The organism is Stenotrophomonas pictorum JCM 9942, assembly GCF_001431585.1.
GTDB lineage: Bacteria > Pseudomonadota > Gammaproteobacteria > Xanthomonadales > Xanthomonadaceae > Stenotrophomonas > Stenotrophomonas pictorum.
On record NZ_LLXS01000018.1, the window covers coordinates 1 to 57,671 of the forward strand.

49 protein-coding genes and 1 riboswitch (1 of these 50 running past the window's edge) are annotated in these 57,671 nt (G+C 66.5%); of the genes, 23 read left to right on the forward strand and 26 right to left on the reverse strand.

The window, feature by feature from the left end:
* Both ARC78_RS07415 and ARC78_RS16580 read left to right on the forward strand, forming a co-directional pair.
* The coding region (locus tag ARC78_RS07415; RefSeq protein ID WP_145974292.1) for a M2 family metallopeptidase at positions 1–1,105 on the forward strand (1,105 nt) is incomplete at its 5' end.
* Between the two features lie 303 nt (positions 1,106–1,408).
* Positions 1,409–2,650, forward strand: coding sequence for a HEPN domain-containing protein (locus tag ARC78_RS16580; protein ID WP_145974293.1), 1,242 nt, complete (start codon positions 1,409–1,411; stop codon positions 2,648–2,650).
* A 1,119-nt stretch (positions 2,651–3,769) separates the two neighbouring features.
* On the opposite strand, the gene ARC78_RS07420 is transcribed toward ARC78_RS16580, so the two are convergent.
* Together ARC78_RS07420 and ARC78_RS07425 are read right to left on the reverse strand one after the other, a co-directional pair.
* Positions 3,770–4,186, reverse strand: a complete 417-nt coding sequence (locus ARC78_RS07420) for a hypothetical protein (RefSeq protein ID WP_054657894.1) — start codon at positions 4,184–4,186, stop codon at positions 3,770–3,772.
* A gap of 78 nt (positions 4,187–4,264) precedes the next feature.
* Entirely contained in the window at positions 4,265–5,485 is a 1,221-nt protein-coding gene (locus ARC78_RS07425; RefSeq protein WP_054657898.1) for a multidrug effflux MFS transporter, read from the reverse strand.
* Between the two features lie 327 nt (positions 5,486–5,812).
* A riboswitch (glycine riboswitch) is annotated at positions 5,813–5,919 on the forward strand.
* A gap of 110 nt (positions 5,920–6,029) precedes the next feature.
* On the opposite strand from ARC78_RS07425, the gene gcvP reads away from it, so the two are divergent.
* The 3 genes from gcvP to ARC78_RS07440 all read left to right on the forward strand — a co-directional run bounded on the left by gcvP (position 6,030) and on the right by ARC78_RS07440 (position 11,578).
* Positions 6,030–8,948 carry an aminomethyl-transferring glycine dehydrogenase gene (gene gcvP / locus ARC78_RS07430; RefSeq protein WP_054657892.1) on the forward strand — a complete coding sequence of 973 codons (2,919 nt, stop codon included), beginning with the start codon at positions 6,030–6,032 and terminating at the stop codon, positions 8,946–8,948.
* A 222-nt stretch (positions 8,949–9,170) separates the two neighbouring features.
* Positions 9,171–10,658, forward strand: a complete 1,488-nt coding sequence (locus ARC78_RS07435; RefSeq protein ID WP_054657890.1) for an XVIPCD domain-containing protein — start codon at positions 9,171–9,173, stop codon at positions 10,656–10,658.
* A 14-nt stretch (positions 10,659–10,672) separates the two neighbouring features.
* Positions 10,673–11,578, forward strand: a complete 906-nt coding sequence (locus ARC78_RS07440) for a hypothetical protein (RefSeq protein ID WP_145974294.1) — start codon at positions 10,673–10,675, stop codon at positions 11,576–11,578.
* A gap of 88 nt (positions 11,579–11,666) precedes the next feature.
* Here ARC78_RS07440 and ARC78_RS07445 read toward each other — a convergent pair whose 3' ends face one another.
* On the reverse strand, positions 11,667–12,398 hold the full coding sequence (locus ARC78_RS07445) for an AraC family transcriptional regulator (protein ID WP_057506015.1): 732 nt from the start codon (positions 12,396–12,398) through the stop codon (positions 11,667–11,669).
* 166 nt (positions 12,399–12,564) lie between these two features.
* Between ARC78_RS07445 and ARC78_RS07450 the strand changes: the two genes are divergently transcribed.
* Positions 12,565–12,975 carry a hypothetical protein gene (locus ARC78_RS07450; protein WP_054657886.1) on the forward strand — a complete coding sequence of 137 codons (411 nt, stop codon included), beginning with the start codon at positions 12,565–12,567 and terminating at the stop codon, positions 12,973–12,975.
* A 6-nt stretch (positions 12,976–12,981) separates the two neighbouring features.
* Here the strand turns inward: ARC78_RS07450 and ARC78_RS07455 are convergent, their stop codons facing one another.
* From ARC78_RS07455 to hflK, 5 genes are all read right to left on the reverse strand, one after another.
* Positions 12,982–13,794 carry a hypothetical protein gene (locus ARC78_RS07455; protein ID WP_057506016.1) on the reverse strand — a complete coding sequence of 271 codons (813 nt, stop codon included), beginning with the start codon at positions 13,792–13,794 and terminating at the stop codon, positions 12,982–12,984.
* Between the two features lie 153 nt (positions 13,795–13,947).
* The gene (locus ARC78_RS07460) at positions 13,948–15,240 is read right to left on the reverse strand and encodes an adenylosuccinate synthase (RefSeq protein WP_054659500.1); all 1,293 of its coding nucleotides are present in this window, start codon (positions 15,238–15,240) and stop codon (positions 13,948–13,950) included.
* 245 nt (positions 15,241–15,485) lie between these two features.
* On the reverse strand, positions 15,486–15,671 hold the full coding sequence (locus tag ARC78_RS07465) for a DUF2065 domain-containing protein (RefSeq protein WP_054659498.1): 186 nt from the start codon (positions 15,669–15,671) through the stop codon (positions 15,486–15,488).
* Positions 15,672–15,750: 79 nt separating this feature from the next.
* A complete protein-coding gene (gene hflC, locus ARC78_RS07470) occupies positions 15,751–16,614 on the reverse strand; it encodes a protease modulator HflC (RefSeq protein WP_054659496.1) in 864 nt (287 codons plus the stop codon).
* Positions 16,611–17,714 carry an FtsH protease activity modulator HflK gene (gene hflK, locus ARC78_RS07475; protein ID WP_054659494.1) on the reverse strand — a complete coding sequence of 368 codons (1,104 nt, stop codon included), beginning with the start codon at positions 17,712–17,714 and terminating at the stop codon, positions 16,611–16,613. Before hflK ends, hflC begins: the two co-directional genes overlap by 4 nt.
* A 141-nt stretch (positions 17,715–17,855) precedes the next feature.
* On the opposite strand from hflK, the gene ARC78_RS07480 reads away from it, so the two are divergent.
* The gene (locus ARC78_RS07480; protein ID WP_057506017.1) at positions 17,856–18,851 is read left to right on the forward strand and encodes a YhdH/YhfP family quinone oxidoreductase; all 996 of its coding nucleotides are present in this window, start codon (positions 17,856–17,858) and stop codon (positions 18,849–18,851) included.
* Between the two features lie 106 nt (positions 18,852–18,957).
* Positions 18,958–19,341 carry a twitching motility response regulator PilH gene (pilH, locus tag ARC78_RS07485; RefSeq protein ID WP_054660845.1) on the forward strand — a complete coding sequence of 128 codons (384 nt, stop codon included), beginning with the start codon at positions 18,958–18,960 and terminating at the stop codon, positions 19,339–19,341.
* A 74-nt stretch (positions 19,342–19,415) separates the two neighbouring features.
* Here the strand turns inward: pilH and ARC78_RS07490 are convergent, their stop codons facing one another.
* Both ARC78_RS07490 and ARC78_RS07495 read right to left on the reverse strand, forming a co-directional pair.
* Positions 19,416–20,303: a DnaJ C-terminal domain-containing protein gene (locus tag ARC78_RS07490; RefSeq protein ID WP_057506018.1), complete on the reverse strand. Its 888-nt coding sequence runs from the start codon at positions 20,301–20,303 to the stop codon at positions 19,416–19,418.
* Between the two features lie 127 nt (positions 20,304–20,430).
* The gene (locus ARC78_RS07495; protein ID WP_054660443.1) at positions 20,431–20,868 is read right to left on the reverse strand and encodes an Hsp20/alpha crystallin family protein; all 438 of its coding nucleotides are present in this window, start codon (positions 20,866–20,868) and stop codon (positions 20,431–20,433) included.
* 149 nt (positions 20,869–21,017) lie between these two features.
* Here ARC78_RS07495 and ARC78_RS07500 point away from each other — a divergent pair, with 149 nt between their 5' ends.
* Positions 21,018–21,500: a peroxiredoxin gene (locus ARC78_RS07500; RefSeq protein ID WP_054660441.1), complete on the forward strand. Its 483-nt coding sequence runs from the start codon at positions 21,018–21,020 to the stop codon at positions 21,498–21,500.
* A gap of 27 nt (positions 21,501–21,527) precedes the next feature.
* Positions 21,528–22,094 (forward strand): ferritin-like domain-containing protein, encoded by a 567-nt coding sequence (locus ARC78_RS07505; RefSeq protein ID WP_054660439.1) that lies wholly within the window; start codon positions 21,528–21,530, stop codon positions 22,092–22,094.
* 54 nt (positions 22,095–22,148) lie between these two features.
* Here the strand turns inward: ARC78_RS07505 and pbpC are convergent, their stop codons facing one another.
* The 7 genes from pbpC to prpB all read right to left on the reverse strand — a co-directional run bounded on the left by pbpC (position 22,149) and on the right by prpB (position 36,460).
* Entirely contained in the window at positions 22,149–24,464 is a 2,316-nt protein-coding gene (pbpC, locus tag ARC78_RS07510; RefSeq protein WP_057506019.1) for a penicillin-binding protein 1C, read from the reverse strand.
* Positions 24,465–24,584: 120 nt separating this feature from the next.
* Entirely contained in the window at positions 24,585–29,468 is a 4,884-nt protein-coding gene (locus ARC78_RS07515) for an alpha-2-macroglobulin family protein (protein ID WP_057506020.1), read from the reverse strand.
* 205 nt (positions 29,469–29,673) lie between these two features.
* The gene (gene prpF / locus ARC78_RS07520) at positions 29,674–30,861 is read right to left on the reverse strand and encodes a 2-methylaconitate cis-trans isomerase PrpF (protein ID WP_054658518.1); all 1,188 of its coding nucleotides are present in this window, start codon (positions 30,859–30,861) and stop codon (positions 29,674–29,676) included.
* Positions 30,862–30,951: 90 nt separating this feature from the next.
* Complete coding sequence (gene acnD / locus ARC78_RS07525; RefSeq protein ID WP_057506021.1) at positions 30,952–33,567, reverse strand: Fe/S-dependent 2-methylisocitrate dehydratase AcnD; 2,616 nt, start codon at positions 33,565–33,567, stop codon at positions 30,952–30,954.
* Between the two features lie 182 nt (positions 33,568–33,749).
* Positions 33,750–34,907 (reverse strand): bifunctional 2-methylcitrate synthase/citrate synthase, encoded by a 1,158-nt coding sequence (gene prpC, locus ARC78_RS07530; RefSeq protein WP_054660170.1) that lies wholly within the window; start codon positions 34,905–34,907, stop codon positions 33,750–33,752.
* Between the two features lie 32 nt (positions 34,908–34,939).
* Positions 34,940–35,539, reverse strand: a complete 600-nt coding sequence (locus ARC78_RS07535; protein ID WP_054660171.1) for a DUF1003 domain-containing protein — start codon at positions 35,537–35,539, stop codon at positions 34,940–34,942.
* A 33-nt stretch (positions 35,540–35,572) separates the two neighbouring features.
* On the reverse strand, positions 35,573–36,460 hold the full coding sequence (prpB, locus tag ARC78_RS07540) for a methylisocitrate lyase (RefSeq protein WP_057506022.1): 888 nt from the start codon (positions 36,458–36,460) through the stop codon (positions 35,573–35,575).
* A 113-nt stretch (positions 36,461–36,573) separates the two neighbouring features.
* Between prpB and ARC78_RS07545 the strand changes: the two genes are divergently transcribed.
* Entirely contained in the window at positions 36,574–37,803 is a 1,230-nt protein-coding gene (locus tag ARC78_RS07545) for a citrate synthase family protein (RefSeq protein ID WP_057506023.1), read from the forward strand.
* A 49-nt stretch (positions 37,804–37,852) separates the two neighbouring features.
* Here the strand turns inward: ARC78_RS07545 and ARC78_RS07550 are convergent, their stop codons facing one another.
* From ARC78_RS07550 to pdxH, 3 genes are all read right to left on the reverse strand, one after another.
* Positions 37,853–38,650, reverse strand: a complete 798-nt coding sequence (locus ARC78_RS07550) for a cobalamin-binding protein (RefSeq protein ID WP_057506024.1) — start codon at positions 38,648–38,650, stop codon at positions 37,853–37,855.
* Complete coding sequence (locus tag ARC78_RS07555; protein ID WP_054660550.1) at positions 38,647–38,991, reverse strand: YqfO family protein; 345 nt, start codon at positions 38,989–38,991, stop codon at positions 38,647–38,649. Before ARC78_RS07555 ends, ARC78_RS07550 begins: the two co-directional genes overlap by 4 nt.
* Positions 38,992–39,090: 99 nt before the next feature.
* Positions 39,091–39,690: a pyridoxamine 5'-phosphate oxidase gene (pdxH, locus tag ARC78_RS07560; RefSeq protein WP_057506025.1), complete on the reverse strand. Its 600-nt coding sequence runs from the start codon at positions 39,688–39,690 to the stop codon at positions 39,091–39,093.
* 42 nt (positions 39,691–39,732) lie between these two features.
* Here pdxH and ARC78_RS07565 point away from each other — a divergent pair, with 42 nt between their 5' ends.
* Entirely contained in the window at positions 39,733–40,557 is an 825-nt protein-coding gene (locus ARC78_RS07565; RefSeq protein WP_057506026.1) for a hypothetical protein, read from the forward strand.
* A 47-nt stretch (positions 40,558–40,604) separates the two neighbouring features.
* Here ARC78_RS07565 and ARC78_RS07570 read toward each other — a convergent pair whose 3' ends face one another.
* Positions 40,605–40,808: a dodecin family protein gene (locus ARC78_RS07570; protein ID WP_054660668.1), complete on the reverse strand. Its 204-nt coding sequence runs from the start codon at positions 40,806–40,808 to the stop codon at positions 40,605–40,607.
* A 99-nt stretch (positions 40,809–40,907) separates the two neighbouring features.
* Here ARC78_RS07570 and ARC78_RS07575 point away from each other — a divergent pair, with 99 nt between their 5' ends.
* The 6 genes from ARC78_RS07575 (at position 40,908) to mdtD (ending at position 45,967) form a co-directional block, all read left to right on the forward strand.
* Positions 40,908–41,450 carry a shikimate kinase gene (locus tag ARC78_RS07575; protein WP_054660666.1) on the forward strand — a complete coding sequence of 181 codons (543 nt, stop codon included), beginning with the start codon at positions 40,908–40,910 and terminating at the stop codon, positions 41,448–41,450.
* A complete protein-coding gene (gene aroB, locus ARC78_RS07580; RefSeq protein WP_057506027.1) occupies positions 41,447–42,559 on the forward strand; it encodes a 3-dehydroquinate synthase in 1,113 nt (370 codons plus the stop codon). The genes ARC78_RS07575 and aroB overlap by 4 nt, the downstream gene beginning before the upstream one ends.
* A 132-nt stretch (positions 42,560–42,691) precedes the next feature.
* Positions 42,692–42,943 carry a WGR domain-containing protein gene (locus ARC78_RS07585; protein ID WP_054660501.1) on the forward strand — a complete coding sequence of 84 codons (252 nt, stop codon included), beginning with the start codon at positions 42,692–42,694 and terminating at the stop codon, positions 42,941–42,943.
* 60 nt (positions 42,944–43,003) lie between these two features.
* Positions 43,004–44,077: a uroporphyrinogen decarboxylase gene (hemE, locus tag ARC78_RS07590; RefSeq protein ID WP_054660499.1), complete on the forward strand. Its 1,074-nt coding sequence runs from the start codon at positions 43,004–43,006 to the stop codon at positions 44,075–44,077.
* Position 44,078: 1 nt separating this feature from the next.
* A complete protein-coding gene (locus tag ARC78_RS07595; RefSeq protein WP_057506028.1) occupies positions 44,079–44,555 on the forward strand; it encodes a hypothetical protein in 477 nt (158 codons plus the stop codon).
* On the forward strand, positions 44,552–45,967 hold the full coding sequence (gene mdtD / locus ARC78_RS07600; protein WP_054660608.1) for a multidrug transporter subunit MdtD: 1,416 nt from the start codon (positions 44,552–44,554) through the stop codon (positions 45,965–45,967). The genes ARC78_RS07595 and mdtD overlap by 4 nt, the downstream gene beginning before the upstream one ends.
* On the opposite strand, the gene ARC78_RS07605 is transcribed toward mdtD, so the two are convergent.
* Positions 45,968–49,528: an ATP-binding protein gene (locus tag ARC78_RS07605; RefSeq protein WP_241772699.1), complete on the reverse strand. Its 3,561-nt coding sequence runs from the start codon at positions 49,526–49,528 to the stop codon at positions 45,968–45,970.
* 323 nt (positions 49,529–49,851) lie between these two features.
* On the opposite strand from ARC78_RS07605, the gene ARC78_RS07610 reads away from it, so the two are divergent.
* From ARC78_RS07610 to ARC78_RS07620, 3 genes are read left to right on the forward strand one after another with little or no spacing between them, the layout of a single operon-like run.
* Positions 49,852–50,520 carry a YceI family protein gene (locus ARC78_RS07610; protein ID WP_057506038.1) on the forward strand — a complete coding sequence of 223 codons (669 nt, stop codon included), beginning with the start codon at positions 49,852–49,854 and terminating at the stop codon, positions 50,518–50,520.
* Positions 50,517–51,095: a cytochrome b gene (locus tag ARC78_RS07615; RefSeq protein WP_054659560.1), complete on the forward strand. Its 579-nt coding sequence runs from the start codon at positions 50,517–50,519 to the stop codon at positions 51,093–51,095. Before ARC78_RS07610 ends, ARC78_RS07615 begins: the two co-directional genes overlap by 4 nt.
* Positions 51,092–51,661 (forward strand): YceI family protein, encoded by a 570-nt coding sequence (locus tag ARC78_RS07620; RefSeq protein WP_057506029.1) that lies wholly within the window; start codon positions 51,092–51,094, stop codon positions 51,659–51,661. Before ARC78_RS07615 ends, ARC78_RS07620 begins: the two co-directional genes overlap by 4 nt.
* A gap of 90 nt (positions 51,662–51,751) precedes the next feature.
* On the opposite strand, the gene ARC78_RS07625 is transcribed toward ARC78_RS07620, so the two are convergent.
* The gene (locus ARC78_RS07625) at positions 51,752–51,976 is read right to left on the reverse strand and encodes a glutaredoxin family protein (RefSeq protein WP_054659845.1); all 225 of its coding nucleotides are present in this window, start codon (positions 51,974–51,976) and stop codon (positions 51,752–51,754) included.
* A gap of 96 nt (positions 51,977–52,072) precedes the next feature.
* Here ARC78_RS07625 and ARC78_RS07630 point away from each other — a divergent pair, with 96 nt between their 5' ends.
* On the forward strand, positions 52,073–53,455 hold the full coding sequence (locus ARC78_RS07630) for an L-serine ammonia-lyase (protein ID WP_054659835.1): 1,383 nt from the start codon (positions 52,073–52,075) through the stop codon (positions 53,453–53,455).
* Positions 53,456–53,785: 330 nt separating this feature from the next.
* The gene (locus ARC78_RS07635) at positions 53,786–54,409 is read left to right on the forward strand and encodes a hypothetical protein (protein WP_145974295.1); all 624 of its coding nucleotides are present in this window, start codon (positions 53,786–53,788) and stop codon (positions 54,407–54,409) included.
* A gap of 76 nt (positions 54,410–54,485) precedes the next feature.
* Here the strand turns inward: ARC78_RS07635 and rarD are convergent, their stop codons facing one another.
* From rarD to ARC78_RS07650, 3 genes are all read right to left on the reverse strand, one after another.
* Positions 54,486–55,364 (reverse strand): EamA family transporter RarD, encoded by an 879-nt coding sequence (gene rarD / locus ARC78_RS07640; protein ID WP_054659841.1) that lies wholly within the window; start codon positions 55,362–55,364, stop codon positions 54,486–54,488.
* A 150-nt stretch (positions 55,365–55,514) separates the two neighbouring features.
* Positions 55,515–56,582 carry a homoserine dehydrogenase family protein gene (locus tag ARC78_RS07645; protein ID WP_057506031.1) on the reverse strand — a complete coding sequence of 356 codons (1,068 nt, stop codon included), beginning with the start codon at positions 56,580–56,582 and terminating at the stop codon, positions 55,515–55,517.
* Positions 56,579–57,671, reverse strand: partial view of an O-succinylhomoserine (thiol)-lyase gene (locus ARC78_RS07650; protein WP_054659984.1) — the 3' portion only. Its footprint extends 152 nt past the window's final position; the window shows 1,093 of its 1,245 coding nt (coding positions 153–1,245); the start codon falls outside the window, past its right edge; it ends in the stop codon at positions 56,579–56,581. The genes ARC78_RS07645 and ARC78_RS07650 overlap by 4 nt, the downstream gene beginning before the upstream one ends.

Below are 57,671 nucleotides of genomic sequence, written 5' to 3' on the forward strand. Positions count from 1 at the left end.
TCTGGACATCACCGCCGCGCTGGAAAAGCAGTACCAGGGCAACCTGAGCGCGGCGCTGGCCAAGGCCGGCGGCAGCGATCCGGCAAGCCGTTTCAAGGCCCAGCGTGAGGCCGAACTGGCCACCGCCCGGCAGATGACCGAGCGCGCGCAGGACTTCTACGTGTCCCTCGGCATGCCCAAGCTGCCGGAGAGCTACTGGGCCAACACCCAGTTCATCAAGCCGCTGGACCGCAACGTGGTCTGCCACGCCAGCGCCTGGGACATGAACATGGGCGGCGACGGCAAGGACATCGGCCCGGACGTGCGCACCAAGATGTGCATCACCCCGACCGAAGAGAACTTCACCACCATCTACCACGAGCTGGGCCACATCTATTACGACCTGGCTTACAACCCGCTGCCGCCGCTGTTCCAGGGCGGGGCCAACGACGGCTTCCATGAAGCCATCGGCGACACCATCGTGCTGGCGATGACGCCCAAGTACCTCAACTCCATCGGTCTGGTCGGTGCGCAGCAGGAAAGCCGCGAAGCCACCATCAACGCGCAGATGCGCATGGCCATGAGCGGCGTGTCGTTCCTGCCGTTCGGGCTGATGATCGACCGCTGGCGCTGGGGCGTGTTCGACGGCTCGATCAAGCCGGACCAGTACAACCAGAAATGGTGGGAGCTCAAGGCCCAGTACCAGGGCGTGGCCCCGGCCACCGCCCGCGGCGAGGAGTTCTTCGACGCCGGCGCCAAGTACCACGTGCCGGGCAATACCCCGTACCTGCGTTACTTCCTGGCGCGCATCCTGCAGTACCAGTTCTACAAGGGCCTGTGCGATGCCTCCGGTTATACCGGCCCGCTCAACGAGTGCAGTTTCTACGGCAACAAGGAAGCCGGCCAGAAGTTCTGGGCGATGCTGAGCAAGGGCGCCAGCCAGCCGTGGCAGGCCACCCTGAAGGAACTCACCGGCGAAGAGAAACTCGACGCCGGCCCGATGCTGGAATACTTCGCCCCGCTGCAGGAATGGCTCAAGCAGCAGAACGAAGGCCAGATGTGCGGCTGGACCGCGCAGGCGCCCGCGGCCAGCGCACCGGCAACCCAGGCTACCGCTGCGAAATAAAACTTGCGGGTGGATTGAAGACAAAGGGCGCCTTTATGGCGCCTTTTGTTTTTGTGCGAAGTCCTCCGGCTATATCGAGCGCACCGACTGCACCGCAGTCTGGTTAGGCTGGCGAACTGAAGGGTGTAATCGTTACGCCGTCTTTTTTGCCGCATAAAAACAGGCACAAAACACGCGCCCGCTATCTACAGATCTTTCAATCCAATGAAACACAAGGAAAGTCTCGAGGATTGCCAGCAACATTCAAGTCGGCCATGATCGGCGCTATCCCGCGATTGTGCGGCCCAATGAGTGTTAGCTTTCATGCCAATCTCCTGGAAAAAAACTAACAGATTCAAACCAACACCGATCCTGCAGAGAATCGCTGAGAAAAGAACCATCAACGATAAGGGAGGAGCGTCTTTCTCCGGATTGGAGTTGCAACAGCATATTGGCGTACTGCACTCAATGCTAGATTTCCCTGCCGTATGTGAGCCATTTGACAAGACCAACCTCATATGGACCGCCCTCTCAAATGCCAAACCTGAAATTACGCCAGCCTCATTCATTCAAGCCATAAACAACTCACTCACCACCTCTCTGTCAAAAAAAAGTGAGAAATATGTATTAGTTACATCTATTTCGACACCATCATTGACACGCACCGAGTCCATCAAAGTTATTTCAAACAAAATTCGATTCCATCACTCTGGACTACCGAAAAAATTCGCAAGCCACAAAGAAATCCTGGATAAAAACAAGAGAATAGAGAATTCAATCGAAGAGCCCAGCTCGTATACACCAATATCGATTGAAGTGTTAGCCAAGAGCGAAGCTGAAGCCGCAAACCGTGGCCTTTATGAAATCGATCTACTAAGAGGGCTTTGGTGCATGTTCGTCAATCCGTACATGCAGGTTTCTTTATTTAGCTCAGGGCGCGGACCTATCAATTCGATAAGACTTGGCAACTGCCACACACTCCACAAGAAAAGCGGCGAGAGCGCTTCAACAATGAATTGGTTTGAACATAACTATTCACCCGTAAGAATTTTCAAACCAAAACCTGACTCCCAGTACGGCCGCCACACCAGAATAATCCTCAACCGCCTCTCGCGCACTAAATATAAAAATCCAATCTGCGACTCAATCGTATCCTATGCACGAGCACTGGATGAGCCAGACCCGAGCTCTGCCTTCCTGCGACTATGGACATCACTGGAGTCACTCGTCACGCCCTATCAAGCCAACTATGATCTTCTCGTGAAACGCTGTTCATTCCTATTCACTGATCACGAATACCAACAACAAATTCTTGAGCATTTGCGTGAATTCAGAAACTCAGTCGTCCACACTTCAAAAGAACAGATTGAGGCGCGCACAAACTGCTTCCATCTCCAGACATTCTTCCGCTCACTTGTCTTTTTCCTAATAAATAACGGAAACTACTTCAGATCGCTTTCTGAGGCACATGACTACCTTGACCTACCTAATGATCATGGAGCCATCGTTAGCCGCATAAAACTTCTAACGAAAGCAAAAAGGTTCACATCCCCAATTGAGACATAACCAAATTGACCAAGGACCGTAGGCTGGGTTAGTCCCACCAACCCAGCGCCTTTGTTTTGTTTTGCGATGCTGGGTTGATGGAGCCAACCCAGCCTACCGGGCTCCTGAGCTCTGAGCGCGGGGCTTTTTGCTCGGACGACGGAGCAAATTGCTCGGAGTCCCGAGCTTTCTGCTCGGCGCACGGAGCTGTTTGCTCGGACGACCGAGTACCTGAGCCCGGAACGCCGGGCTTTTTGCTCGATCAAAGGAGCAATTTGCTCGGATTACCGGGCCTTTTGCTCGGCGCGCGGAGCATTTTGCTCGGACCGCCGAGCTCCTGAGCCCGGAACGCCGGGCTTTCTACCCGGATGACGGAGCAATTTGCTCGGAAGCCCCGAGCTTTCTGCCCGGCGCACGGAGCGTTTTGCTCGGGCCGCCGAGCTCCCGAGCCCGGAGCACCGAGCTTTTTGCCCGGGCGGTGGAGCAATCTGCTCGGAGTCCCGAGCTTTCTGCCCGGCACGCGGAGCGCTTTGCTCGGTCGGCCGAGTACCGTAGGCTGGGTTAGCCCTAACAACCCAGCGCCTTTGACGTGCATTGCGATGCTGGGTTGATGGAGCCAACCCAGCCTACGACCCTCCGTCCCTCCGCCGGACATTCCGGTTGGTCACTCCCCGACCCGTAGCCACCGGCAACCCGGCGCCTGGTGGAGGTGCAGCGAGTAGCCCGGGTAAGCAACGCGCACCCGGGACTTGTTCGATGCCTGCCTTGCGGTGTGCCCCCGGGTGCGGCCGATGGCCTTACCCGGGCTACTCGGCTGGCGGGGTGTCTGGGCGGGGTTGTCCACCAGCTCCGGCGCCGATCAGACGCCGAACTATTCCGATGAGGCTTTTTGCTGGTCCGTTAAGGCTTTTTGCTACTCCGGAGAAGCTCGGAGCTGAACAATTAAGGCTTTTTGCTATTCCGGATAGTTTCCGAGCTACTCCGTTAAGGCTTTTTGCTGTTCGGGAGAACTCACGGGCAGCGGAGTGATGCTGCCCCGGCTTCCGGCGCCGTTTGCATGATTCACGGCCCGCCCTGCCACCCATACGACAAGGGCGCCTCGCGACGCCCTTGTGATTCACGCGCTGGGCCGATGGCCGCTCAATGCGTGCCGGCGGTGCCCTTGGCGCCTGCGCCCAGCTCGGCGGCGAGGTTGCGCTTGTAGGTGTCGAAGTCGATGCCCTGCTCCGCGGCCTCGGCGTGGGCGGCGTCCTTCAGCGCATCCGAATACATCAGGCGCACGGGGGTGTTGTTGTTCTCGTGCCATTCGGCCGCACGCATGATCAGCGCCAGCACGCGCGCGGCGCTGGGGGTCTCGCCGGCGATCTTGCCGTCCATGCCCAGCACCCATTCGCCGTCGCGGCGGACGATGCCGGCCAGCAGCGTGCGGTGCTGGTCGCGCAATTCGGCATGCGGCTCGACTTTCGCCTTGGGTTCGGGATTGGCCGCGGCCTGGTTGCGCTCGCGCTCGGCCAGCTTCTTCTTCGCCTCGCGGCGGCCCTTGGATTGGATCGACATCGGTGTGTGCTCTTGAACGGCCGCCGGTGATGGCGGCGCGGCTATTGTCCCTTATCGGGATGACGAGGCGGTGGCGCCTCAGGAATGTGTGGCCGCACGCTGCGCGCGCAGGCTGCGGCGTTCCCATTTCCAGGCGATACCGCTGGCGACGGCGAACAGCCCGGCGCCGATGGCCAGCCACAGCCCGCTGCGGCTGAGCAGCGGCGACAGCACACCGGCGATGACGGAGTTGGTCAGCAGGGTGCTGAAGGCCTGCATCGAGGAGGCGGTGCCGCGCTGGCGCGGGTACATGTCCAGGATCGCCAGGCTCAGGATCGGGAAGATCAGCGCCACGCCGAAGGAGGTCAGCGGCAGCGACAGCACCGCCCACGGCACGCTCATCTGCGGGGCCAGCGCGTTGTAGCCGATGTTGTACAGGGTGGCCACGGCAATGCAGCCATAGCCGATACGTACCGCACGGACGCCATCCATGCGGCCGGCCGCGCGCCCGGAGGCGTAGGCGCCCAGCGCCATGCCGCCGATGGTGGGAATGAACAGCCAGGCGAACTGGCGCTCGTTAAGGTGCAGCAGGTCCAGCACGAAAGCCGGCGCCGAGGCGATGTACAGGAACAGGCCGCCGAAGCCGAGCGAGCCGGCGGCGGCCAGCCGCAGGAAACGCGGATTGCGGGCGATGCCCAGGTAATCGCGCAGCAGCCGTGCCGGGTGCAGCGACAGGCGCGCGTGCGGCGGATGGGTTTCCGGCAGCCAGATCATCGTGATCAGCAGCAGCGCGCTGGAGAACGCCACCAGAAACCAGAAGATGCCCTGCCAGCTGCTCCAGCCCAGCAGCCAGCCGCCGATGATCGGGGCGATGGCCGGGGCGATGGAGAAGATCATCGACACCTGGCTCATCAGCCGCTGGGCGTCGTCGCCGTCGTACAGGTCGCGGATCACCGCGCGGCCGATGATGTAGCCCACGCCGGCCGACAGCCCCTGCAGGCCACGGAACAGCAGCAGCGTGGCCATGTCGGTGGCCAGCGCGCAGCCGATGGAGGCGCCGATGAACACCGCCAGCCCGCCCAGGATGACCCGCTTGCGGCCCAGCGCATCGGACAGCGCGCCGTGCAGCAGGCTCATCAACGCGTAGGCCAGCAGATAGACGCTGATGACCTGCTGCATGGCCAGCTTGTCGGCACCGAGCTCGGCGCCGATGTGGGGAAAGGCGGGGAACACCGCGTCGATCGCGAACGGACCGAACATCGACAGTCCGCCGACCAGCACGGCGATACGGCGCAGCGAGACCTGCTTGCTTGCTTGCATGGATTCCAACAACCGGAAAACGCACCGGCCGGCGACCGGTGCGGGACAAAAACGGGGATGAACAGGACCGGGCGCGGGCGATGCGACACGGCCATGACGGACTCAGGGTATCGGTCTGGTTCCGCATCGTTCAGCGAGATCAAGCCTTCAAGACCGCCGGGCACGGGGCGCGGCCCCAAACACCGGGATGCCGATGGTAATCCAAGCCGGTGCGCGGGTCTGCCCCGGGCTATAATCGGCGCGCTGTACGTAACACGGTGGGAGAAGCGGCTCACCCCGCTGCCGAAGGCGCAAAAGCCCGTAATCGCTCAGGCCCGATACCACCTGCAACAAAACTCTGGAGAGACCGGGTTACCGGCGCCGAAGGGGCAAGAAGCACACGATCCTCGTCGCGGCGCTTCCAAACTCTCAGGCAAAAGGACAGAGGGGCGCAAGACACGCCACCGGCTTGCCGGCTGTGGCGCCGTTTGCGCGGCGCTGTGGTCTGCCGGTGCGGGCCTTGCCCACCCCGCCTTTGCCCGCACGCCTTCTCCGGACGTCAGCCATGACCCAGAACACCCCTTCGTTGCGCGACCTCGAACATTCCTCCGCCTTCGTCGAGCGCCACATCGGCCCCAACGATGCCGAAATCGCGCAGATGCTGCGCGTGGTCGGCCACGACTCGCTTGAAGCGCTGACCGACGCCATCGTGCCGGGCTCGATCAAGTCGCCGGCGCCGCTGGCGCTGCCCGAGTCGCTGACCGAAGTGGAAGCGCTGGCCAAGATCCGCGCCATCGCCCGCAAGAACACCGTGCTGCGCAGCTTCATCGGCCAGGGCTATTACGGCACCCACACGCCGAACGTGATCCTGCGCAACATCCTGGAAAACCCGGCCTGGTACACCGCCTACACCCCGTACCAGGCGGAAATCTCGCAGGGCCGCATGGAAGCGCTGATCAACTTCCAGACCCTGTGCGCCGACCTGACGGGCATGGAGATCGCCAACGCCTCGCTGCTGGACGAAGCCACCGCCGCGGCTGAAGCGATGACCCTGGCCAAGCGTTCGGCCAAGTCCAAGTCCAACCTGTTCTTCGTGCATGACGCGGTGCACCCGCAGACGCTGGAACTGCTGCGCACCCGCGCCGAGCCGATGGGCATCGCGCTGCAGGTCGGCACCCCGGCCGAGGCGATGACCGCCGATGCGTTCGGCGTGCTGCTGCAGTACCCGGACACCTTCGGCCATATCGGCGACCACAAGGCGCTGGCCGAGGCCGTGCATGCGCGCCAGGGCCTGGTGGCGGTGGCCACCGACCTGCTGGCGCTGACCCTGATCGCCGCCCCGGGCGAATGGGGCGCGGATATCGTGGTTGGCAACAGCCAGCGTTTCGGCGTGCCGTTCGGTTTCGGCGGCCCGCACGCGGCGTTCATGGCCTGCCGTGACGCCTACAAGCGCTCGATGCCGGGCCGCCTGATCGGCGTGTCGGTCGATGCGGCCGGCAATCCGGCCTACCGCTTGACCCTGCAGACCCGCGAGCAGCACATCCGCCGCGAGAAGGCCACCTCCAACATCTGCACCGCACAGGTGCTGCTGGCGGTGATGGCCTCGATGTACGCCGTCTACCACGGTCCGGAAGGGCTGACCCGCATCGCCCGCCGCACCCACCGCCTGGCCGCGATCCTCGCCGCCGCGCTGCGCAATGCCGGCGTGGCCGTGGGCAATGATTTCTTCGACACCCTGCACATCACCGGCGTGGACGCCGCCGCGCTGCAGGCCAAGGCCGTGGCCGCCGGCTACAACGTGCGCGTGATCGATGCCGGCTCGGTCGGCATCAGCCTGGACGAGACCGCCACCCGCGCCGACATCGTGGCGCTGGGCCAGCTGTTCGGCGCCAATATCGTGGACGATGCGCAGGACAGCGCGAGTGTCGCGGGAGGCAGGATGCCGGGAGCGACCGTGGAAGCACTGGATGCCAGCACCGCCGATGCACTGCCGAAGGCACTGCTGCGCCAGTCCGCGTTCATGACCCACCCGGTGTTCAACACGCACCACAGCGAGCACGAGATGCTGCGCTACCTGCGCTCGCTGGCCGACAAGGATCTGGCGATGGATCGCACGATGATCCCGCTGGGCAGCTGCACGATGAAGCTCAACGCCACCGCCGAGATGATCCCGATCACCTGGCCGGAGTTCGCCAACATCCATCCGCTGGCCCCAGCCGATCAGGCGCAGGGCTACAAGGAACTGATCGACGGGCTGGAAGCGATGCTGGTGGAATGCACCGGCTATGACGCGGTGAGCCTGCAGCCGAACTCCGGCGCGCAGGGCGAGTACGCCGGCCTGCTGGCGATCCGCGCCTATCACCGCTCGCGCGGCGAAGGCCATCGTGACATCTGCCTGATCCCGGATTCGGCGCACGGCACCAACCCGGCCTCGGCGCAGATGTGCGGCATGACCGTGGTCGTGACCAAGACCGATGGCAACGGCAACGTCGATGTCGAGGACATCCGCCGCAACGCCGAGAAGTACAGCGACCGTCTGGCCGCGCTGATGATCACCTACCCCTCCACGCACGGCGTGTTCGAGGAGGAGGTGGTGGAGATCTGCGAGATCATCCACCAGCACGGCGGCCAGGTGTACACCGACGGCGCCAACATGAACGCCCTGGTCGGCGTGGCCAAGCCCGGCAAGTGGGGCTCGGACGTGTCGCACCTGAACCTGCACAAGACCTTCTGCATTCCGCACGGCGGCGGCGGCCCGGGCGTGGGTCCGTGTGCGGTGAAGTCGCATCTGGCCCCGTTCCTGCCGGGCAAGCTCGGTGACAACGGCCCGGTCGGCATGGTCAGCGCGGCCAGCTTCGGCAGCGCCTCGATCCTGCCGATCAGCTGGATGTACATCACCCTGATGGGCACCGCCGGCCTGCGCAAGGCGACCCAGGTGGCGCTGCTCAACGCCAACTACATCGCCACCCGTCTGGCCCCGCACTACAAGACGCTGTACACCGGCCGCAACGGCCTGGTGGCGCACGAGTGCATCCTGGATGTGCGTCCGCTGGAGAAGGCCACCGGCATCGGCGCCGAGGACGTGGCCAAGCGCCTGATCGACTTCGGCTTCCACGCCCCGACCCTGAGCTTCCCGGTCGCCGGCACGCTGATGGTGGAGCCGACCGAAAGCGAATCGCAGCACGAGCTGGACCGTTTCATCGACGCGATGATCCAGATCCGCGAGGAAATCCAGGCCATCGAAGACGGCAAACTGGACCGCGAGGACAACCCGCTCAAGCACGCCCCGCACACCGCCACCCAGGTGTCGGCCAGCGAGTGGGCCCACGCCTACCCGCGCGAACTGGCCGCCTTCCCGCTGCCCTCGCTCAAGCTGCAGAAGTACTGGCCGCCAGTGGCACGCGTGGACAACGTCTATGGCGACAAGAACATCATGTGCGCCTGCATCCCGGTGGATGCGTACAAGGATGAAGTCGAAGCCTGATTCGACCGGCTGACCAGCTGAGTAAAACAAAACCCCGCTTCGGCGGGGTTTTTTTGTTCCAGGATGGAGATTTCCGCCTGCCGAACTGCCTGCGCGGGAGCATGACCACCGGCCAGTGAAGACACGGAAACGGGGACTTTCCCTACAGAAACCGCCCGTGACTCCATGGCATAACAGCACGCGAAGGATCCTGATCCGCCCATCCGACTCAAGGACACGGACATGCCAGAGTTCGATATCACCACGTCAGCCGATGAAGTCGTCACGCTGCTGCAGCAAGGCCGTGCCCGCGATGCCGCTGCCCACCTGGAAGCATTGCGCCAAGAGCAGCCACCGGTAATCCAGGAAGCAATGGATCGCTACGTGGCGGTTCGCGCGGAAACGCAACTTGCCGCTTTGCGCCAGCCAGGCGGTATTCCCTCCGCAGATACCGTGCTCCTGCAGCCACTGCTGGAGCGCATGGCGCACGCGCGGCTTCCGCCCCGATTTCGGGAACCGGAGGAGACCAAAAGCCTGACGCAAACGCAACTACATGATGTCTATGCCAGCATCATTGGCACCCGCGGCAATGAAGCGGCGCGCGCAGCATTGACGAGGCAGGACAGGGTAATTCTTGGATTGCGTCAGGAAAACCGCACCACACAAGGCACATCACTTGCTGGTGCCCCCAACTCGCAGGGCAACGGAGTTTACGACGATCGCATCGTGGTGCTGTGGACTGGTGCGAATGGGAGTCGCCACGCCCGCGAGTTCCACAAGGCAACCACCGAACCGACAGCGCAATACGACCATCACGCCGGCAGCGACGGTAACCGGATCTATTCCGATACACGCCGTCAGGCACCACGTCTGCCGACCTCCGCCGGCTATGAAAACGTGATCCATCGCAAGATCGAAGGGAACGATGTCAACGCAGATCAGGTGCGCGATCTCGGGCGCTTGGCTGAGGGGACCACCGAGATGTTGGCCACCACACACCCGCGCAGGCGCTTCCCCGATGAATTTTCCTTACGGCCCAGCCCAGCGGCAATAGTAGCCGGAGCCAATCGTGTGGAGCGTGACAGCAACGGCGATGGCTGGTTCGATTCCCGTGATGTTCAGGGCGTGCATTCCCTCAACAACACATTCAAGTTTCACCGGGGTGGCCTGTACAACACCGATTCCGCCGGCTGCCAGACCATCCGCAATGACGAGTACGACGCCTTCGTCGCTACCGTGCGCGGCACGCCCGGACAAACCCGCTGGCAATATGTTTTGACGTCGGTGGCACCAGTGCAAGCCTTGGAGGGAGATATCGATACCCGTACGCCCCTGAGCCCAGCCAACGACCCAAGACTGCAGCACCATCCCGACCATGCGCTGCTGCGGCAGATCGAGACCCATCTGCACGCGCTGGGTGGCCTTCATGCCGAACGTGCCGAAGCCCATGGCCTGGGTTTGTTGCTCGAAGCCAAGGCCAGAGGTATCACCCGCGTGGACCAGATCGTGACCAGCAACGCCACCGCCAGCCGCGCCGCAGGCGAAACGATGTTTCTGATTCAGGGCCGCGTTAATGACCCTGCGGCGGAACGGATACCAGTTTCGGCAGCCGAGCTGGTCGCGACCTCCATCGACACCGGTCTGCGACGACTGCAGGAACAGGCCACGCAACCCTCACTCTCTATTGAGCAGCCCCAGCAAACTCACACATCGCATGTCAGGGGACATTGACCATGAAAAGGATAGTGTTCTACCACATTGCCGGTATCCCTTCCCTGCTGTTTTCATCGGGCGGTTACGCCTCCCCTTCCGGCATGAAAACACCCCATGCCAAGGAAACCACTACTTCGGTCGCAGTGGCCATTTCTCCCTCCAGCACGCCTCCCTTGTATGGCATGACCTCTCTGGACATATCCATGCCCGAAACACACATCGACCTCAAAGAATTACCGGAGGACATCGCCAACTTCGCACTGTCCCTGCCGCCCACCGATTTCCTCGCCACGCCGGATGTGTGGCAATACACGGTGCAGCAAGCCATCGGCGGCATGATTGTGATTCCTCGTGTTACCGGACGACACGATCGCCGCATCAGCATGGTCGCGCCAGTTGGCTCATCCATGTGGATTCGCACCTTCGAATCGGATAACCCGGCCATTACCGGCTACTTGATACAGACGCAGATCGGCTGCGAATTATTGAAGCGCAGTCCAATCCGCTCACTCGAGAACAATGCCCAGTCCACCTGCACCGACTTCCGCCAGAAGTGGGTAGGCAGCGGCCTGCGCGCCTACATCAAGGTCGCCGGACAACCCATCGAAGACGTCACCACACAACTGACGCCACCGCAGCAAGTGCTGGGAGAAAAAACGCTGAAACGCTACGAACAATTAAGCGCAGGCGGGCCGTTCCTCGATGATTCCCGCTTGGACACCGTGCCAGTGGCACGCTGGATCGTCGAGTCCGATCCCGACAACCCCTTGCCCGAAGACGCGCACACCTTCGACGGCGGTTATCTGGCCCATGCCGGCTTCCTGCTGTGGAACGGCGATCATTTTGAAACCCGCGCTACCGTGCCCGCTGCCTTGTGGCCCTGTCCATCGGAGCTACCATCCTGTCTCGAGGATGATCGCTTTGTAACAAAGCCATGAGTTGCACTTGCGTTGCATGCACACATCTGGATTAGAGGGTGACTGCCAGCACCTGGCCACCCGCTCGCAGCCTTCCCGCCTGAATATTTCAGTCCCCGGCGTCCGCTTCTGCGGCCTGCGCCCGCTCGGCGATCAACGCCCGGTACTGCCGCGGCGCCATGCCGACTTCGGCCTTGAATTTGCGGGTGAAGGCGCTCTGGTCGCTGAAGCCGCACGCCTGGCCAATGCTGGCGACGCTGTCCTTGCCGTGCAGCAGGTGCAATGCGATCTGGATGCGCAGGCGGGTGAGCACCTGCTGCGGCGTCATCTGGAACACTTTGCGGAACGAGCGCTCCAGCTTGGACAGCGAGAATCCGGTGATATCCAGCAGGGTCTGCATGCGCACGTTCTCGGCGTAGTGCGTACTGAGGTATTCCAGCGCCAGCCGCAACGGCTCGTACTGGGATTCCAGCCCACCGCGCTGGCCAAGATCGCGGGATATGCCGATCAGCCCGACGACCTTTCCGTGCTCGATGATCGGCCGCTTGCAGGTTAGGCACCAGCCCGGCTGGCGGTTGGCCAGCAGTTGCAGCTCCATCACGTTCTCGATGACCTCGCCGCCCAGCACCCGTGCATCCTGCTCGACATAGGCCTCGCTCATCCCGGCCGGATACACCTCGTCGGCGCGCTTGCCGATCACCTCGCTGCGCGACTTCATTCCCAGCCGCTGCATCATCGTCATGTTGACGTGGGTATAGCGGCCCTGGGTGTCCTTGGCGAAGAACAGCACGCTGGGAATCGCGTCGAACAGCGCTTCAATTTCAGCAGGGTCGATACGCATCGGATCAATCGGCAGGCAAGCAGGATGGCGGCCATTCTAGCCAGCCCGGGGCTGCGCCTCTCCTGTCCTTGGGCACCTGCCAGCCACGGTTGCCGCCAGATCCGGACAAGTCCGCGAGCGGCATTGGCGGCATGATCGAGCTTCTCCGCCTGCGGACCTGCACCCCATGACCCAGTCCCCCACTCCGAACCATTTCGCCGTCGGCCAGCTGTGGGCCTGCCAGGGCCGGCATGCCGGCGAACAGCCCACGCTGCTGATCAACCGTATCGACCAGCATCCGCTCGGTGGCGGCAACATCTACCACGTGACTCTGGATGCCCTGAAAATCCGCCACCCGGGCCTGCCCAGCGGCTTCATGACCAAGCTCGCCCACGCGCCGGTGACCGACCAGACCTTGGAGCGCAGCCAGCTGCGCTTCATCGCCCAGCGCACGCCGGATCCAGCCTACGAAGAGGGCTATGGGCAGTGGCGCGAGGCGTTTGACGAAGGTCGCGCCGGTTCGTTCGGAGTGAGCACCCCGACCCTGCTGGAAATCGTCGAACGGCGCATCAACGGCACACCGCTCGACCAGCCCTGAGTCACCTCAGCGCGTTGCGGGCAAAGGCTGCGGCCGGAGACCTGCTGCCGGCCCGGCTTTCACCGCCGGCCGCGGCTTCAGCGGCATTGCCTGGAGCTGCCGCACCGAGGTGATGGGCACGGCCTCGGCCCGGCGTTGCGCCGGCCACCACAGGTAGACAAAGGCGCTGCTGGTGCCCAGCAGTCGCGCCTCGCCGGCCTGCGGCGCCGCCTCACCGATCAGATGCACGCGCAGCGGGGCGCCGCGCTTGCCTTCCCGCAGCAGTTCCCCTTTGCCCTGCATATAGATAGCGCTGCCCAGCAGCATCGATGACACCACCACCAGACTGACCCCCGTCACCGGATGGATGCCCACTCCATCCCAGCTCATCAGGCGCGAGCGTGCGAACACCATCCGCGCCCACCAGTGCCGGACACGCAGGGCTTCGATGTAGTGCGGATGACGCCGGCGCACGGTATCCGGCCAAGTCACCAGCACCGCCAGCAAGACGCCACAGACAAACAGCAGGATGTAGGCCGGATCCCGCAATCCCGCCACCAGGAAATCGCTGGCCTGCAGGTAATCGAGGATGGCGATGCCGAATCCCTGGTAGAACCACCAGCTCGACCACAGCCCGAGAAAAGCCACCAGCAGGTAGGCCGTGGAGAACATCAGGGTCGGCTCGTGGCAGATCCGCCGCCACAGGCTCAATACCCAGGAGCGCTCACCGGCGGCGACATCCGGTATCGGCGACCAGTTGGACGGACGTTCGGGCAGCACACCCGTCTCCGGCGATGTGGCGGTGATGATGCTGGCGGCAGCGGTGTCTGTGGTGTCCATGGGCCCTCCCGGCCGATCCAGCATCGCCGAAAACGGGGGTTGCCGGAAGCGATACCAGCCACCTAACCAATCCGTCAGATCCGTGGACGATGTACGGCTGCAACAAAAAGGCCCCGCAATGCGGGGCCTTTTCTCACTCATCGCGGACGCTGCTCAGCCCCACGGATCCTGCAGGATCATGGTGTGGTCGCGGTCCGGACCGGTGGACACGATCGAGATCGGGCAACCAGCCAGTTCTTCCAGCGCGCGCAGGTAGGCACGGGCGGCCGGCGGCAGCTTGTCCCACTCGGTGATGCCGTGGGTGTTCTCGCTCCAGCCCGGGAACTCCAGGTACACCGGCGTGCACTCTTCCCAGCCCTGCGCGTCCAGCGGAGCATATTCGGTGCGCTTGCCGCGGTATTCGTAGGCGATGCAGACCTTGAGCTTCTCCATGCCGTCGAGCACGTCCAGCTTGGTGATACACAGGCCGGAGATACCGTTGATAGCCACGGCGCGCTTGAGCGCGACGATGTCCATCCAGCCGCAACGGCGCGGACGGCCGGTGGAGGCGCCGTACTCGGCACCGCGGTCACGGATGCCCTGGCCGATCTCATCGTCCAGCTCGGTCGGGAACGGACCGCCGCCGACGCGGGTGGCGTAAGCCTTGGCGATGCCCAGCACGTAGTCGATCGCATCGGCGCCGACACCGGCACCGGCCAGCGCGCCACCGACGGTGGTGTTGGAGCTGGTGACGTACGGGTAGGTGCCGTGGTCGATGTCCAGCAGTGCGCCCTGCGCGCCTTCGAACAGCACGCGCTTGCCCTGCTTGCGCAGGTCATGGCAGATGCCGGCGACGTCGGACTTCATCGGCTCGACGTATTCGCCGAACGCCAGGGCTTCCTGGTAGACGGTGTCGAAATCGACCGCTTCCACACCCAGAAACTGGGTCAGCACGAAGTTGTGGTAATCCAGCGCGGCCTTGAGCTTTTCGGCCAGCTGTTCCGGATAGTGCAGGTCGGCGATGCGGATGCCGCGGCGTGCCACCTTGTCTTCATAGGCCGGGCCAATGCCACGACCGGTGGTGCCGATCGCCTTGCCGCCGGCGGCCTTCTCGCGGGCCTGATCCAGCGCGATGTGGTACGGCATGATCAGCGGCGCGGCCGGGGAGATCTTCAGGCGCGAGCGCACTTCAACGCCGGCCGCTTCCAGCTCCTCGATCTCTTTCTTCAGCGCCGCCGGGGAAATCACCACGCCATTGCCGATCAGGCACAGCGCGTCATCGCGCAGGATGCCGGACGGAATCAGGTGCAGGACGGTCTTCTTGCCGTTGATGACCAGGGTATGGCCGGCATTGTGGCCGCCCTGGAAACGCACGACCGCACCGATTTCCTCGGTCAGCAGATCGACGATCTTGCCCTTGCCTTCATCGCCCCACTGGGCGCCGAGAACAACAACTGATTGACCCATGACGGGTGACTCCTGAGTTTGCTGCGGCCATCGGGGCCGCGGACGGGGTCGTGTGGTCCAAGCCTGTTCGCCACGGGGAGGCTCCATCGGGGAGCATCCGGCAAACACCAAGGCCATACACGGAAAAAGCCGCGTCTGGCATTCCATCAACTGGAGGGCCCGACCGGCTTTTGTGGATTATCCGGGTTTTGCCGCGCAGCTACCACCCCTGCACATTCAGGATGACGGCACCGGCCGGTGGGGGTTCAGTGTCGCAGCCACCACAGCATCACCAACCCCGCCGCCAGCGCGATTGCGCCCATCCGCCGCAGCGCCGGCAGCGGGGCGTCCAGCAACTGTTCGGCCATGCGCTTCCACGCGGCCGGGGCGGCAAACAGGAACAGCCCCTCGATCACCGCCACCAGACACAACGCGGCCAACAGGTCTTTCATCGCTCTCTATCCTCCGCCCGTAAAGAAACGGGGACCGGGCAGTGCCCGATCCCCGTCAGGGTGACGCGTGGGAACCGCCTCAGCGATCGTTCTTCATGTACTGCAGGAACGGGTCGTTCTTGTCGAGCACGATCACGCCGTTGCCGTCGGTCATCGAGGCGCGGTAGGCCTCCAGGCTGCGGTAGAACGCGTAGAACGACGGGTCGGCCGAACCGGCCTTGCCGTAGATCGCTGCGGCCTGGGCATCGCCCTCACCGCGCAGCTGCTGCGCATCGCGCTCGGCTTCGGCCACGATCACCGTGCTTTCGCGATCAGCCTGGGCGCGGATGGTCAGCGACTGCTCCTCGCCTTCGGCGCGCAGCTTGGCGGCCTCCTGCTTGCGCTGCGCCCGCATGCGCTCGTACACGTCGGTGATCACCTGGCTGTCGGTGGGCAGGTCGATCTGCTTGATGCGCAGGTCGATGATCTGCATGCCCAGCGGCTTGACCGCCTCGTTGATGCTCTTGAGCTGGCCGGCGATCAGCTCACTGCGGTCACCGGACACCAGCTGCTGCAGCGTGCGCGAGTTGATCTGGTTGCGCAGCGAGTCGGTGATGATCGGCGCCAGACGGGCGTTGGCCACCTTGGCGTCACCGCCGGTGGCGCGGTAGTAGGAGCGCACATCGGAGATGTAACCGATGGCGAAGAAGTCGACGCTGACGTCCTTCTGCTCGGCGGTGAAATAACGCGCCGGCGCGGTGTCCAGCACCTGGAAGCGGCGATCGAACACCCGCACCGTTTCCACCAGCGGCACCTTGAAATGCAGGCCCGGCTTGATGTCCGAGCGCACCACCTTGCCCAGGTTCAGCACCATCGCGGTCTGGTCTTCCCGCACCACGTAGACCGAGCCGAGCAGACCCAGCAGCACAACGACCAGCAGGCCGATTCCAAACGAACTTTTCATCGACCGGCCTCCTCACGATTTGCCGAGCGCGAGACCGAACGGTCCGCATTGCGAATGCTCTCGGTGGCCGACGGCAACGCCGGCACCACCATGTCCGGGGTCAGCTGCGGCGCATTGCCCGACGCCTTGGCGGCGTCGGCCGGCATCGGCACGTAGATCAGCTGGCGGCCGTCGCCACCGATGACCTTGCGGTTTTCCGACAGCACCTGCTGCACGGTTTCCAGCCACAGGCGCTTGCGGGTGACTTCCGGCGCGTTCTTGTACTCGGCCTGCAGCAGGCTGAAGCGGCGCGCGTCACCTTCGGCGCGGGCGACCATCGCCTGCTTGTAACCTTCGGCCGTGGTACGGGCCCGCGAGGCCTGGCCACGCGCTTCCGGCACGACCTTGGCGGCGTAGGCCTGGGCTTCGTTGATCAGGCGTTCCTTGACCTGCTGGGCACCGTTGACCTCGTCGAATGCCGGCTTCACTTCTTCCGGCGGACGCGCGTCGGGCAGGGTCAGGCCGGTGACGCTCAGGCCGGTGTTGTAGGCCTTGAGCGCGGCCTGCAGCCGCTGCTCGGCAACCACCGCCAGCGGGCCGCGGTTGTTGAGGACGGTGTTCAGATCGGCACGGCCGACCTGCTCACGCACCGCGCTCTGCGCCGACTGCTCCAGCACCTGGTCGCCATCGACCGTACCGAACAGATACTGGCGCGGATCGTCGACCCGGTACTGGACGTTGACCGCGACATTGACGATGTTCTCGTCACGGGTCAGCACCGGCACGTTGCTGCTGAAAGTCTTGATCTGGGTGGCGTTGACCTTGGCCACCGATTCGATCGGCCACGGCAGTTTGAAATTCGGGCCGGGCTGCAGGATCCGCGAGAACTGGCCAAAGCGCAGCACCACGCCACGCTGCTGTTCGCCGATCAGCTGGAAGCTGGAGAACAGCACCAGCAACACCACGGCCACCAGCACCCAGCGCCAGATACCGCCATCGAACAGGTCGCGCAGTGGTCCGGGCAGGCTTCCGCCGCCCCAACCTCCCCCATTGCCGCCGCGTGGCTTGCGGTTGCCCTGAGGGCCATCGCCGCTGTTGCCGCCGGGTGTATTCCAGGCCATGCATGCTCCATCTGTCAGGGCCGGCGGCGGACTACCCGCGATTACCGGCCATCAATCGAATCCCGATTCTACAAGATGGGGCAGACCCGCCGTTTCGCAACCGCTATCTTGGACATCCCCCGTTCCGGTCCAGATACCGCCATGTCCCTGTCCGCCCCCTTTTCCGCCTTCCGCATCCACAACGACGAGGCCGGCTACCGCGCCGGACTGGAGCCACTGACGCTGGACCAGCTCAGCCCCGGCGAGGTGGTGATCCGCGCCCGCTGGTCCTCGGTGAACTACAAGGATGCGCTGGCCGGCACCGGCAAGGGCAAGATCCTGCGGCGCTTCCCGCTGGTGGGCGGGATCGACGTGGCCGGCGAAGTGGTGGCCTCCACCGACCCGGCCTTCCGCGAGGGCGACCTGGTGCTCACCACCGGCTGCGGCCTGAGCGAAACCCGGGACGGCGGCTACAGCCAGTACGTGCGGCTGGAATCCAAGTGGGTCATCGCGCTGCCGGCCGGGCTGTCCCTGCGCGAATCGATGATTCTCGGTACCGCCGGTTTCACCGCGGCCCTGGCGCTGCTGCGGATGAAGGAAAACCGCCAGTCGCCCGCCCAGGGTCCGCTGGCGGTCACCGGCGCCACCGGCGGTGTCGGCTCGCTGGCGGTGGACATCTTCAGCCGCGCCGGGTTCGAGGTGCACGCCATCAGCGGCAAAGCCGAGGCGGCGGACTATCTGACCGGCCTGGGTGCCAGCCAGGTGCTGGGCCGCGAGGCGCTGGCCACCACCCGGCCGATGGAATCGGCCCGCTTCGGCGGCGGCCTGGACAACGTCGGCGGGCCGATGCTGGTCAGCCTGCTGGCGCAGACCGCGCCGTACGGCAATGTCGCCTCGGCCGGCCTGGCCGCCAGCGGCGATCTGGCCATGACGGTGATGCCCTTCATCATCCGCGGCGTCTCGCTGCTGGGCGTAGCCTCGGCCGGAACCGCGCGCGATATCCGCCAGCAGGTCTGGCAGCACCTGGGCGATGACTGGAAGCCGCGCCACCTGGACACCATCTGCCGCCGGGAAGTGGGCCTGGCCGAGCTTCCGCAGGTGTTCGAGCGCATGCTGGCCGGACAGTCCTTCGGCCGCACGCTCGTAAGAGTGGACTGACCAACCCGGCACCGCGCCACGGACGTGACGCACAAAGCTTCACGTCCATGCCGGGCCGGCACTACACTCGCCCGCATCTTGGGGAAGATGGAAGTGGGGAAACAACATGGCACGCATCCTGATCGTCGACGATTCACCGTCGCAGCTGATGGGCATCCAGCGCATCGTCGAGAAACTGGGGCATGAGACCTTCACCGCTACCGACGGCGCTGCCGGGGTGGAAGTGGCCAAATCCGTGCTGCCGGACCTGGTGCTCATGGACGTGGTGATGCCCAACCTCAACGGCTTCCAGGCCACCCGCACGCTCAAGCGCGAGGCCAGCACCCAGCACATCCCGGTGATCCTGGTGACCACCAAGGACCAGGACACCGACCGGCTGTGGGGCATGCGCCAGGGCGCCAAGGCCTATATCACCAAGCCGTTCTCCGAAGCGGAGCTGTCGGAAGTGATTGAACGGGTATTCAACGTGGAAGAGCCGCCGCCGGCCTGAAGCCACGATTGCGGACAAGCAAAAGGCGGGCCACTGGCCCGCCTTTGTGCTTTCTGCCTACCGGGTCGCCGCGCTTACGGGGCTTCGCCGAACGCCTTGGCCAGGTTCTGGTACGCCTTGCGCTGGGCGTCGTTGGTGGCCACCGGCGCAACCACCTCCAGTTCCACGATCTGGTCGCCATCAGGCGAGCCCGGCAGTCCGCGCCCGCGCAGGCGCAGCTTGCGCCCGCTGTCCGAATCGGCCGGCACCTTCAGCTCCACCGCCCCGCCCAGGGTTGGCACGCTGATGCTGGTACCCAGCGCGGCCTGCCACGGCGTAACCTGCAGCGTGTAGAGGATATTGCGGCCATCGACCTCGAACTGCGGATGCGCGGCGTACTCCACTTCCAGCATCAGGTTGCCGCCGGCGCTGCCCTGCCCGGACAGCCGGATCACCTGGCCCGGACGGATGCCCTTGGGCACGCGCACATCCAGCTGGCGGCCATCCACGGTGATACGCAAGGTGTCGCCCTTGTAGGCGGCCTCCAGCGGCACCGACAGTTTGGCGCGGGTATCGCGCATCGGCTGCGGCCCGGCGCCCCCGAAGCCCCCCTGGGCACGGCCGCCGCCGCGCTGGCGGGCGAACAGGCTTTCGAAGAAATCGCTGAAGCCGCCGCCGGCGCCACCACCGCCGAAGACCTCCTCGAAATCGAACCCCTGGCCGCCGCCGAAGTTGGGCGGCGCGTGGAATTCCTCGCCCGGACGATAGCCCTGCGCACGCAGCTGGTCGTACGCGCGGCGTTTGGCCGGGTCGCGCAGCGCCTCGTAGGCCTCGTTGACGGCCTTGAACTTCTCCTCGGCGCCGGTTTCCTTGCTCACATCAGGATGGTATTTGCGCGCCAGCCGCCGGTAGGCCGCCTTGATCTCGGCATCGCCGGCCGTGGGCTCGACCCCCAACGTTGCGTAGTAATCCTTGAATTCCATCCATCCACCTCTGAAAAAGTCCGGCCCGCCACCTTTCGGCAACGGGCCGTCATGCATGCGGCAACCGCCGTGGCGCCATTCTACCGGGCCACGGCGGCTGCGCCGGTGCAAACCCGCTCACATCGGCTCAGCCCGCGACGTGACGGACCTCGATGCGGCGCGGCGCCGCCTCGCTGCGCTTGGGAATGCGGATCTCCAGCACGCCGTTGCGGTTGCTGGCCACGATCCCCTCCACGTCAACGCTGTCAGGCAGAGTGAAGCGGCGGATGAACGTCCCATGGCCACGCTCGCTGCGCGAAAGCTGCTGGCCTTCCTCCAGCTTCGGGGCCACGCGCTCGCCCTTGATTGAAAGAACGCCCTTGTCCATCTGCACGTCGATGGCAGCCGGATCCACGCCCGGAAGATCGACCAGCAGCACGAACTGCGACGCTTCCTCGCGGATATCCACGGCCGGTACCCAGGCGGTGCTGGCGCGGGCGGCGCTTTCGGCGGTTTTCAGCAGCGGCGCCAGCAGATCATGGATCTCGGTCTGCGTCGGCCACTGGCGGTAACGTACGATGCTCATGATGTCCTCCTGCAAGTGTGGACTGACATGCCGGAATGGCGATGCCGTTCCCGTGCACCCCAGATATTGTGTGAAGACAGCCTTTTCAAGCCGTTGACGCTGCGCTTCACCAGCGGCCACTAAACTCAAATTCAGGCAAGGAGATAACCATGTCCATCCACGTTGGCGACCGCATTCCGGAAGTAGCCCTCAAGCGCCTGCGCGCAGGGCTGGAGACGGTCGACACCTACGCGCTGTTCGATGGCCGCAAGGCGGTGCTGTTCGCGGTACCGGGGGCATTCACCCCGACCTGCTCGGCCCGCCATCTGCCCGGGTACGTCGAGCATTTCGACGAATTCCGCCGTCGTGGCATCGAGGTGTACTGCATGGCGGTGAACGACGCCTTCGTGATGCAGGCCTGGGCCAAGACCCAGTCGGTGCCCGATGGCCTGCAGATGCTGTCCGACGGCAATGGCGAGCTCACCCGCGCGTTGGGACTGGAGCTGGATGCCAGCAGCTCCGGCATGGGCCTGCGTTCGCGCCGTTTCGCGCTGTATATCGAAGACGGCGTGGTGCGCAGCTGCTTCATCGAGCAGCCGGGCCAGTTCGAGGTCTCCTCCGCGGAGCATGTCCTCGCCCATCTCCCCACATAAGTTTTCCCACAGAAGGATCCGCCAGCCATGAGCAAGCCGTCCGCCGCCAAGTCCGTCCAGCCCGCCGGGTTCACCGACCGCAAAACCCTGCGCGCCAACGCCCGCAAGAGCATCGAGGATGGCGCCATCACCCCGTCCTACGGTGCCGATCGCAACGCGGTGATCAAGTTGCTCAACGACGCGCTGGCAACCGAATGGGTATGCGTGCTGCGCTACTACCGGCACTACTACATGGCCAAGGGCATGCTTGCCGATTCGGTGAAAGCCGAATTCCTCGAGCATGCACAGCAGGAGCAGGAACACGCCGGCATGCTGGCCGAGCGCATCGTGCAGCTGGGCGGCGAGCCGGACCTCAATCCGGACACCCTGACCGCCCGCGCCCATGCCGAATACAAGGAAGGCGATGATCTGCGCGACATGGTGCGCGAGAACCTGATCGCCGAGCGCATCGCCATCGACAGCTACCGCGAGATGATCAACTTCATCGGCGACAAGGACACCACCACCAAGCGCATGCTTGAGCTCATCCTGGCGCAGGAAGAGGAGCACGCCGACGACTTCGCCGACCTGCTGGAAGGCTTGGTCGGCAAGTAAGCAGGCGGTATGCCGCGCGGGAGTGGCCCAGGCCGCTCCGCTGTGCGCACTCCGCTACGGCGCGACCCGGAAACGGATCCGGGTCCACGCGCCATCAGCGGCCAGCGCGGTGAGCGTGTATTCGCCCGGTACGTCGAACTGGCGCATGAAGGGGCGGGCGCCCTGGGTCCGGGCGATCCAGCGGCCGTCCAGCAACCATTCCACCGCCGTTTCGGTACCCAGTGCGCGCAGCTGCAGACGTGGGCCGTGGCTGGCGCCGGGTGCGCGGGCCAGCGTGGCCCGGTCATTGAGGCCGTCGATATGCAGCACGGCATCGGACAGCTGGCCATTGCCGTCGCATTGCGGCGCAAGCGGCGGCAAGGTCTGCGCGTGCCGTTGCGCCAGCGACAACCACGGCGCCGCCAGCGCCGGCCAGCGCGCGATCTCCCGCTCTTCCACCGGACCGGCCGCCTTGCAGCCCGGTGAAAGACGCTGGCCGGTGCTGCCATCGACCTGGAACCGCAGACGACCGGACTGCCACAACCGTGCATCGCGCTCGGCGAATGTGGGCGGCACCCCCTCGTCAAGCACCATCGCCTTGAAACGGCGCTGGCACATCGCCGCCGGGGTCTGCGCGGCGGCGATGCCCAGCGGCCAGCAGATTTCCACCTCGCTGACGCTGGCCGGCATGGCGCCGGGGCTGGTGTCGGCCGACTGCCGCGGCAGGCTGTCGATCACCTCGAACATCAGCGGCAACGCGGTGACCGCGCCATAGTGCCCCGGCAACGGCGTGCCATCGGGCCGGCCGACCCACACGCCCACGGTGTAACGCTGGGTGCCGCCGATGGCCCAGGCATCCCGATAGCCGTAGCTGGTGCCGGTCTTCCACGCCACCGGCGGGCGACTGCCGGTATCGAAGGTTCCCACGCCATAACCCGGTCGCAGGTTGGACTGGAGGATCTCGCGCACGATCCACGCCGCCCCCGGTGATACCAGCCGGCGCTCGATCAGCGGATCGTCCGGCGTATAGCGCACGCGCCCGGCGATGCCCTCACGGTTGAGCGCGGCGAACGCGCCGACCAGATCCTCCAGCCGCGCGCCGGTACCACCCAGGATCAAGGCCAGATTCGGCGAGGTGCCGCGCGGAAAGCGCAGATTGATGCCGGCATTGCCCAGCCGCCCGGCGAAACGGGCCGGACCGACCCGGTCGAGCAGGTCCACCGACGGCACGTTCAACGACAGCCGCAACGCGCTGGCCGCACCGATCGGCCCGTTGAAGGCGGCATCGAAGTTGCCCGGCCGGTAGCCCCCGAAGCTCTGCGGCGCATCGATCAGCAGGCTTTCCGAATGGATCAGCCCATCATCCAGCGCCATGCCGTACAGGAACGGCTTGAGCGTGGAACCGGGTGAACGCCAGGCCTGCACCATGTCCACGTGGCCCAGCCGCGGCTTGTCGGCAAACGCCACCGAGCCGACATAGGCCCGTGCCTCCAGCGTGGTGTTGTCCAGCACCAGCAGGGCGGCCGACGTGCGTTCGGGCAATTGGGAGAAATAGGCCGCCACGCGCTCTTCCAGCATGCGCTGCAGACCACTGTCGATCGTGGTCTGGATCTGTGCGGCACGTGGCTGCAGACCGCGCAGGCGCTGCGCCAGCAAGGCGGCATGCAGCGGTTGTTGAAGCGAACGTGCGACCACCGGTTCGATCCGCGCGTCGGCGACTTCATCGGCCGACCACACGCCGAGCGCGGCCATGCGCTCGAGCACCTTGTCGCGCGCCCGCTGCGCGGCCTGCGGATGCCGGTCCGGGCGCAGCCGGCTCGGCGACTGCGGCAGCACCGCCAGCAATGCCGCCTCGGCCTGCGAAAGATGCGCGGCGGACTTGCCCAAGTAAGCCCAGCTGGCCGCCTCGACCCCCTCGATGGTGCCGCCATATGGCGCACGCTCCAGGTACAGGTCCAGGATCTGCGCCTTGCCCAGGTGCACTTCCAGCTGCAGCGCGCGCAGCAGTTGCTTGAGCTTGCCCCACGGCGTGCGCGTGTGCGGATCGAGAATCCGCGCGACCTGCATGGTCAGCGTCGAGCCGCCGGAAACGATACGGCGCTCGGCCAGCATCTGCCGGCCGGCGCGCAGCAGCGCCCACGGATTGATCCCCGGATGGCGCCAGAACCAGCGGTCCTCGTAGGTCAGCAGCGCCTGCAGATACAGCGGCGACACGCTCTTCGCATCGGCCGGATAGCGCCACACCCCTTCGGCATCGGCGAAGGCGCGCAGCGGCGTGCCATCGCTGGCCACCACCAGCGTGCTGGTGTCGCGCGACTTCGGCAGCGGCGGCGGAAAGGCGACGTCCAGCGCCAGCAGCAACGCCAGCAGTGCCGCCGTACCCCAACGCAACCACGGCCAGCAGCGGGAAACGACGGCGCCGGTCCGGGGGAAGCGGGCGCGCCTCCCCCGTTGCTGCGGCTCAGCGGCTCGGCCCACTCACGCTCCGCCTGTTGCTGGGGTTGAACCGGTTCATGGCTGCACCACGGTGATCGTGGTCGGGTTGCTGCGGCCCACGCCACGCAGGTCGGGACGGTACATGTCCTCGGCCAGCGGCGGCGGCACCGTGTAGGTGCCCGGTGTGACCGCGCGCACCAGATAGAACACGTGGGCCTTGCCGCCACGTGGGAGATTCAGCGCCGCCACATAGCGGTCGTCACGGAACTCCTCGTGCTTGACGTCGGCCGCACGCGCGCGGTCGCTGATCTCCACGCCATCCACCACCACGTCGGCCCACTGCTTGGCATCGCCCAGGTTGAAGTTCTCGATCTCCAGGCCGGCCGGCAGCAGATCGGTGACCAGGGCGTCGGGCATGGAGACGTTGGCGGTGATGCCCAGCCGCACAATCAGCGCCTCGCCCTCCTTCAGCGGCCGCGGCGTCCACGGCTTGCCGTCGGTGCCGTACCAGCTGCGCTCGATACCGATATGGGTGTTGTCCGGCGCCGGTGCCTGCCGCGGGATGCCCGCCACGTCCAGACTGGCGAACATCGGCGCCTCACCCTGCGGCGAGAAACGCACGCCCTGTGCCAGCTGGGCCATGTCGAACACGCGCGCGAACACCTTGCGCGCCTCGATGTTCTCGACCTTGCCACCGATGGCCAGCTCACCGGACACCAGCTTCTTCTGGTTGGCCATCAAGGCCTTGCCCAGCCGTGCCAGCGCCACCTGTTCCTGCGTGCTCAGCCACAGCCAGCCGCTGTTGCGGCGCGCATCCAGCTCGCGACCGAGGTTGACCACGCGTGCGTCGTACTCCGGCTTGGCCAGCCCGCGCTCATGCAGCAGTGCGATCATCAACGCGTCATCGCGCAGCGGGCTGCCGTAGTCGCCGAACCACGCCGGGCGATCCGTGCCCGGCCTGGCGAAGCCGGCCGCGATCGCCGCCTGGCCGCGCTTGCTGTCGCCCTGCAGCGACAACGCCACGCCCAGATGCACCAGCGACAGGCCGGTCACCGCCTTGGAGCGCTCGTTGTCCCACAGCGTGCGCAGCGTGCCCAGCGGTGCGCGATTGACCCGTGCCAGCACGTAACCGGAGTAGGCCTGGTTGGCGAATTTCAACGCATCGCGGCGGTCCTGGCCGTAGAACTGGTTGCCGCCGCTGAGCAGGTCTTCGCTGATCCGGTTCAGCGCCTTCTGCAGCACGTTCTCCGGCACCGCGAAACCGGCCTCCTTAGCATCGAGCAGGAACTCGGCGATATACGGGGTCAGCGCCGGATTGATGTAGTCGTCGCTGCCCCACATCGAGAAGTTGCCGTTGGCTACCTGCATCGAGGCCAGCCGCCCGAACGCACCTTCCATGCGCTCGTTGCGGGCCTTGGCATCGAGCCCGTCGGCACCGAGCATGCTTGAGGTGGCCTGATCCAGCAGCAGGGCCGCATAGCCCTTGCTGGTGGTCTGCTCGGCGCAGCCGTAGGGATAGTTCAGTGCCCCTTGCAAGGCCGATGCGAACGGGATCGGTGGCAGGGCGCTGACCAGCATGCGGGCGTTGACCGAACCGGCCATCAGGCCACTGGCCGATCCGCTGTCCAGGGTGACCGCCGCCAGCGGATCGAGCGTGCGCGTCTGCGAGCGCAGCACCTGCGGCCACGCCGCGCGTACCGGCAGGTCGTAGCGGCGGTCCACCTTGAAACCGTTGCCCTCCACCCGTACCCGCACCTTGGCCACGCTGTAGCCCTCCTGCGCGGTCAACGGGAAGCTCACCGTGCTCTTGGCCTCGACGCCGAGCTGCAGCTTGCGGCTCGCCTCGGCGATGCCCAGAGGACCTTCACCTTCCACGCGGACCGCGAACTCGCCGGGTTTGCCGGTGAAGTTCTGCACGTCCAGGGTGACCGTGCTGCGGTCGCCTGGCGCCATCACCCGCGGCATGCTCGCTTCGGCCAGGATCGGCGCGCGCACCAGCGTTTCCACATCGCGGTTGCCGTAGCGGTCATCGGCGTAGACCAGCGCCGAGACCCGCAGGGTGCCGTTGAAATCGGGTACCCGCAGCGTGACCCGCGCGTTGCCCCTGGCATCGAGCGCCACCGGCCCGGAGAACAGATCCACGGTCTGCACCCGCGCGGTCGGGCGTTTGGCCTGCGGCAACGCCGCCAGCGCCATGTCACCGCCGAACTTCAGCTTGCCGCTGTTGCCCTCGAAGCTCTCGATCACCCGGCCATAGATGTCATAGGCATCCACGCCCAGGCGCCGCTGCGCGAAGAAGTGCGCCGGGGCATCGGGCACCGGGAAACGGGTGATGTTGAGGATGCCCACGTCCACCGCCGATACGGTGACATGCGCCGGTTTGCCGGCCAGCTCCGGCGCACTGACGGTCACCGTCATCGGCTGTTCCGGACGCATCTGTTTAGGCGCCACCAGCCCCACCGCCACCCGACGGTCGCCGCGCTCGATCGGCACATGCGCCACGCCGACCGCGCGTGCCGGGGTGATCTTGCTCGGTGCGCTGCCGCCACGGAACACCAGCGCGGTGACGTAGACGTCATGCCGCTCCCAGTCTTTGGTGACCGGAATTTCGAAGGTGCTGCCCGGTTTGGCGTCGATGTCCTGCACATACAGCATGTGGTCGCTCTCGACCATCAGTACGCCACGGCCGGCATGCGGCGGGGTGACCGTCACCTTGAGCGTATCGCCGGCGCGGTAGGCGGTCTTGTCCAGCGCCAGCTTCACCTTGTCCGGACGCGCGTCCAGGCCGCGGTTGTCGTCCTCCCAGCTCCAGCCGGCACGGAACGGATAACGCAGGGTCAGACCGGTGGCCGGGTCGAACACATCCACCCGGTACTCGCCCCATTCCACTGGAAAATCGAAGCGCATGGCGGTGCTGCCGGCGTCGAGGGTGCGGGTTTCCTTGTTCTCGAAACGACGGGTGAAATCGTAGTCCCAACGGTCGTCGGTATAGCTCCAGTGGTAGTCGCGCAGTTCGCGGACCAAGGTGACCTTCAGGCCCTTGGCCGGTTGCGCCTTGCCCTCGGCATCCACCCGCAGCAGTTCGAAACGCGCATTGGCGTTGGCATCGGCCCCCTCCTTGTCATCGAACAGCGGCCGCAGCGCGACCAGCGCCGGCGCCGGCCACAGCACCCGCTTGAGCGTGCGGGTCACGGTACGGCCACCGCTTTCATAGACGCTGCCCGACACCACCGCCGCCACCGGCGTGCCCTTGCCCACCTCGGCCGGCAGCGCGATGTCCTGGCGCAGCTTGCCGTCGGCCGGCAGCGTGGTATCGATCACATCGTTGGCTTCGCGCGGCAGCGACACGGTCGGATCACCGAAGAACCAGCCCGGCATCGACTCCAGCGGATGCTGCTCCACCGCCACCGCCAGCCGCGCGGTGAAACGGTTGCCATCGGCCGGGGCGCCATACAGATAGGCCGCATCGGCCTGCAGTTTGAGCGGCTCGCCCGGTTTGAGCGTGGCCTGCGCGCTGCCCAGGTCCAGCTTCATCCGCTCGGGCAGGAACTCCTCGATGCGCAGGGTCATGCCCTGCACCGCGTCCTTGCTGGCCGGGTCGGTGCGGAACTCCACCTGCCAGCGCCCGGTCGGCGCTTCAGCCGGAATCACCTGTTCGAACGCAAAATAGCCCTGTTCGCCCGGCTGCAGACGGGTTTCGCGGAACGTCTTGCCATCGGGCTGCTTCAGACGCAGGAATACCGGCTGGCTGCCCGTGGCCGGACCGCGCAGCATCCGCCCGTCGTTGTCGCGCAGCAGCGCCGAGATCCGCACGGTTTCGCCCGGGCGATACAGGTCACGCCCGGACCAGGCGAACACATCGAAGTTGGCGTTCTGGCGCCCGGCCACCGCGAACTCGCTCAGGTCCAGCGCCGGCTGGTTGAACGGCAGCATGGTGGTGTCGCTGCCACTGCTGGCCACCAGTACGTGGGCGGCATCGAGGGTGTAGTTCAGCAGCGCATTGCCGTTGGTGTCGGTCTGGCCCTTGAGCACCACCTCGCCCTTGCCGTCGAGCACGCGCAGCTGCACGCTCCGCGCCGGCGCACCGCTGGCCAGCGAGGCGGTATGCACGAACAGCGTGTCCTTGTAGGCGCGCGTGTGCAGGCCGATATCGCTGACGGTGAAGAAGGAGGTGTCGTATTCGCTTTCGAAGCTGCCGGTGCGTTTCATCACCGCGAAGTACAGGCCGGGCTGCTGCAACTCCCTCACGTCCTGGATCGGCAGGTAGGTCAGCACCCGCTCGTTCTGTTTGCCGCCCAGCACGAAGCGGTTGACGTAGACCGGCTCGGCCAGCTGCGACAGCGGGGTCTTGTCGCCGTAGTCGCTGTCCAGCTCCCAGCTGCCGCGACGGCCGCCGCGCTGGTACTGGCCGAAGAAGGTCGACAGATCCTTTTCGCGCACGCGCAGGAACTCGACATCCACTTCCGGCACGTTCACCGAAACCACCGGCAGGCCGCGGCTGTCCTTGGCCGGCAGCACGCTGCCCTGCGACGCGAAGCCGACCGCCGGATCCAGCGCGCCGGTGAACACCTTCTGCCGCACCTCGGTGCCGAGCCGGCTGCCATCGGCGGCCAGCAGATCCGGCGAGATGACCAGCGTGTATTCACGGGCCGCTTCCACATAGGGGTAGCGCAAGGTCTTGCCGTCATCGGACAGTGACCAGCTGCTGTCGGCGTTGCCAACCTTCTCTTCAAAACGCAGCAGTTTGTCGAAATCCTGGGTGCCGACCAGCGGCCGCGAGAACTCCACCGCCAGCGCCAGACCGTCGCCGCCCTTCTGGTCCGGCCAGGCCCGCAGCATGGCAAAGCCCTTCACCTGCTCCTGCGTGGCCTGGATCGCCTCGCCGCTGGCGCCGGGCAGCTGTCCGGCCGGATTGCGCTTGCATGCGCCCAGCACCAGCACCAGCAGCGCGAGCAGCATTACCCCCTTCCATGTCGAGTGCCCCACACTGCGGCCCGGCGATCCCTTCCTGTCCATTGCGATACTCCCCAGAGGTCGGCCCGAGTATAAGCAAAGCCCGGTTACCGCCCGGACACAGCACTTCCCGGATAGCGGAAAGCCCGGCAACAGGCCGGGCTTTCATCTGCGGCAAACGCCGGCACCTTCAGGCCGCCGCGGCCGTCGCTCAGAAGCTGTCGCCGGGCACCCGCACCCAGCCTTCCATCAGGATCCGGGCGCTGCGGCTCATCACCGCCCTGGTGACGGTCCACTGCCCGTCAACCTGTGTCACCGACGCGCCGACAGCCAGCGTGCCGGAAGGATGGCCAAAGCGCACCGCATCGCGCGGGCCGCCACCGGCGGCCAGATTCACCAGCGTGCCCGGCACCGCGGCGGCCGTGGCGATGGCCACCGAGGCGGTGCCCATCATCGCGTGGTGCAGCTTGCCCATCGACATCGCGCGCACGTTGAGGTCGATGTCCGCCGCGCCGACCGTCTTGCCACTGCTGGAAACGTAGTCGGCCGCCGGGGCGACGAAGGCCACTTTGGGCGTGTGCTGGCGGGTGAGCGCCTCCTCCGGCGTCTGGATCAGGCCCATGCGCAGCGCGCCGGCCACCCGGATGGCCTCCAGCTTCGCCAGCGCCGCCTCGTCCCCGTTGATCGCCGGCTGCAGCTCGGTGCCGCTGTACCCCAGGTCGGCGGCATTGACGAACACGGTGGGAATGCCGGCGGTGATCATCGTCGCCGGCAGCGTGCCGACACCCGGCACGTCCAGCGCATCGACCAGGTTGCCGGTCGGGAACATCGCGCCCTCGCCTTCGCCCTCATCGGCCGGATCAAGGAACTCCAGCACGATCTCCGCCGCCGGGAAGGTGACCCCGTCCAGCTCGAAGTCGCCGGTTTCCTGCACCTGGCCATTGCTGACCGGCACATGGGCAAGGATGGTCTTGCGGATGTTCGCCTGCCAGATCCGCACCACGCAGACGCCATCGGCCGGCACCCGCGCCGGATCGACATAGCCGGCCTGCAGCGCGAACGCGCCGGCGGCGGTGGACAGGTTGCCGCAGTTGCCGGACCAGTCGACGAAATCGCTGTCGATGGCGATCTGGCCGTAGAGGTAGTCCACGTCATGGCCCGGCTGGCGGCTGGGCGAGAGGATCACGCACTTGCTGGTGGAGCTGGTCGCCCCGCCCATGCCATCGGTCTGCTTGCCGTACGGATCGGGCGAACCGATCACCCGCTGCAGCAGGCGGTCCCGTGTGACACCCGGCACGCGTGCGGCCTCGGGCAAATCCTCAAGACGGAAGAACACGCCCTTGGAGGTGCCGCCACGCATATAGGTGGCGGGGATGCGGATCTGGGGGATGGCGGACATGCTCGGGATTCCTTGCTTGCGGGTGACGGGACGGACGGGAACAACGCTCCTTGCCCGGCGCCCTCCACGAGAGGAAGGGCGCCGGGTGCGTCAGGCGTGGGAAGCTTCCAGGAAGTCCTGCGCGAAGCGCTGCAGCACGCCACCGGCCTCGTAGATCGCCACTTCCTCGTCCGAATCCAGACGGCAGGTCATCGGCACCTTCAGCACCTCACCGTTGCGACGGGTGATGACCAGGGTCAGGTCCGTGCGCGGGGTGCGCAGGCCGATCACGTCATAGGTCTCGGTGCCGTCGATGCCCAGCGTGTTGCGGTTGGTGCCCGGCTTGAACTCCAGCGGCAGCACGCCCATGCCGATCAGGTTGGTGCGGTGGATGCGCTCGAAGCCTTCGGCGGCAATCGCCTCCACACCGGCCAGACGCACGCCCTTGGCCGCCCAGTCGCGCGAGCTGCCCTGGCCGTAGTCGGCACCGGCGATGATGATCAGCGGCTGCTTGCGTTCCATGTAGGTCTCGATCGCCTCCCACATGCGCATCACCTTGCCTTCCGGCTCCACCCGCGCCAGCGAGCCCTGCTTCACGCTGCCGTCCTCGTTGCGCACCATCTCGTTGAACAGCTTCGGGTTGGCGAAGGTGGCGCGCTGCGCGGTGAGGTGGTCGCCACGGTGGGTGGCGTAGGAATTGAAGTCCTCTTCCGGCAGGCCCATCCTGGCCAGGTACTCGCCGGCCGCACTGGACGGCAGGATCGCGTTGGACGGCGACAGGTGGTCGGTGGTGATGTTGTCCGGCAGCACCGCCAGCGGGCGCATGCCACGCAACGTGCGCTCGCCGGCCAATGCGCCTTCCCAGTACGGCGGGCGGCGGATATAGGTGCTGCGCGGGCGCCAGGCGTACAAGGGACTGACCTTCTCGCCATGCTCCACGCGCACGTTGAACATCGGGTTGTAGACCTTGCGGAACTGCTCCGGCTTCACCGCCGCCTTCACCACCGCGTCGATCTCGGCATCGGTCGGCCAGATGTCCTTCAGCCGCACCTCGTTGCCGGCGGTATCGATGCCCAGCACGTCCTTCTCGATATCGAAACGCACGGTGCCGGCGATGGCATAGGCGATCACCAGCGGTGGCGAGGCCAGGAAGGCCTGCTTGGCATACGGGTGGATGCGGCCGTCGAAGTTGCGGTTGCCCGACAGCACTGCCGTGGCGTACAGGTCGCGGTCGATGATCTCCTGCTGGATCGCCGGGTCCAGCGCACCGCTCATGCCGTTGCAGGTGGTACAGGCAAAAGCGACGATGCCGAAGCCCAGCTTCTCCAGCTCCGGCAGCAGGCCGGCTTCTTCCAGATACAGCTGTACGGCCTTGGAGCCCGGGGCCAGCGAGGACTTCACCCACGGCTTGCGGGTCAGGCCGCGCGCGTTGGCATTGCGCGCCAGCAGCGCGGCGGCGATCACGTTGCGCGGGTTGGAGGTATTGGTGCAGCTGGTGATGGCGGCGATGATCACCGCGCCGTCGGGCATCAGCCCCTGGGCTTGCTCGCCCTTGCCGCGCTCCAGCTTGGCTTCATCGGCGATGCCCCGCGCGGCCAGCTCGGCCACCGGCAGGCGCTTGTGCGGATTGCTGGGGCCGGCCATGTTGCGCACCACGCTGGACAGGTCGAACTCCAGCACGCGTTCGTATTGCGCGGTGGTCAGCGCGTCGGCCCACAGGCCGGTGGTTCTGGCGTAACTCTCGACCAGCGCGATCTGCGCTTCCTCACGTCCGGTCAGGCGCAGGTAGTCGATGGTCTGCGCATCGATGTAGAACATCGCTGCGGTGGCGCCGTATTCCGGACACATGTTGGAGATGGTGGCGCGGTCACCGATGGTCAGTGCCGCAGCACCTTCGCCGAAGAACTCCAGCCAGGCACCGACCACGCGCTGGTTGCGCAGGAACTCGGTCAGGGCCAGCACCACGTCCGTGGCGGTGATGCCCGGCTGTGGCTTGCCGGTCAGCTTGACGCCGATGATGTCGGGCAGGCGCATCCACGAGGCGCGACCCAGCATCACGCTCTCTGCTTCCAGGCCACCCACGCCGATGGCGATCACCCCCAGCGCATCGACGTGCGGGGTGTGGCTGTCGGTGCCCACGCAGGTATCGGGGAAGGCTACACCGTCCTGCTGGTAGATCACCGGCGACATCTTCTCCAGATTGATCTGGTGCATGATGCCGTTGCCCGGTGGAATCACATCGACGTTCTCGAAGGCCAGCTTGGTCCAGTCGATGAAATGGAAGCGGTCCTCGTTGCGGCGGTCCTCGATGGCGCGGTTCTTGGCGAACGCGTCCGGATCGTAGCCACCGCATTCCACCGCCAGCGAGTGGTCCACGATCAGCTGCACCGGCACCACCGGGTTGACCTTGGCCGGGTCGCCGCCCTTGTCGGCAATGGCGTCACGCAGGCCGGCCAGGTCCACCAGCGCGGTCTGGCCGAGGATGTCATGGCACACCACGCGCGCCGGGAACCACGGAAAATCGAGGTCGCGCTTGCGCTCGATCAGCTGCCTGAGCGAATCGGTGAGCGTGGCCGGATTGCAACGGCGCACCAGGTTTTCGGCCAGCACGCGCGAGGTGTACGGCAGCGTGGCATAGGCACCGGGGGCGATGGCATCGACCGCAGCCTGTGCGTCGAAATAGTCCAGCGGGGTGCCGGGAAGGGGCTTGCGGTAGTCGGTGTTCATGGCGGGCCTGTGGAATCCGGGCTGGCTGGGCGGCACACGCCTGCGCGGTGCCTGCGAAAGCAGCGCTGCCAGCCGGCGATCGAAGCAGGCAGCAGCGCCACGGTGGTTTCAGGGGGCATCCTTCCCCGCGGGTGAAAAAACGCGGCCCCGCCCGCTGGCGCGGGCGAGGCCTGGCGGCGCGGTCAGCCGCGCTTGTCCAGCGGCACGAAGACCTGGTCTTCCGGGCCGGTGTAGTTGGCGCTGGGACGGATGATCTTGCCGTCGATGCGCTGCTCGATGATGTGCGCGCTCCAGCCGGCAGTACGGGCGATCACGAACAGCGGGGTGAACATCGCCGTCGGCACGCCCATCATGTGGTAGCTGACCGCGCTGAACCAGTCCAGGTTCGGGAACATTTTCTTGATGTCCCACATCACCGACTCCAGGCGCTCGGCGATGTCATACATCTTCATATTCTGCTGCTCGGCCGACAGCGCGCGCGCCACGTCCTTGATCACCTGGTTGCGTGGATCGGACACCGTGTAGACCGGGTGGCCGAAGCCGATCACCACTTCCTTGCGCTCCACCCGGGCCTTGATGTCGGCCTCGGCCTCGTCCGGCGTCTCGTAGCGCTTCTGCACCTCGAACGCGACTTCGTTGGCGCCGCCGTGCTTGGGCCCGCGCAGCGCGCCGATGCCACCGGTGATGGCGCTGTACATGTCGCTGCCGGTGCCGGCGATCACGCGGCAGGCGAAGGTGGAGGCGTTGAACTCATGCTCGGCGTACAGGATCAGCGAGGTATGCATCGCCTTGACCCACGACTCGCACGGCTGCTCGCCATGCAGCAGGTGCAGGAAGTGGCCACCGATCGAATCATCGTCGGTCTCCACGTCGATGACGCGGCCGTTGTGGCTCCAGTGGTACCAGTACAGCAGCATCGAGCCCAGGCAGGCCATCAGCTTGTCGGCAATGTCGCGCGCGCCCGGGTGGTTGTGGTCGTCCTTCTCCGGCGACACGCAACCCAGCACCGAAACGCCGGTGCGCATCACATCCATCGGATGCGCCGATGGCGGCAGCTCCTCCAGCGCGGCCTTGACCGCGGCCGGGATCCCCCGCAGCGATTTCAGCTTGGCCTTGTAGGCACGCAGTTCGGCCTTGTTGGGCAGCTTGCCGTGCACCAGCAGGTGGGCGATCTCCTCGAACTCGCTAGTATTGGCCAGGTCCAGGATGTCGTAGCCGCGGTAATGCAGGTCGTTGCCGCTGCGGCCGACGGTGCACAGCGCGGTGTTGCCGGCGGCGGTGCCGGACAGGGCGACGGACTTCTTGGGCTTGAAAGCCGGTGCGGCGGTTTGCTCTGACATGGTGTTTACCTCCGGGGAAACGGGTTCACGGTTCAATCTGGATTGCGGTCGTTCATGCGCATGGTCTGCTCCAGCAGCCGTTGCAACATCGCGATCTGCCGGTTCTGTTGCTCCACCAGCTGCGCCCAATCCTGCGAACGCAACAGGTCGAGCTTTTCATGGATCTGCAGCACTTCGAGTTCGGACTTGATGTTGACCTGGTAGTCGTTCTCGGCATGCATCCGGTCCACGGCCGCCTGCCGGTTCTGGCTCATCATGATGATCGGCGCCTGCACGGCCGCCAGGCAGGACAGCACCAGGTTCAGCAGAATGTAGGGATAGGGATCGAACGCCTTGGCCAGCACGGCACTGTTGACCAGCATCCAGATCACCAGCACCACGCCGAAGCAGATGATGAACCGCCAGCTGCCCCCGACCGACGCCACTTTGTCCGCGACCCGCTCGCCGAGGCTGCGGGTTTCGCGGAATTCACGCACCACGTTGCGCGCCACCTGACGCCGCGAGATGAAACGTTCAACCACGTTGCGCTCCTCCGGCGGCAACTGGTCAAGCTCCTTCTGCAACAGCTGGCGGGCGGTTTCACGCCGGTCCACGCGGGCGGCATGGGAGGAATGGGCAGCACTGGTCGCCATGGCGGAAAACTCAGTTGATCGATGAAGACCCGATCATGCGCCCTTGCCGGCGAACACCTTGTCCAGGCTGCGTTCGAAGGCGTGGTAGCCGATACGGTCGTACAGCTCCTCGCGGGTCTGCATGGTGTCCACCACATTGCGCTGGTGGCCGTCGCGGCGGATGGCCTCGTACACGTTCTCGGCGGCCTTGTTGGCCGCACGGAACGCCGACAGCGGGAACAGCTGGATCGCCACGCCGGCCGAGGCCAGTTCGTCGCGACTGAACAGCGGCGTGGCGCCGAATTCGGTGATGTTGGCCAGCAGCGGCACTTTCACCGCGTCGGCGAAGCGCTTGTAGGTTTCCAGATCGTAGGCGGCCTCGGCGAAGATGCCGTCGGCACCGGCCTCGACGCAGGCGATGGCCCGCTCGATGGCCGCATCCACGCCCTCCATCTGGATCGCATCGGTGCGGGCGATCAGGAAGAAGTCCGGATCGGTCTTGGCATCGGCGGCGGCCTTCACCCGGTCGACCATCTCACCCTGGCTGACGATCTCCTTGCCCGGACGGTGGCCGCAGCGCTTGGCACCGACCTGGTCCTCGATGTGGCAGGCGGCCCCGCCGGCCTTGATCAACGACTTCACGGTGCGGGCAATGTTGAACGCGCTGGGCCCGAAGCCGGTATCGATATCCACCATCAGCGGCAGGTCGCAGACATCGGTGATGCGGCGCACGTCGATCAGCACGTCCTCGAGCGTGTTGATGCCCAGATCCGGCAGCCCCAGCGAACCGGCGGCGACACCGCCACCGGACAGGTAGATGGCGCGGTAGCCGGCACGCTTGGCCAGCAGGGCGTGGTTGGCGTTGATGGCGCCGATCACCTGCAGCGGGGATTCGGCGGCCAGGGCGGCGCGGAACGCGGCGCCAGCGGAAGAAAGGCTCATGGGGGGCTCCTGTCCTGGCGGAGGCGAGGTGCCATTCCGCGATGGCGCCCAATCTGTCACCATCGCAATCATTGATCAATCTTGATTCAACAAATCAACCTATTGAACACGTCATGTCCGAACACTCCGGCCCCGAACTGATTCCCGCCAGCGACGCCTGCGCGCTGCTGGGGATCAGTACCGCCACCCTGTACGCCTATGTCAGCCGCGGCCAGCTCAGCTCACGTCCCGGTCCGGACGCGCGCAGCCGGATGTATCTGCGCGCGGAAGTGGAACGGCTGGCACGCCGCAAGCAGGCCGGACGCGGCGCCGCGCGCGGGGCGGCACAAAGCCTGGATCGCGGGCTGCCGGTGCTGGAGACACGGATCTCGCTGATCCGTCCGGATGCGCCGTATTACCGCGGCCGCTCGGCCGTCACCGCCGCGCGCAGCGGCGCCACGCTGGAGGACATCGCCCGCCTGCTGTGGGAAGGCGAGGAACAGGATCCGTTCGCCGCCTCGGTGCCGGATGTCTGGCCCGAGCGCATCGCGCCGTTGGCCCTGGACAGCTCGCTGCCGCCACTGGAGCGGGCGATGGCCTGCCTGCCGCTGCTGGCCCTGGAACACCGGCAATCGCACAACGCCGCCGCACCGGTACGGCGCGAAGTGGCGGCGATGCTGCTGCGGCAGAACGCCGCGCTGCTGGTCGGCACCCAGCCCGATGCGCGGCCGGTGCATCGCCTGCTAGCCGACCACTGGCAGCCCGGTGATGCCGGTTTCGCCGAGGTGGTGCGCTCTGCGCTGGTGCTGTGCGCCGATCACGAACTGAATGTGTCCGCGTTCGCCGCGCGCGTGGTCGCCTCCACCGGCGCACACCTGCACGCGACCGTGTGTGCCGGACTGGCGGCGATGTCCGGACCGCGCCACGGCGGCGCCACCGCGCGTGCGTATGCGCTGCTGTGCGATGCCGAGGCCAGCGGCGCGCCGGCCGGCTTCATCGCCGAACGCTGGCGGCGCGGCGACGAGCAGCCCGGCTTCAATCACGTGCTGTATCCCGATGGTGATCCGCGCGGGGCCGAAGTGCTGCGCCAGCTGCGGGCGTTGCGCGGTGACTGCCCGCGCATGCGGCATGTGGAGACGGTGCTGGCGACCACCGCCGAGCACAGTGGCCAACATCCCAACATCGACGGCCTGCTGGCGGCGATCTGCTATGTCTACGCGCTGCCGGCGACCCATGCGCTGGTGATGTTCGCCAGCGCGCGCCTGACCGGCTGGCTGGCGCATGCACTGGAACAACAGGCGCTGGGCACGCTGATCCGGCCGCGTGCGCGTTACAGCGGACGCGCACCGGGCGACCACGACTGAGCTGTCGCGAGGACTGGGCGGCGACAACGGTCCCGCCCGCCATCCCCACTCAGCCCTGTCGCTGAGCCCACGCTTGGATGATCGCGGCGATCGCGCCCACGCCATCGGTCAACGCCGCCGGGCCCGGCTGCAGGATCAGCGGCGACTTGATCTCGTGCAGTTCGCCGTCGCGCACCGCGGTGATCGCCTCCCAGCTCGGGCGCGCCGCGACTTTCTCCGGGCGGAATTTCTTGCCGCACCACGAACCGATGATGATCTCCGGGTTGCGCGCGATCACCGGATCACCGTCAGCCAGAATCCGGGCCTTGGCCAGCGGCTCGCGCGACAGCTCCGGAAACACATCGATACCGCCGGCGATCTCCACCAGCTCGGCGCCCCACTGGATGCCGGTGATGATCGGCTCGTCCCATTCCTCGACATAGACGCGCGGCCGCCGCGGCAACGTCGCCGCCTGCGTGGCGATGGCATCGAGCCCGCGCTGCAGCTGGTCGGCATAGTCGTACGCCCGTTGCGCCACCCCGACCAGCGCACCGAGCCGGCGGATGTAATCGAGGATGCCGGCGACGCTGCGGTGATTGGAAATCCACACCTCCACGCCGTTGCGGATCAGCTCGGCGGCGATATCGGCCTGGATATCGGAAAAACCGATGGCCAGATCCGGCTGGAGCTTGAGGATCTCATCCACCTTGGCACTGGTGAAGGCGCTGACCTTGGGCTTGTCGCGCCGCGCCTGCGGCGGCCGCACGGTGAAACCACTGATCCCGACGATACGGTCCTGCTCGCCCAATGCGTACAGCGTTTCGGTCGGCTCTTCGGTCAGGCAGACAATGCGGCGCGGGCCGATCATGGGCTTGCGAACTCCGTGGTATCGACGAATACCGCCGGGCTGTTCCACGGGTGATGGGCGGCGATGCCGTCCTCCAGCAACCGTTGCAGGCGCGCGGCATCACGCGGGATGCAGAACTCCAGACGCACACTGGCTTCGCGCACCAGCGCGCCGGGCTGTCCGATAGCGCTGTGCGTGCCTGGCAGCACGCGGAACTGCTCCTGCCCCGGTGCCGATTCCCACATGCCGTGCGAATAACCTCCGGCGGACAGATCGTCCACTGCCAGGATCGCGTCCTTGAGCGCCTGCAGATGCGCCGGCGGTACGAACACGGTGATGCGGTAGAGCGGATGCAGGGTCATGAGTCTGACCGCCAATGACCTGGACGACGCGCCAAGACGCCTCCGCCCGGCGCGGCGCTGCAAATCCGCGAGGTCACCACTGCGCCGCGCATCACCGGCTCACGGGTACAGCAGCTGCTTGCTCCAGCTGCCGCCGGCATCAGCTTCATAGCACCAGCGTTCGTGCAGGCGGAAGTCGGCGCCGTACCAGAACTCGATGCGTCGCGGCACCACGCGGATGCCGCCCCAGCCGTCGGGGCGCGGCACTTCGCGTCCTTCGAAGCGCGCCTCGAAACTGGCCAGCCGCTGCTCGAACTCCTCGCGCGAGGCCAGCGGCTGCGATTGCGCCGAGGCCCAGGCGCCGATCTGGCTCATACGCGGCCGTGTGGCGAAATAGGCATCGGCTTCGGTGGCCGATACCAGCTGGGCATCACCTTCCACCCGCACCTGGATGCCGGCCTCGCGCAGGCTGCGCCACAGAAACAACAGCGCGACCTGCCGGTTTTCGTGCAGTTCGCGGCCCTTGCGGCTGTCCAGATGGGTGTAGAACACGAAACCGCGCTCATCGAAGGCTTTGAGCAGCACGGTGCGTGCCGATGGACGGCCGTCGATATCGGCGGTGGCCACCGTCATCGCCGTGGCATCGATTTCCTGGCTGGCCTTGGCCTCCGCGAACAGCGAGGCGAAGGTGGCAAGCGCTTCTGCGTAAAGATCGGTCATGGCTCCACTTCGAACAGCACGGGTTTGGGCTATTGTGGCGCCATGTCACCGGTTCCGCACCGTTTCTCCGTCCGCCGCTTCGCCGATACGCTGGTCACACAGGCCCTCGACGACGCGCTATGCAGCGGCAGGACCACCCCGATCCTGGCGATCAGCGGGTTGCAGGGCAGCGGCAAATCCACGCTGGCCGCACAGGTGGTGGAGCTGGCCGGCGGCCGCGGCCTGCGCGCGGCGGCGCTGTCCATCGATGACACCTACCTCACCCGTGCCCAGCGCCAGCGTCTGGCCGATCGCGTGCATCCGCTGCTGGCCACGCGCGGCCCGCCCGGCACCCACGATCTTCCATTGGCCTTGGATACGCTCGATGCCGCCAGCAGCGGACAACCATTCCACCTGCCGCGCTTTGACAAACTGGCCGATGAGCGGGTGGACGAAGCGCAGTGGGAACGGATCGACGGCCGCCTGGACCTGCTGGTGTTCGAAGGCTGGTTCCTGGGCACCCCGGCCGAACCGGAGGCGGCGCTGCAGACACCGCTGAACGCGCTGGAACGCGAGGCCGACGCTGACGGGCGCTGGCGGCACTGGTGCAACCAGACCCTGGCCGATGACTATCCGGCGCTGTGGCGGCGCTTCGATCGCCTCTGGTTCCTGCAACCACCGGGGTTTGCGGTGGTGCCGCAGTGGCGCTGGCAGCAGGAACAGGCGCTGCAACAGGCGGCCCCCGGCCGCAGCGGCATGAGCCGCGCGCAGCTGGAACGCTTCGTGCAGTTCTACGAGCGGATCAGCCGGCAGGCCTTGCGCACCCTGCCGGCTATTGCCGACCGCGTGATCGCGCTGGACGCGCACCGGCGGCCACTCCAGGCGTAGGAACCGACGGTCACCGCTCGAACCACGCGCCTACGCCAGCGGCCGCCTCACTCGACCAGGAACGTGATCCGCAGGTTGACCCGCCACTCGATGATGTTGCCCTGCCCGTCGGTGACCGCCTTGGTCTCGCTGATCCACGCGCCCTGGATGCCCTTGACGGTCTCGGCCACCTTCTTCAGACCCGAGCGCACCGCCTCCTCCACGCTGGTCTTGGACGAGGCGCTGACTTCGATGATTTTCGCTACAGACATGCCCTGCTCCTTGGTTGCACCACGAACCATTCGTGGAAGGGCAGAGCTTGGCTGCTACCTTGTTAACGCACCGACACGAGGTGCTAGCATCGATCCGCTATGAATCCAGCCCCCAACCTCATTCTGGTCGGCCCGATGGGGGCCGGGAAAACCTGCATCGGCCGGCGTCTGGCCGAGCGCTTCGGGCTGGAATTCGTCGATGCCGACCAGGCCATCGTCGATGACACCGGCTCCAGCATTCCCGCCATTTTTGACAACCTCGGCGAGCCCGGCTTCCGCGTGCATGAAAAGCGCGTGCTCGGCGCGCTGCTGCAACGCGGTGGCCAGCTGATTTCCACCGGTGGCGGCGCCGTGCTAGATGCCGACAACCGCCGGCTGATCCGGCAGCGCGGTTTTGTCGTCTACCTGCGGGTCAGCGTCGCCTCGCAGCTGGCACGCCTGCAGCGCGACAAGACCCGCCCGCTGTTGCAGCGCGATGACCGCGAGCAGGTGCTTCACGAGATGGCGGCCTTCCGCGATCCGCTGTACCGCGAAGTGGCCGACCTGACCATCGATACCGACCTTTACACCCCCGCCGAAGCGACCGCCCATGCCGTGGTGCGGCTGGCCGCGCTCTGGCAGATTTCGGAACTTCCCGCATGACCCCCGCTGCTCCCCCTACCGTCGATGTCGGCGGTGAACGCCCTTACCGGATCCACATCGGTCCTGGCCTGCTGGCCCGGGGCGAACTGCTGGCCGATGTCATCCGCGGCCGCCACGTACTGCTGGTCAGCGACGACACCGTCGCCCCGCTGTATCTGGCGCAAGTGCAGGCCGCACTGCTGGCTGCACGCCCGGCGCTGAAGATCGGCCAGCACCTCATCCCGGCCGGCGAAGCCTCCAAGACGCTGGCGAGCTTCGGCGGCGTGATCGAGGCGCTGGCGACGCTGGGCGCCACCCGCGACGCCTGCGTGCTGGCGCTGGGTGGGGGCGTGGTCGGCGACCTGGCCGGGTTTGCCGCCGCCTGCTGGATGCGCGGCGTGGATTGCGTGCAACTGCCCACCACCCTGCTGGCGATGGTCGATTCCTCGGTCGGCGGCAAGACCGCGGTGGATATCGCCCAGGGCAAGAACCTGGTCGGGGCCTTCCATCCGCCGCGCGCGGTGATCGCCGATACCGCCGTGCTGCGCAGCCTGCCGCTGCGCGAGCTGCGTGCCGGGTTGGCCGAAGTGATCAAGTACGGTGCGATCCGTGACCTGGAGTTCTTCCAGTGGCTGCAGAGCGAGCGCGACGCACTACTGGCCGGCGAGGACGCCGCGCTGGCGCAGGCCATCGCCCGCAGCTGCGAACACAAAGCGCAGATCGTCGAACGTGATCCGCTGGAAAAGGGCGAGCGCGCCCTGCTCAACCTCGGTCACACCTTCGGCCATGCCATCGAGACCGCACAGGGCTATGGCGCACCGGGCAACAACAACCTCAACCATGGCGAAGCCGTGGCCGTGGGCATGGTGCTGGCCGCGCGCCTGTCGGCGGCACTGGGCATGGCCGAGGCGGCCGACACCGACCGCCTGCGCGAACTGCTGCTGTCCTATGGCCTGCCGGTGGACATCCCCGCCGGGCTGGCGCCGGAAACGCTGCTGGCCCATATGCGGCTGGACAAGAAGAACATCGCCGGCCGCCTGCGGCTGGTGCTGTGGCGGGGCATCGGCCGGGCCGAAGTGGTGCCGGATGTGGACGAAGCCGCGGTGCTGGCGATCCTCCAGCCGGGCTGAGCCCATCCGGCAACGGGCAGCGGACACCGACGAACGGGCCCCAGACCCTGCGCCGTGGGCGGGCGCTCCTGCGGTGGCGGACAACCGCCCCCGCTGCGGCTGAAATCCGCCGCAGCGGCTACAATCGGCGGCATGCGTGTCCTCCTGCAACAGCCGCCCAGCGGCAACGAAGCCCCCCGCTATGTCCAGCTGTCCCTGGTGGCCGACCTGCTCGGCGGCTGGGAACTGCTGCGTGAAAGCGGCCAGATCGGCGGCCGCGTGCAATTGCGCCGCGAACTTTTCCTGCAGCAGGACGACGCCCTGCAAGCCTTCGAGAAGGCACGCGATGCGCAGCTCAAGCGCGGCTTCCAGCTGATGTTCGCCAGCGGCCAGCCACAACCCTGATCCCGCATCCCCACAGGACGCCCCGCGCGTTCATGCGTCTACCTTTATCCAGGAGTTCATGTGACCAGCCCACTTCGCAACGACCGCTTCCTGCGCGCCCTGCGCCGCGAGCCTGTGGACTGCACCCCCGTCTGGCTGATGCGCCAGGCCGGCCGTTACCTGCCGGAATACCGCGCCACCCGCGCCCGCGCCGGCAGCTTCCTGGCCATGGCCAAGAACCCGGACATCGCCTGCGAAGTCACCCTGCAGCCGCTGGAGCGCTTCGATCTGGACGCGGCGATCCTGTTCTCCGACATCCTCACCATCCCCGATGCGATGGGTCTGGAGCTGTATTTCGTCGACGGTGAAGGCCCCAAGTTCCGCCATCCGGTGCGCAGCGTGGCCGACATCGCCAAACTGGCGGTGCCGGACATGGAAACCGAGCTGCGCTATGTGATGGACGCGGTGCGGGTGATCCGCCGCCAGCTGGACGGCAAGGTGCCGCTGATCGGCTTTTCCGGCAGCCCGTGGACGCTGGCCTGCTACATGGTCGAAGGCGGCGGCAGCAAGGATTACGCGCGCATCAAGGCGCTGGCCCTGAACGAACCCCAGGCCCTGCACCAGCTGCTGGGCGTGGTCACCGACGCGGTGATCGCCTACCTGTCGGCTCAGCGCCTGGCCGGTGCGCAGGCGCTGCAGGTGTTCGACACCTGGGGCGGCGTATTGAGCCCGGCGATGTACCGCGAGTTCTCGCTGCCCTACCTTACCCGGATCGCGCACGAGCTGGACCGCGGCCAGGGGGCCGATCGCGCGCCGCTGATCCTGTTCGGCAAGGGCAACGGCCAGCACCTGGAAGCACTGGCCGCCAGCGGCACCGATGCGGTGGGCGTGGACTGGACCACCGAGCTGGGCGATGCGGTGCGCCGCACCGGCGGCCGGGTCGCGCTGCAGGGCAACCTGGACCCGGCCACGCTGTATGGCTCGCCCGAGGCGATCCGCCGCGAAGTGGGCGTGGTGCTGGACAGCTACCGTGACGGCAACGGCGGCTCACGCGAAGGCCATGTGTTCAACCTCGGCCACGGCATGTCGCCGGACATGAATCCCGAGCACGTCGCCGTGCTGGTGGATGCCGTCCACAGCCACAGCCGCCGCTGACATGCCTCTGCCCGCCACCGCGCTGATCCTGCTCCTGGTCACCGGCGCGGCGGCGGCCGGGGCCGCGGCTCCGCTGGCCGGCCGGTTCGGCCATGCCTACACCGCCACCGACGGCGAAACCGTCTGGACGATCACTCCGCATCGCGACGGCGACTACCGCGTGCAGCAGCCAGGCAAGCCCGAGGCTCCGGCCGCAGTGCTCGACGACAGCCAGCGCATCGCGTTCTGGCAGAAGATGGACTGGGACACGGCCACCGCCGCCGGGGCGAACTGCCTGCATTGGGGCGAGCCGGTCGCCGACTCGCTGCGGGACCTGTTCGACACCCCGCCGGCGGCCGCGCCGGTGCTGCGCCGCTCGCTGCTGTGCCACCTGCCCGGCCCCCAACGCGCACAGATCGGCTGGCTGGCCGACAACGCCAGCGACTGGTTCTATTACGACGCGCTGAGCGGGGTCATGGAAATCACACCGCTGCCATGAATCCGGCCGCTCCAGCCTCCGGCAACGCCACGCACCGGCCGCTGCTGTGGCTGGTATCGCTGGGCATCTTCATGCAGATGCTGGATTCGACCATCATCAACACGGCGTTGCCGGCGATGGCCCACAGCCTGGGGGAAAGCCCGCTGCAGATGCAGTCGGTGGTGTTCAGCTACGCACTTGCGGTGGCCAGCTTCATTCCCGCCTCCGGCTGGATCGCCGACCGCCTCGGTACCCGGCGCACCTTTCTGGCCGCGATCATCCTGTTCACGCTGGGCTCGCTGGCCTGCGCGCTGTCGCCCACGCTGCAGTGGCTGGTGGCCGCCCGCGTGCTGCAAGGCATCGGTGGAGCGATGCTGCTGCCGGTCGGGCGGCTAGCGGTGATGCGCTCGGTCCCGCGTGAGCAGTTCCTCGCCGCGATGAGCTTCATCGCCATTCCCGCGCTGATGGGGCCGCTGATGGGGCCGACACTGGGCGGCTGGCTGGTGGAAGTGGCCTCGTGGCACTGGATCTTCCTGATCAACCTGCCGATCGGGATGATCGGCTTCATCGCCGCGCTGCGGATCATGCCCGACCACCGCGCCCAGCAGAGGACCCGTTTCGACCTGCCCGGCTACCTGATGCTGGCGCTGGGCATGGTCGCGCTTTCGCTGGCGCTGGACGGCATCTCCGGCGTCGGCCCGGCCCACGCGCTGGTGATGCTGCTGGCGGTGATCGGCATCGCGGCCCTGGCCGGTTACTGGCTGCACGCCGCCGGCAGCGGCAACGCCCTGTTCCCGCTGTCGCTGTTCAAGGTTGTCAGCTTCCGGATCGGCATCCTCGGCAATCTGTTCTCGCGCATCGGCAGTGGTGCGATGCCGCTGCTGATTCCCCTGCTGCTGCAGGTGGGCCTGGGCATGAGCCCGATGAACGCCGGCATGCTGATGATCCCCGTGGCGCTGTCGGCGATGGTCGCCAAACGCGCGGCGGTGACGCTGGTGGAGCGCTTCGGCTACCGCCGCATCCTGATGCTCAATACGGTCTGCGTGGGACTGGCGATGGCCAGCTTCGTGTTCGTCACCCCGGAGCAGTCCCCGTGGCTGCGGTTGCTGCAGCTGGTCCTGTTCGGCACGTTCAATTCGATCCAGTTCACCGTGATGAACACCGTGACGCTGCGTGATCTGGATACCGCCCAGGCCAGCAGCGGCAACAGCCTGCTGTCGCTGGTGATGATGCTGGCCACCGGCTTCGGTGCCGCCGCAGCGGGCAGCCTGCTGGCGACCTTCGGCACCCACCTCAGCGGCGACGACGCGATGTCCGCGCTGCACGCCACCTTCGTCTGCGTCGGCGCGATCACCCTCAGTTCGACCCTGGTGTTCTGGCAGTTGCCGGACAACCACCCGGATCCGCGGGCGGTGGAAGAAGTGGTGGAATGATCACACCAGCGGTGGCACACCCGCCGCACTGCGCGGCCGCGCGGCCAGTACCTTGGCGATCTTGGCCAGCAGCAGCTGGGCGCTGACCGGTTTGCGCAGAAACCCGTCAAATCCCGCCTCCCTGGCTTGCTGCTCGGCCTCGCCATCCGAGCGCGCCGTCACCGCCACCAGCGGCATGTCATAGCCCAGCGTCCGCAACTGGCCGGCCAGCACCAGACCGTCGATGCCGGGCAGATCCAGATCCAGCAGCGCCACGTCGAACGCGCGCCAGCTGACCTCGGACAAGGCCGCCAAGCCGTGCGGCACGTGCACCACCTGGTGCCCGTTCACCGCCAGCAGGCCGCTGATGACCTGCGCGATCGTGGCGTCATCCTCCACCAGCAGCACCTGCAAGGGCGGCAGCGGTGCAGGGCCGGTGCCCGCCGCGCCGGCGGCGTCGACCGCCACCTGGCGCCAGGCCAGCGGCAACTGCACGCTGAAGCAGGTGCCCCGTCCCGGCACACTGTCCACCTCGATGCTGCCGCCCATCGCACTGACCAGCTCGTTGCAGATCGCCAGCCCCAGCCCGCTGCCGCCGTAGCGGGCCGCGGTACGTGCGCCATCGGCCTGCTCGAAGCGACGGAACAGACGCTTGCGCTGTTCGAAATTGATCCCCGGGCCGGTATCGCGGATATCGAACCGCACGCCGCGCCCCCCGTCCTGCAATGACACCTGCAGTACCACCGAGCCCTGGCCGGTGAACTTGATCGCATTGCTCAGCAGATTGAGCAGGATCTGGCGCAGACGCATGGCATCGCCGTCCACCTGGGTCAGGGCGGGCACGCTGCTGTCAACGCGGAATTCCAGCCCGCGACGCTGCGCCAGCGGCTCCATCAGCGCGCACACTTCTTCCAGCAGCTGCTGCAGATCAAGCGGCTGCTGCTGCAGTTCCAGCTTCCCGGCTTCGATCCGGGCCAGATCCAGCGCATCGTTGACCAGCCGCAGCAGGTGTTCGCCGGCGCGATGGATGGCCTCGGTGTAGCCGCGCTGGCGCTCGTCCAGTTCGGTGGAGAGCAGCAGCTCGCTCATGCCCAGCACGCCGGTCATCGGCGTGCGCACCTCATGCCCGAGCGTGGCCAGGAAACGGGTCTTGGCCAGCGACGCCTGCTCGGCCAGTTCCTGCTTGTGCAGCGCCAGCTGCCATTCGCTGCGGCGGCGCAGACGGCGCCGGTACAGCCAGGCAAACAGCAACAGCAGCAGCCCCACCACCACCGTCAGTACGATCACCCCGCCCAGACTGCGCCACCACGGCGGCTGCACATGCACGAGCCGCGTCTGCACTTCCGACCAGACGTTGTCGGAGGTCTTCGCCTGCGCCTGCAAGCGGTAGCTGCCCGGCGGCAGCTGCGAGAACACGCGCTCGCCCGCCGCGCCCACCTCCACCCAGTCCGGGTCATAGCCTTCCAGGCGGAAGCGGTAGGCGTTGGTCGCCGAATCGGCGAAAGACAGCAGCCGCGCGGTGATATGCAGATCGCGGTCCCCGTCCTCGATCTCCAGCGAACGCTGGTGGGTGAGGTCATGCTCGCTGTCGCCGCGGCGCACACTGACCCGTTCGATCACCAGCGGCGGCTGGCGGGTGGACGGCTTGACCCGCGTCGGATCGAACAGCACCACCCCCTCGGGCGTACCACCGGCGATCTGTCCGGTGGTCGCCTGGACCAGGGCGCGGCGCCGGAATTCCTGCCCCGGCAGGCCGTCATGCACGCCGTACAGGCGGATTGAACGGCTGGCCGGATCGATCCGCACCAGTCCGCGCGCACTGCTGGCCCAAGCCACGCCCTCGGCGTCCACCACCAGCCCCGCGGGCGCCAGCGCCGGAAATTCACGATCGGTGCCGACACTGTCCAAGCGGGAAAGCTTCTGTCCGTCCCACAGGTACTGGTCCATGCGCCCCAGCCCGGCCATCCACACCACACCGCTGTCGGTGGTGCGGAACACATATATCCGATCACGGGGACTACCGGGCACCGGCTCGAAACGCGCCAACGCCGGGTTCCATGCCATCAGTCCAGTCGCCGTGGCCAGCCACAGATGATCCTGTGGCCCGCAGCGCATGTCCTCCACCGGGGTGACCGGCAAGCCCGCCCCCCCCAAGGGCAGCGAACGCAGCACCCGCCCGTCGCCGTCACGCTGCTGCAGCCCGCCACGTTCGGAATAGATCCAGATCGTGCCGCCTTCGCAGATCTGCACCAGATCGCCATCGCCGGGCAAGGCCGGATCCGTGCTGTCCTCCCGGTACCAGCGCCGTAGGGCGCCGGTTTTCGGGTCATAGCGCACCAGCGCATCCAGACTGCCGATCCATACCCGCCCCTGGCCATCCTCGACCAGCGACTGCGGCCAGTTGTTGCCGTCGATACTTCGCACATGGTGCTCGACCGCACCGGTGGCCGGATCCAGCCGGTCCAGCGCGCCCCGGGTGCCGGTGATCCAGATGCCGCCGGAGGCCGATGGCGCCAGCGCCAGCGCGTAGGGATTGCGCAGCGATGCCGGATCGTCCAGCCGGCGCGAAAGCACCGAGAACTGGCGCCAGCTCGGCGGCAGATGCCACAACCCGGCATTGGTACTGGCGAACCACAGCCCGCCTTCGCGGTCCTCGTGGGCACTGGACCAGTTCGGCTTGACCAGCCCGCGCTCCTGGGTGCTGTACAGCGGCACGTTGTGGACTCCGGTGTTGCGCATCCGCCCCAGCCCGTAACGGGTGTCGAGCCAGTAATTGCCGTCGCCGGAGTACTGCAGCATGTTCAGTACTTCGCTGGACGCCAGGCCCTCCCAGACCGGCATCCGGAACCGGCCATCGGCCTCGCGCACCACCACCCCCTCGTTGGTGGCGACCCACAGCCGGCCCTCACGGTCCACCTTCAGACCATTGATCACCAGCGACGGCAGCACCTCTTCGCCAAACCGCTCGAATCCGTCGCCATCCCAGCGTGCCAGCCCGCCCTTGGTCCCCACCCACAAGCTGCCATCGCCGGTAACCGCCAGATAGCCCACGGCCGCGTGCGGCAGACTGCGCCGGTCACCGGCCACCGGCATGAAGCGCCGGATCTTGCCGTCCCCTCCCAGCCGGTGCAGGCCGGCGGTGGCGGTGCCGAACCAGAGGTTGCCATCGGCGGTGGAGGCGATGCTCCAGACCGTGTTGCTGCCGATCTCCGGGAAGTGCTCGCGGTCATAGAAACGGAAGCTGCGGCGGTCGGGGGACAGCATCACCAGACCGGCGTTCTGGGTGCCTGCCCAGAGCCGGTTGCCGGCATCCACATGCAGGCTCCACACCAGGTTGTCGCGCAGGCCGTCGCCGGCGCGCCAGATGCGGTAGTTGCGCCCGTCATAGCGCGCCAGACCATCGCGACTGGCCAGCCACAGATAACCGAAGCTATCCTCGGCAAACGCATTGATATTGCTCGAGGGCAGGCCATCGGCCACGGAGATCTGCCGCGGCTGCGGCGTCGCCGGCACATCGGCAAGCACCGGCAGCGCCAACGCCGCCAGCATCCATCCGTAGAACCACAAAGTCATTCGAGTCATTGCGCCAGTATTCCATGTGCGTGCGCTGCCGGCATTTGCTGCGGCCACAGCGCCGGACGTCCGGCCATCGCCAACAGCCCCCGCGATCCAGCCTATCGTGCGTACCGTCAAGCGCTGGATGATCCAAACGCCGCAGCCGACCTCCAGCGACGGACGCCAGCGTCCATCCCGGGGCCGGACAAAACCCGGCGTCGATCACCGCTGCGGTGTCCTTCCCCACCGGCAAGTAACAATCCTTTGCTCAGCGTGCGCACAATGCCCACCGGCTGTGCGCCTAGAATCCAGACACCCCGAACCGGAGCCGGACCGTGCCGCGACTGCTGATGATTCTGTTCTGCGCCCTGCTGCCGCTGGTTGCCACAGCCCAGCCGGAGCGCTACCGGATCGATCCGGTCCACACCCGCGTCCTGTTCGCCATCGAGCATGCCGGCTTCTCGCAGGCGCTGGGCACGGTATCGGGCACGGAAGGCGTGCTGGAATTCGATCCGCAGGACTGGTCCAGCGCGCGCCTCGACGTGGCGGTGCCCCTCACCCGGCTGGACCTGGGCGATGACAAATGGAACCGTGCCACGCTGGCGCGCAACCTGCTCGATGGCGAACGCTTCCCGCAGGCACACTTCGTCTCCACCCGCATCGAACCGGTCGATGCGAACCGCGCCCGTGTCCACGGCCAGCTGACCCTGCGCGGGGTCACCCGCGATACGACCCTGGAGGTCACCCTCAACGCACTCAAACGCTATCCATTGCCGCCGTTCCGGCGTACGGCCGGCTTTTCGGCAACGGCGGTAGTGAGCCGTGCCGATTTCGGCATCGACGCCTGGCAGTCCGTCATCGGTGACCGGGTCGAGTTGCGCATCGAAGCCGAAGCCGTGCGCGACGGCAACGCCGAGGCGCCGGCAGGGGCCCCCGACATTATTCCCACACCTGCAGACGACACTCTGCAGGACGCGGCCGATGCCGCCCTGAACAATGAAATGGACAAGCACCCATGACCCTGAAGAACACCACACACCGTTGGGGCGGCGTCAGCAAGACCCTGCACTGGCTAATCGCCCTGCTGATCCTGGCCCTGGGCATCGTCGGCCTGGTGATGGGCGAGTTCCCCAAGACGCCGAAGTATTTCTGGATCTACACGATGCACAAATCCATCGGTATCACCGTACTGGTGCTGGTCGCACTGCGGCTGCTGTGGCGACTGTATGCCGGTGCGCCGCACGCCGTGCCGGGTACGCCCGGCTGGCAGGAACGCATCGCTTCGCTCACGCACTGGCTGCTGTATCTGCTGATGTTCGCCCTCCCGCTGTCCGGCTGGCTGTACGACTCGGCCAGCGGTCTGCGCCCGTTCAAGCTGTTCGGCCTGGTGGAGATGCCCAAACTGGTGGCCCCCAGCGAGTCCGCCAGCCAGGTCTCCCATGCCCTCCACGAGTACGGCTTCTGGGTACTGATCCTGCTGGTGCTGGCCCATGCCGGTGCCGCGCTCTACCACCACATCCACCAGCGCGATGCCACGCTCGTGCGCATGCTGCCCGATGGCTGGCTCCCCACCCCACAGAAGGATTCCGCATGAACATCAAGCTCACCTCTCCCACGGCTGTCGCGGCGGCACTGGCCGGCCTGCTGGCCATCTCCCCTGCGATGGCCGCCGACTACGTACAGGCGCCCGGCTCGATCCTGGTGTTTGCCAGCAAGTACGACGGCGAAGTGTTCACCGGCACCTTCCCCGGCTTCCAGACCCGGGTCAGTTTCGACCCGGCCAACCCGGCCGCGGGCAAGCTCGACGTGACCATTCCGCTTGCCGGGGCAAAGAGCGGCAACAGCGACCGCGACTCGACCCTGCAGGGCGCCGACTTCTTCAACGTCGCCCGTTTCGCCCAGGCCCGCTACACCGCCAACGGCTTCCGCGCGCTGGGCAACAACCAGTACGCAGCTGACGGTACGCTGGAACTGCGCGGGGTCAGCAAGCCGGTGACCTTGACCTTCAGCTGGACGCCGGGCGCGCAGCCGGTGCTGACGGGCAAGGCCACGGTCAAGCGGTTGGAGTTCGGCGTGGGCGGCGGCGACTGGGCCGACACCGGCACCATTCCCAACGAAACGGCGATCAGCACCAAGGTGGTGCTGAAGAGCGCGCCCTGACCGCAACGCCCGCGTGCTGCGGCGCCTGCCTCTGCCCGCAGCCGCCGCACGGCACACACGCCAACCGTGGCACGCCCTCCTGCCGGACGATCACCGCCAGGCGATCAGGCTGTCGGCGCTGAACGGCCAGTCAAGCTCGGCGCCGGAGGCTGTATGGCGCAGCACCGGCACGCGGGTGCCGTAGCGGGCCTCGAGCTGTTCGTCGCCATCGATGAAGACACTATCGAACTCCGGCGCGCGCGCCTGCGCCAGCACCGCCAGCGCCAGGTCGCACAGGTGACAGTCATCGCGCTGGTACAGAACCCACTGGCTCATCGGCTGCTCCACGGCGGGAATGCTGCGCTGCAGGCAAGGCCCGCAGCGGGGAGCCCGTAGAATAGCCGCCCTCTTACCGCAGTACGCAGAACCCGCATGTCCGTCAGTACGTTCGACCTGTTCAAGATCGGCATTGGCCCGAGTTCGTCACACACCGTCGGCCCGATGCGCGCGGCCGAACGCTTCGTGCATCGCTGGCTGCTCGATCCGGGCCGCCTGTCCGATGTGGTGCGCATCCGCGCCGAGGTGTTCGGTTCGCTGGCCCTGACCGGACGCGGCCATGGCACCGACAAGGCGGTGCTGCTGGGTCTGGAAGGCCACCGCCCCAATGCGATCGACCCGGACATCATTCCGGCCACGCTGGAGCGCATCCGCAGCAGCAGGCGCATCACGCTGATGGGCCAGCGCGAGATCGCCTTCGACGAGAAGCGCGATCTGGCGATGAACAAGCGCCAGAAACTGCCGTACCACACCAACGGCATGCGTTTTACCGCCTACGACGCCGACGACCAGGTCATCGCCACGCGCGATTACTACTCGGTGGGCGGCGGTTTCGTGGTCAACGAGGACGATGCCGCCGACGACCGCATCGTGCCCGACCAGACCCCCGTGCCGTATCCGTTCAAAAGCGGCGACGAGCTGCTGGCGCAGGCCGCACGCAGCGGCCTGAGCATCGCGGCGATGATGTTCGAGAACGAGAAGTGCTGGCGCAGCGAGGAGCAGATCCGGGCCGGGCTGCGCGAGATCTGGGAGGCGATGCAGGCCTGCGTCACCCGCGGTATCCGCTCCGAAGGCACCCTGCCGGGCGGCCTGAATGTCAGCCGGCGCGCGCCGGCGCTGTACCGCGAACTGTCCGCACGTCCGGAGGCGGCGATGCGCGATCCGTTGACCACGCTGGACTGGGTCAACCTGTACGCGCTGGCCGTCAACGAGGAAAACGCCGCCGGCGGCCGCGTGGTCACCGCGCCCACCAACGGTGCGGCCGGCATCATTCCCTCGGTGCTGCACTACTACGACCGTTTCTGCCCGGGCAGCAGCGAACAGGGAATCTTCGACTTCCTGCTCACCGCCGCGGCGATCGGCATCCTCTACAAGGAAAACGCCTCGATCAGCGGTGCCGAAGTCGGCTGTCAGGGCGAAGTGGGCGTGGCCTGCTCGATGGCCGCCGGCGGACTGATGGCCGCACTGGGCGGCAAGCCGGGACAGATCGAGAACGCTGCCGAGATCGGTATGGAACACAATCTGGGCCTGACCTGCGACCCGATCGGCGGGCTGGTGCAGATTCCCTGCATCGAGCGCAACGCGATGGGTGCGGTGAAGGCGATCAACGCCGCGCGCATGGCCATCCGTGGCGACGGCAAGCACAAGGTGTCGCTGGACAAGGTGATCAAGACCATGCGCGATACCGGTCGCGACATGCAGGACAAGTACAAGGAAACCAGCCGCGGTGGCCTGGCGGTGAACGTCATCGAGTGCTGACGGCCGCGTCTTGCAAGGATGCGGGCCGGCCTCACAGAATCGGGCCATCGCAAGGTAGATGCAGGGGCAGGGATGCATACCGAACAGGAACCAGGTCATGAGCCGCCGCCGGTGCCACGCCCGGCACATCCGCTGCGGGCCAAGCCCACTCCACGCAGGAGCGGGCTCACCCTGACCAGGCTGGTGCTTGCGGTGGGCATCCTGCTGGTCCTGGCCTGGTTCATTGGCGAGCGGAACTCAGGGAATTCCGATTCCGCCCAGGCTTCCGTCTCGGCCGAACCGGAAGCGCCCGTCCCCCGCAACGCTGGCACTCGGTCCGAAGCGCGGGTGGTGCAAGGCCAGAAATCCACCACGTTGCGGCAAGTGGAAGACGCGCGCATGCAGGTGGGTGAGCAAGGTACGGTGCTGCGCATCGAAGGCAGCGTCGGCAGGAATTTCGCCACCCAGCTGCAAGCGGCATTGGATGCCAACCCGTCCCTGCAGCGCATCGACATCACCAGTGGCGGCGGTTACGCCCAGTCCGGGCTGGAAGCGGCACGGATGATCCGCCGGCGCAATCTCATTGTCCGCGTGCACTCCCACTGCGCGAGCATGTGCGTCGGGCTGTGGGCCGCCGCCGCGCAGCGGCAGATGGAACCGGATGCCCTGATCGGCCTGCACCAGTGGAACGCCCAATGCGAGGCATTCCCCTCGCCGGCCCGGGAAGAGTGCCGCCACCAGATCCAGTTCATGACCGACCACGACTCCAGCTATGACGCCTGGCTGCGCGATGCCGGTTTCAACCAGTATCTGCTGGACCTGCAGTCCAGCACCGCGGCGGAAGACATCGCCGTGCTAGATGTCCTGCAGCTATGGGAGAACGGGGTGGACTTCAGCGTGGTCAACCGCGACGGACGCCGCATGAGCCGGGCCGAGGTACAGCAGCATCTGGCCGCGAAAAGCAGGTCGCGCTAGCCGCCAGGGTCTTGTCCCGCCTCCGGGTTGCCGTGTGATTGCATATCCCGCCGCAAGCACGGGCACCGTTGCCGCTCTACACACGCGTGCGCAGCTTCAGCCCCCCCTCCAGCGCCAGCAGCCCCACCGCGACCCAGATCGCGAGATAGGTCGGCCACTGGTCCTGGCCCACGCTCTCGCCCAGCAACAACGCGGCCAGCATCAGCAGCACCGGCTCGACATAGGTGATCAGGCCGAAGAGGCTGAAGGACAGCATCTTCGCCGCCAGCATGTAGCACATCAGCGCCACGGCACTGACCGCACCCAGCAGCGGAATCAACCCGTACAGCGCCGGCCGCTGCACCAGCATCTGTGCCAGCGCCTCGCCATTGCCGACTGCCGCCCACCAGGCGACCGGTGACAGCAGCACCAGTTCCACCCAGAAGCCGCCCAGGTGTGCCACGCCGAGATGCCGCCGCACCAGAAAATAGGCCGGGTAGCCCAGCGCCACCAGCAGCATTTCCCAGGACAAGCCGTGGTTGCCCAGCAACGCCCACGCCACGCCCGCCGCGGCACTGGTCACCGCCAGTTTCTGCAGCGCGGACAGGCGCTCGCCATAGAAGACCCGGCCGACCAGCACCATCACCAGCGGCAGCAGGAAATAGCCCATCGACACCTGCAGCGCGCGCCCGTGCAGCGGCGCCCACAGAAACAGCCACAGTTGCACGCCCACCATCGCCGCGCAGGCCGGCATCGCCAGCCACAACCGGCGGTCCTGGCGAAGCCGGGCCAAGGTCTGACTGATCAGGCGCGGCTCGCCGCCGACATGCAGCATCAACGCCACCAGCGGCACCGCGAACAGCACGCGCCAACCAAAGATGTCGGTTCCCTGCAGCGGCGCCAGCCACGGGCTGGCGTAATACATCAGACCGAACAGCAGCGAAGCCGCCAGCGAAACCACCACACCTTTGGACACGCGCCACTACCTGTCGAGAAGATCACCGCAGGCCAACCACCGGCGCGGTCAGGCCCGGAGCACGGCAGCCGGCAGTCTGCCTGTGCAAGCTGCCAGCGGACGCCAACTCGCGGATGCGGCGCCGGGCACCATGATAAGGCGCGACAGGTGTCAGCCGCCGACGATGCGCAGCACGTCATCCAGCAACGCCGCTGCCGTCACTTCAGCACCGGCGCCCGGCCCCTGGATCAGCAGCGGCTGGCGGTTGTAGCGATCGCTGTGGATCGCCACCCGGTTGTCCGTCCCGCGACCGCCGGCCAGCGCGTGATCGGCCGGCAATGCGCGCAGCCCCACGTGGGCACCGTCCCGGTCCAGACGTCCGACAAAGCACAGACGCAATCCTTGCGCCTGTGCCTGGCGCAGCTGCGCCTCCAACGGGGCATCCAACTGCTCCAGCGCGCTGTCCACCGCCGAGGCCGGCAACGCGGCCAGCGCGGCCGGCACCAGCGATTCCACCCGAACCTGTTCGGCCTCCAGCGGCACGCCGGCGGCGCGGGCCAGAATCAGCAACTTGCGCCGTACATCCTCGCCGGACAGATCGATCCGCGGATCCGGCTCGGTGTAACCGGCCGCCGCCGCTTCCCGCACACAGTCCGAAAACGGCTGGCTGCCGTCATAGCGATGGAACAGCCACGCCAGCGATCCGGACAGCACCCCCTCGATGGAATGGATGTGGTCACCGCCGGCCACCAGCGCGCGGAGGCTGGCAAGCAGTGGCAACCCGGCACCGACGGTGGCGGCATCGCCGTAACAGGCACCCGTGCTGGCGGCGGCATCCGCGATCTGCCGCGCACGTGCCAACGCGGTGCCGTTGCCCAATTTGTTGGCGGTCACCACGTGGATACCCTGCCCCAGCCAGCCGGCATGATCGGCGGCCACATCCTCGCTGGCCGTGGCGTCGATGACGATATCGCCGACGCGCAGGCGACCGATTTGCTGCCGATGCACCGGCTCATCACTGCTGCGCACAGCGGAGCGAGCCTGCGACAACGCCCGCTCGGGCGTATCCGCGCAGGCCAGGGCAATGCGCGAATTGGCCACCACATCCAGCGTGGGCAGCGCCAGCTGGCGTTGCTGCAAGGTCTGGTAACGGGCCACGAAGGCCGAACCGACGGTACCGGTGCCCAGCAGCACCAGACGGGCCTGTGCCGCGGCGACTGTACGCAACTGCGCGCTCATGCATCCACCGTTTTTCGCTGGGCATCACGCTTGCCGTCCGCGATCACCCGGGCGGCACGCGCCAGACCGGCCTGCAGGTCGGCGAGCAGATCTTCGGTGCCTTCGATACCTACCGACAGGCGCAGCAGGCTGTCGGAAATGCCGGCCTGGGCACGCGCTTCAGGCGTCATGGCCGCGTGGGTCATCGTCGCCGGATGGGCCACCAGGCTTTCCACGCCCCCCAGCGACTCGGCCAGGGTGAAGTAGCGCAGGCCATCGAGGAAGGCACGTACCGCAGCCTGCGGGTCGGCACCGCCACACTCGGCCAGTTCGAACGACAGCATCGCACCGAAGCCCTTCTGCTGGCGTGCGGCCACCGCATGGCCCGGATGCGAAGCCAGACCCGGGTAATAGACCCTGGCCACCGCCTCGCTGAGGGCCAGCTGGTCGACCAGCGCCCGGGTGTTCTCCTGATGGATGCGCAGGCGCGCATCGAGCGTGCGCAGGCCGCGCAGGGTCAGGAAGGCATCGAAGGGCGAGCCGGTCAGGCCCAGCGCGTTGGCCCACCACGACAGCTGCTGGTGCAGCTCCGCGTCACGGGCGATCACCGCACCGCCGACCACATCGCTGTGGCCGTTGACGTATTTGGTGGTCGAATGCAGCACCACATCGGCGCCAAAGGCGATCGGGTTCTGCAGTGCCGGCGACAGGAAGGTGTTGTCCACCACCACCTTGGCACCGGCCTTGTGTGCGGCATCGATGACGAAACGCAGGTCGGTGATGCGCAGCAGCGGGTTGGACGGGGTTTCCACCAGCACCAGCGCCGGTGACTGGGCCAGCGCCTCGGCCAGCGAACGCGGATCGGTCAAATCGGCGGTGATCAGCTCGAAATGGCCCTTGGTCGCCAGCGCGTTGAACAGGCGCCAGCTGCCACCGTAGGCATCGTGCGGCACCACCAGCTTCTCGCCCGGCTTGAGCAGTGCGCTGAGCACCAGATTGATCGCGCCCATGCCGGTGGCGGTGATCACGCCGCCGGCGCCGCCTTCCAGTTCGGCCAGCGCCTCGCCCAGCAGGTCACGGGTCGGATTGCCGCTGCGGGTGTAATCGTAC

Bases quoted from the DNA above. Each gene is read 5' to 3' on its own strand.
- ARC78_RS16580 (WP_145974293.1), top strand. From the start codon at position 1,409: ATGCCAATCTCCTGGAAAAAAACTAACAGATTCAAACCAACACCGATC.
- ARC78_RS07420 (WP_054657894.1), bottom strand. From the start codon at position 4,186: ATGTCGATCCAATCCAAGGGCCGCCGCGAGGCGAAGAAGAAGCTGGCC.
- ARC78_RS07425 (WP_054657898.1), bottom strand. From the start codon at position 5,485: ATGCAAGCAAGCAAGCAGGTCTCGCTGCGCCGTATCGCCGTGCTGGTC.
- gcvP (WP_054657892.1), top strand. From the start codon at position 6,030: ATGACCCAGAACACCCCTTCGTTGCGCGACCTCGAACATTCCTCCGCC.
- ARC78_RS07435 (WP_054657890.1), top strand. From the start codon at position 9,171: ATGCCAGAGTTCGATATCACCACGTCAGCCGATGAAGTCGTCACGCTG.
- ARC78_RS07445 (WP_057506015.1), bottom strand. From the start codon at position 12,398: ATGCGTATCGACCCTGCTGAAATTGAAGCGCTGTTCGACGCGATTCCC.
- ARC78_RS07450 (WP_054657886.1), top strand. From the start codon at position 12,565: ATGACCCAGTCCCCCACTCCGAACCATTTCGCCGTCGGCCAGCTGTGG.
- ARC78_RS07455 (WP_057506016.1), bottom strand. From the start codon at position 13,794: ATGGACACCACAGACACCGCTGCCGCCAGCATCATCACCGCCACATCG.
- ARC78_RS07460 (WP_054659500.1), bottom strand. From the start codon at position 15,240: ATGGGTCAATCAGTTGTTGTTCTCGGCGCCCAGTGGGGCGATGAAGGC.
- ARC78_RS07465 (WP_054659498.1), bottom strand. From the start codon at position 15,671: ATGAAAGACCTGTTGGCCGCGTTGTGTCTGGTGGCGGTGATCGAGGGG.
- hflC (WP_054659496.1), bottom strand. From the start codon at position 16,614: ATGAAAAGTTCGTTTGGAATCGGCCTGCTGGTCGTTGTGCTGCTGGGT.
- hflK (WP_054659494.1), bottom strand. From the start codon at position 17,714: ATGGCCTGGAATACACCCGGCGGCAACAGCGGCGATGGCCCTCAGGGC.
- ARC78_RS07480 (WP_057506017.1), top strand. From the start codon at position 17,856: ATGTCCCTGTCCGCCCCCTTTTCCGCCTTCCGCATCCACAACGACGAG.
- pilH (WP_054660845.1), top strand. From the start codon at position 18,958: ATGGCACGCATCCTGATCGTCGACGATTCACCGTCGCAGCTGATGGGC.
- ARC78_RS07490 (WP_057506018.1), bottom strand. From the start codon at position 20,303: ATGGAATTCAAGGATTACTACGCAACGTTGGGGGTCGAGCCCACGGCC.
- ARC78_RS07495 (WP_054660443.1), bottom strand. From the start codon at position 20,868: ATGAGCATCGTACGTTACCGCCAGTGGCCGACGCAGACCGAGATCCAT.
- ARC78_RS07500 (WP_054660441.1), top strand. From the start codon at position 21,018: ATGTCCATCCACGTTGGCGACCGCATTCCGGAAGTAGCCCTCAAGCGC.
- ARC78_RS07505 (WP_054660439.1), top strand. From the start codon at position 21,528: ATGAGCAAGCCGTCCGCCGCCAAGTCCGTCCAGCCCGCCGGGTTCACC.
- ARC78_RS07515 (WP_057506020.1), bottom strand. From the start codon at position 29,468: ATGCTGCTCGCGCTGCTGGTGCTGGTGCTGGGCGCATGCAAGCGCAAT.
- prpF (WP_054658518.1), bottom strand. From the start codon at position 30,861: ATGTCCGCCATCCCCCAGATCCGCATCCCCGCCACCTATATGCGTGGC.
- acnD (WP_057506021.1), bottom strand. From the start codon at position 33,567: ATGAACACCGACTACCGCAAGCCCCTTCCCGGCACCCCGCTGGACTAT.
- prpC (WP_054660170.1), bottom strand. From the start codon at position 34,907: ATGTCAGAGCAAACCGCCGCACCGGCTTTCAAGCCCAAGAAGTCCGTC.
- ARC78_RS07535 (WP_054660171.1), bottom strand. From the start codon at position 35,539: ATGGCGACCAGTGCTGCCCATTCCTCCCATGCCGCCCGCGTGGACCGG.
- prpB (WP_057506022.1), bottom strand. From the start codon at position 36,460: ATGAGCCTTTCTTCCGCTGGCGCCGCGTTCCGCGCCGCCCTGGCCGCC.
- ARC78_RS07545 (WP_057506023.1), top strand. From the start codon at position 36,574: ATGTCCGAACACTCCGGCCCCGAACTGATTCCCGCCAGCGACGCCTGC.
- ARC78_RS07550 (WP_057506024.1), bottom strand. From the start codon at position 38,650: ATGATCGGCCCGCGCCGCATTGTCTGCCTGACCGAAGAGCCGACCGAA.
- ARC78_RS07555 (WP_054660550.1), bottom strand. From the start codon at position 38,991: ATGACCCTGCATCCGCTCTACCGCATCACCGTGTTCGTACCGCCGGCG.
- pdxH (WP_057506025.1), bottom strand. From the start codon at position 39,690: ATGACCGATCTTTACGCAGAAGCGCTTGCCACCTTCGCCTCGCTGTTC.
- ARC78_RS07565 (WP_057506026.1), top strand. From the start codon at position 39,733: ATGTCACCGGTTCCGCACCGTTTCTCCGTCCGCCGCTTCGCCGATACG.
- ARC78_RS07570 (WP_054660668.1), bottom strand. From the start codon at position 40,808: ATGTCTGTAGCGAAAATCATCGAAGTCAGCGCCTCGTCCAAGACCAGC.
- ARC78_RS07575 (WP_054660666.1), top strand. From the start codon at position 40,908: ATGAATCCAGCCCCCAACCTCATTCTGGTCGGCCCGATGGGGGCCGGG.
- aroB (WP_057506027.1), top strand. From the start codon at position 41,447: ATGACCCCCGCTGCTCCCCCTACCGTCGATGTCGGCGGTGAACGCCCT.
- ARC78_RS07585 (WP_054660501.1), top strand. From the start codon at position 42,692: ATGCGTGTCCTCCTGCAACAGCCGCCCAGCGGCAACGAAGCCCCCCGC.
- ARC78_RS07595 (WP_057506028.1), top strand. From the start codon at position 44,079: ATGCCTCTGCCCGCCACCGCGCTGATCCTGCTCCTGGTCACCGGCGCG.
- mdtD (WP_054660608.1), top strand. From the start codon at position 44,552: ATGAATCCGGCCGCTCCAGCCTCCGGCAACGCCACGCACCGGCCGCTG.
- ARC78_RS07605 (WP_241772699.1), bottom strand. From the start codon at position 49,528: ATGACTCGAATGACTTTGTGGTTCTACGGATGGATGCTGGCGGCGTTG.
- ARC78_RS07610 (WP_057506038.1), top strand. From the start codon at position 49,852: ATGATTCTGTTCTGCGCCCTGCTGCCGCTGGTTGCCACAGCCCAGCCG.
- ARC78_RS07615 (WP_054659560.1), top strand. From the start codon at position 50,517: ATGACCCTGAAGAACACCACACACCGTTGGGGCGGCGTCAGCAAGACC.
- ARC78_RS07620 (WP_057506029.1), top strand. From the start codon at position 51,092: ATGAACATCAAGCTCACCTCTCCCACGGCTGTCGCGGCGGCACTGGCC.
- ARC78_RS07625 (WP_054659845.1), bottom strand. From the start codon at position 51,976: ATGAGCCAGTGGGTTCTGTACCAGCGCGATGACTGTCACCTGTGCGAC.
- ARC78_RS07630 (WP_054659835.1), top strand. From the start codon at position 52,073: ATGTCCGTCAGTACGTTCGACCTGTTCAAGATCGGCATTGGCCCGAGT.
- ARC78_RS07645 (WP_057506031.1), bottom strand. From the start codon at position 56,582: ATGAGCGCGCAGTTGCGTACAGTCGCCGCGGCACAGGCCCGTCTGGTG.